Origin of the sequence: Bradyrhizobium pachyrhizi, assembly GCF_001189245.1 — a bacterium.
Lineage (GTDB): Bacteria > Pseudomonadota > Alphaproteobacteria > Rhizobiales > Xanthobacteraceae > Bradyrhizobium > Bradyrhizobium pachyrhizi.
Genome location: NZ_LFIQ01000103.1, coordinates 1 through 57,320 on the forward strand (window position 1 = coordinate 1; position 57,320 = coordinate 57,320).

A 57,320-nucleotide genomic window follows, 5' to 3' on the forward strand; every position below is an offset into this window, starting at 1 on the left:
CACTCACCGGCTGTTCGATCGAGCGGGCCTATGTCGACAAGGGGTATCGCGGTCACGATGCACAAAGTCCCCGTCGCGTCTTCATCTCCGGCCAGAAGCGCGGCGTCTTCGGTGTCATCAAGCGCGAGCTACGCCGCCGCTCCGCCATCGAGCCCATCATCGGACACAGGCGGAAGGTCACCTCGGCCGCTGCTACCTCAAAGGCCGTGCCGGCGACGCCGCCAACGTCATCCTCTCAGCCGTCGGCCACAACTTGCGCCGCATCCTCGCCTGGCTCAGGGAGTTCTTACGCCTTCTCCTGGAACTGCAATGGCGAACGCTCGCCTGTCCCGCAGAGCTCAATCCGGTTTCTTAACGAACGACGTCGGATGATGAGCTACGAGCTGAACGAGTGCGTCTTGCGGATTGAATGGATGGCCCTGCCTCCTCACTCCTGCTGGCACCAACAGCGCCGTGTAACGGTCAGACTTGATTACGAATCTGGTTGATCGGTTCTCCTGGCTCGGCTCGGTGCCGCTCCCGTCCAGCGCAAATATCTGCGCGGCCGGGGCGGGGTTATGCTCGTGCGGCCAGTGTATGGGACGGGTAGACTCTGCGAAATCCAGATCTTCGGGATCTTGCCACGCTGGAAGAGACGACTTTGGCCCGGCCTCTTCCAACATTCCCCACAAAAGATCCTGATCATGATCTTCCGCGGAGAGGAACACTGGTGATGCAACGTTGCCGCCTTCGCCGCGCGACACCGACACATCTTCGTGCCCAGTAGCCCCTGTTAGGGACTGCGCCGCCTCCCATTGCGATAGTTCGGCCTGAAGAGGGGCCTGCATCAGCATGCGATCGCTCGGACCACCGACCTCGCTCAGCTGCCAGCCAAAACCCGCATGAGTTGCAGTCGCGGGTGAGCCCTCTTGCTGGGCCGCGCTGCCCGATTGTTGATGTGTGAAATGCATTGAGGGTTGATCGAATTGGTCGGCCGGCAGCGTCTGGCCCAGATTCGCTGCGCCGAGCTGCTGCCCCTCCTTGTCTGAATTTTGCGCGCCCCAGTGAGCGGCTGAATCCATTCCCGGCCACCCCTCAGATAGATCGAATCTGACGACGACCCCCGCGCCGCACGAGTTTCCATCACGATCCAAAGGCTGCTCTTGATCGAGAAAGGACATAGGCAAATGATCGATCGGATCTGGCGGGACCCGCGAACTCGATACGTTCTCACGCGAAACGACTTGGCCGATGCTCGCGCGGTACTCTTGAAGCCGATTCAACGCAATGAAGAGTCTCTTGTCATTTGGAAACAACCTATCAGCATGGCGAACCAGGGTCTTGTAATCGAGGCGAGCTATTGAGGAAGGCCGGAGTGCCACGGCTAGTTTGCGAAGGCCGGTCGCATAGTTGTCGGCGCTCTTCTGGTCGATCATTCGACCAAAGCCTGCAATGACCGCTGCCTTGAGGAGGCGCTCGTCTTCCTTCGACGCACGATATTTTGTTGGACCGGGGCGAACAGGGGCGTCCGGATTACGATATCGATCGATCAGCGACAAAGCGGCCAGGATGAGCCTGTTGTTCGGAAATAGCCGCCGAGCGCTATCGCGCAACTTTGCATTGTCTAATGCAGCCATCGTTTTGCCGGAAAGCTTAAGCTCTTGAGCCAATTCACGAAGACCGCGGTCATAAATGCCAATGGTGACTGTGCTCGCTGGGACCTGCCGAGCGTGGGCTAAATCGGTCGCCGCCTGAATGAGGCGGTCGTCTTCCTCAGCGATATCGAAGAGCTGCTTGTGCGGATATGCGTTATCGGGTGCTTGCGCCGCCGCGCTTATGTGTTGCTCAAAACCTCCTTGCTGCTGCGGAGTTTCCGCCGCGGCATCGCACGTATCCGGATGTCGATCGAATCGGTTGGTATTGTCGAGCGAATCCATATTTTTGCTCCGCTTGAGCGATTTCTAATTGTCTCTTTGTCGCTGTCTAGCCTCTGGATACCGGCGTCAGCTGTCAGAAACCTGACGCATCAGAACAAAACCAGATCCGTGAGCAATGAGATCGACGTACGAGAGGGATGGAAGTTGGCGCGAAAAAGCAGTCGCTTTCGCGGAAGGCAGACCCTGGTGGCTTACTTCCTTGCGTTTTTGGATTTTGCCCGTTGATCGATGCGCGGTCGGGCGGCGGCGATCAGGTGAGAATTATCACCCTTATCGCCGCCTGCTATGCATCCACGCTACGCGTATTGAAAGTATAGCGGAACGGTCGCGCGGCGTCGGGCCGATTACTGAATAATGCTTGAAAGCTCCCACTTAACGTGGTGGCCGCGCCCTGCGGCATGGAACCTCCGATCGATTGACCGCGTCTCCCACCTTTCGGCCGAAAGAAGGGGCGTTCGTCGTCACACATGCAAATCGTCCAACGTCATATTTCTTTCACGCCTTTCGCAGAAGGCAGGCTTTGCGCCTTTCTAAGCAGCTGGGAGATGCGGCATGCCAAAGCATGCTCGCGGACCAATGCAAGTTTTACGCAAGCGGCTAGTGGATAACCTGCGCGGCCCCGCGCATCCATTTTGGAAGCTGGAGCAGTGATGTCCCAATTCGAAAAGCTCGCCCTCTTTATTGACGGTCCCAACCTCCACGCCACTTCCAAGGCGCTTGGTTTCGAGATCGACTACAAGCGCCAGCTTGAGGAGTATCGGAGGCGGGGCCCGTTGCTGCAAGCGTTCTATTACACGCCGATCGCCGAGGATCAGGAGTATTCGTCGATCCGGCCGCTCATCGATTGGCTGGACTATAACGGCTATACCGTCGTCACCAAGGCAACTGGGGAATTTCTTGACGCCAGCGGTCGGCGTAAGGTGAAAGGTAACAAGAACATCGAGCTAGCGGTCGATGCCATGGAACTCGCGGAGCATATCGACCAGATGATCCTATTCTCTGGTGACGGCGACTTCCGTTCGTTGATTAGAGCCGTGCAGCGCCGCGGCGTCAGTGTCACCGTCGTCTCGACCATTGCGGTCCAGCCGATAGTCGCAGACGAACTTCGGCGACAGGCGGATGATTTTATCGAACTAGCGCAGCTGAAGCCAAAGCTGGGGCGCGATCCGGCCGATCAGTTCGGGCCCGCGACAGATGCCGGCAACCAAGAGTCGGGTAGCACGGAATAGCGCATGCGGTGACGGCAAGTGGCCGTCATGCCCGGCGGCCCGCCGGCTCCATGCGAGGAGCACGAATATCTCGTGATGACTTCCTCTCAGTGCTTCTCGCGCCTGTTCATGCTGTTGTGCCATCCTCTCGGAAAGTCCGGCACCAGCGGGGATTGCTGCTGGCCGTAACGCGCTCGGCAGCAGCCTTCCCGCGCCCTCAGATGGGACTGACGATGGCTTCGGCCGCATCCTGCGCGGGCTGACCAGCTGCGCTGGACCAGTGGTCGGATTGCCGTAGTTCGCTCCCAAGCCGCATCAGGCTGCACTGCAGCCAAAGTTTTTCCTGCTTCTCGTGCCCGCTACGCCGAAAAAGCGACTCGGCATATGCGCGCATGCGGAATCGGTAAAGCAGTCGATAGAAATGACTGGCCATGTATCTGCTCCTGGTCCAGTTCACCAACGAGACGCTTTTCATCGCGTCATTGTCTTCATTGAGTGCGATGTTTGAATTTTATCCCAAAAAACGCTTGAAGCCGGCCTTGGAGCCCCGTCCCTTGATGGATTTCACTCCAGGGATAGCGGTTCACGACGTAAAGGGGCAGTGGCAAATTGGATCTCCGCAATGGAGATCCATACTTGAGCCATGAATTAGAAGCGGATGGCAGGCAGGGATGTGGCCAAGATCAAGTCGACCTCGTGCCGGACCTAGCGTCATTCTACGATAAAGTCGCCGTCTTAGATGCCGCGAGAACCCGTGCAGGCCATGATAAAAGCATCCAACAGGCTTTGAAGGCTTTCGACGTCTACTAACAACCTATCCGACGCTTCGCGTTCTGTTGTGCCGAGCGCATAGGACTCGCGTAGGCGCCTGGCGTGGTTTACCCGTTCGCGGCTCGCTTTTCGGCAAACCTCTAGCTGCGCGGGATCATGACGGAGCTTGTCAAACTCGCCGAGCAACAATCTCGTGACCGTTTGTCGTTCATGGCTGGTGAGATCAGTGCTGTAGAGCACATTGAGATAGCGATCGATGTTGGCACGCGTGACGTACCCGTACATGTCGCTAGTCCCCTATGTCCGGGACGGTCCCTGGGAAAGAGCGTATTGTAGCGCCCAACGACATCACTAGCAATTGTTGCTGTTCGAGCCCGCCACTGCGGAACGGCTCGACCATTGCGTTTGATGATCATGGCACAGAGCCTTCGGAACGTGCTCTTGTGGTCCATTCTGGGCACGTCGGCGATGATAGCGCGCGGCTTTGTCCGTTTCGTACAATTCTTGCGTCCTTTTTGAGGACGATGCACGCCGCCGCCGGCCGCCCTTCCCAGCTGTGAGATTTCAAATGGGGGAGCGGGGCAAAAACAAGCTCTGTCAGAGCTCAGTCTCGAGTTGGCGCCGGTGAGAGACTAGAGGCCCCGTGTATCAATCCGGCGGCGACTGCCGGTTCGATCGCATACAATGCAGATCCTTATGAAACGTACGATAATGGCTTGCTGCGCTAGTCCAGCAAGAAACGTAAACTGCGAGCGATTCATAAGACAGCGCATCGCAGTGAGAGGCTCGACCGATTCAATTCTCGAAAGTGCCTTGAACAAGTTAGTCACCGAACGACTGCGTGAGCTCGTATGCGCTCCGATATGATCCCCGTGTCAACGAGCGCGCCGTTCGGTTGAATCCCGCAGGTCTCTTGGCATCGACGCCGGGTTAACGTCCGCACGTAGGCGCGGCTCGCCGGCTAAGCTGGATCATTCCTCCGACCGCGGCGAAGCGCGTATCTGTGGACACATCGTAGTCGGCCGCAAACCGCAGCTCCCGGAGTGGCCGTACCAGCCTGATCGCCTCCTGGTATAGGCCATGCGCTTTATAAGCTCCCAGTTCCGTCTCGTTGTCGAACTCGGCATAGACCACGACGTCGATATTGTTGTCGAATTGGTCGGTCTTGCGATTGCGAGCGATCTCGAGCCGGCGTGCATGTGGAATCGGTGTGAGAACCGCCAGGCCGTCGATGATTTTATCGATGTGAGCCTCATTCATGGCGGCGAACAAGACGAGGTGACGAATCATGGATGGCCCGAAGCTTGTGTTGCAGGTCGGTCAAATAGTTATCGTTAGTTTGGCCGCGCGGCAACACGCGCCAAGGAGGTCGACGGTTTTGTGCGCCGGAATTGGTAGTCGGTGTCGCAATCGCTTGGGTACAGAGCGTGCGCTTATGATACGATTAGATCACGCTCGCTGATCGAACGCGCGCTCGTCCGCTTTGTACGAAGTTTTCGAGGGCGTGGGAAAGCGCAATCTGCCAACATAGCTATGCGACGGCGGAATGACCCGTGCCGCGGTTGGTTCACCCTCTCGGCGGGCGTTCGGGAGGGCCTTTTAGGTGCGGACAATTGGGGGGCAGATGTCTTCGCGTGACGCTGGCATCAAGATGAGCAGCGTCGGCATCACCTGCATGGGCAAGTTTGTCGACGATCGCGTCGGTATACTTGTCCTGCTTGCTCATTCACGTTGTGGAATGAAGTCGATGGCGTGCGATTGGTGGCGTCGCTGAGCGATCCCGGTGCGCGTGGTCGCGACGGGCAGAATCAGATTCAACCGGACAAGAGACTTGTTCGCCGGACGTCGGTTCATTACCGATGGACTGGAGACGCCGTGCTTCCTCGGCCAGCGCGCTTCGATCTACATGCAAATCGGTCGCGCGCCGGTGACATGGCACAAGCTGAGAACTGTGCCGCGAAGATTCGATCGGTCGCTGCGGGCGGCAGGATATTTGATCGATGAACCCGCCGCTTAATGCTTATGTCGCGGCCCTAGGAGCCTTGAAAGATGACGATCGGCTGCGCGGCCTGAAGCCGCGCACAGGGATCGATTTTGCTTCAAACGATTATCTGGCGCTGGCGAATGCGCCCCGTATGAAGAAGGCTATGTTCACCGCGCTCGATGCCGGTACGCCGATCGGAGCTGGTGGGTCACGGCTTCTGCGCGGCAATTGTGAGGAGCACGAAGCTCTCGAATCGGAGGCGGCGCGGTTCTTCCGAGCGGAGACAGCGCTGTTCTTCGGCGGCGGTTACATCGCAAATCTTGCCATTCTGACAACGTTGCCGCAGCAGGGCGATTTGCTTGTTCTCGATTCGCTCGCACACGCCAGCACTCATGACGGCGCACGAGCGGGCCGAGCCGAGTTCCGGATAAGCGCTCATAATGACCCCCAGTCAATCGAAGACACGATTGGTGATTGGCGCGCCAAGGGCGGAAAGGGGCGCGTCTGGGTCGTGGTGGAGAGCCTCTACAGTATGGACGGAGACTTCGCGCCCCTTAAAGATCTGGTCGCAATCGCCGAGCGCTACGAGGCGTTCTTGGTCGTGGATGAGGCTCATGCGACAGGTGTTTACGGCGAGCAGGGACGGGGGCTCACCGCGCCCTATGAGGGGCGCGAGAACCTCTTGGTGGTCCACACCTGCGGCAAAGCGCTGGGCGCGGCGGGCGCACTTGTGACGGCTTCTGGCGTATTGCGCGACTTCATGGTCAATCGATGTCGTCCATTCATTTTCGCCACCGCGCCACCACCCCTAATGGCAGTCGCGGTGCGAGAGGCAATCTCAATCCTGCAGGAGGAGCCTGAACGGCAACGACGGCTGATCGATCTGGTCGACTTCACACATCGGCAGCTCGTTGTGTGCGGTCGCGCGAGTTCTTCGAGCTCACAGATCATTCCTTATGTTGTGGGCGACAATGCCGGCGCGATGCGGCTCGCCTCTGCACTGCAGGCCCGTGGCTTTGACATCCGTGGGATACGGCCGCCAACGGTGCCTGTGGGAACGGCACGGTTGCGGATCTCGCTGACACTTAATGTCGTGCAAGATGATGTATCCGACATGATCGATGCGTTAGTCGAAGAGACTTGGGGCGACGTGTAATGAGGCCGCGCAAGATGGTCATGAGGCTGATGTTGGAATCGGCAAGTCGGTCTCCAAAGGTGCGCGCCGACGCACGCAGTTGCGTCCTTTGAATCGGGCACTTCGGAATCAAATTGATAATGCTCACCTATGCAGAGCGGTCAGCGCTATTTGAATAGCACTCTCAAAGACGTCCATCGATCCTTGAGTGCCGGGCTCGAGGCGTGAAAGCGAAGGCGCAGAAATCCGACGTTCCAGCCGTTGATCGCAGCTGTCGCGCGCGAGATAAATTCCGGTTTATTGCGGATCCAAAGTATGCTCTTAAGATTGATTTAGCGATGCGGCTTTTCCGAGACTGGCGGTCGCTTCGTTGGCTGATGCAGGAGAGACCGTCCGATGCCGTCGCGAGCAACCGTGTTCCTCTCATCGGCCGGCTGGGCAGCCGTCGTGATCGTAATTCTGCTGTATGTAATCTTCAGCCCCAGCTGAGCCGGACGTCCCTCAACGGGACGATCGGTATCGGTGCCATAACGGATGATCCGGCCAGGATAATTGTCTGAAATTGTACGCTGTCGCCGAGACCGTGCTTAGATCCCAAACATCCATCGCAGCGCATTTCTGCGGCTTCAGTCAACCGTGTTGGCCAGGGCATTGACGGCGGGCATGGACACAGTCGGTCGCGGCAGGAAATTATGTTGGTGCTGGCCGCGCGTTGCCAACATAAGTGCGTAGAGTACGAGGAGGATAGAGAGCCCGCGCATAAAAAGGTATCCCTAAGCTGTATGTCAATTGTGGAGCGGATCACATCCGGTGCATTTACTGCAGCCGACGGACGCGAACGAATTCGCGGCACTCACCGGAGCCGCGTTAGTCGTTTAAACGATTGCGAGGGTGCTAGGGTCAGTTGAGCAGATCGACCTTGCCGGTGTCGAGCCGGTACAGACCTCCAACCACTTTTAGTCTGTTCTGCTCGACTGCCGCGTTCAGAACCGGGCCCGCCGATTTAAGTTTATCGACGTTATCGATTACGTTTTGCCGGATCGCATTGGCGAACGCATCACCGGTTTGCTGGCGCGATTCCCGTACTGCAGGCGCGAGCGAAGCGACGAGGGATGGAATATGCCCCGGCGCCGGCTTGTCGTCGTTGAGCGACCTGATCGTGGCGTCTATGGCACCGCAACGATCGTGACCGAGTACCAAGATCAGCGGCGTGTTTAGCACGGCGACCGCATATTCCATACTGGCGACCGTGTCACCGTTGGCAAAATTACCGGCGAGGCGGCAGACAAACAGGTCACCAAGTCCGCTGTCGAAGGCAAGCTCAGGCGCTACGCGAGAATCGGCGCAGCTCAGAACCGCCGCGTATGGATTTTGCCCATCGACTAAAACCTGACGCTCGCGCTTGAAATCGTTGGCTCGTGATAACCCCTGGACATAGCGGTCATTACCTTCCGTTAGCCGCTTCAGCGCAGCATCTGGCGAAAGCTGGTTGTCCGGCTTGGGCGGCCGCTTTGCTTCCTTCGCATTACCAATGTTGTCGACAAGCCCCATGCCAACCACCGAGACGGCGAACAGCAGTAGCGAGCGGCGCGAAGGCGTGATCGAACGGTCTGCATGCATGTGTGTCCACCTCATCGCGCGGCTTTACGCCATCCCGTGGCTTCAGCCTCCGCCACGCTGCAGAGCCAGCGTTCACCCCGCTTCTTCGTCATGTCGATTTGTCCGTAACCGAATTGTCCTGGCACGTGATAGATGCGCTCGCCGTTGCCGCCCACCGTGCCTTTTATCAGACACTCGGGTGAGGGCGGCTCCGATAGCAAAGCGGATCCGAGCAGGAGCTCCTGGGCATCGGTCGGTACCGAGCTCGCGCCAATGATAATCGTTCCCTTGTTGCGGTGACGCCAGTCCCAGGGCGTGATGAACGCCCCCGACCATAGGCCCGCATAAGCATGGCTCGCCACAACCTCATAGACGGCGTAGATATGGATATTTCGGCCCCATGATAGTGCCCAGCCCGAACGTACCATCCACGCGTTCACGTCCTCGCCTGCAATGAAGCAGCTCCCGAGTGACCTGCCGTACTCATCTCGCCCGGTGGTATGACAATCCCACGTTTGTCCGTTCGAATGCTTGATAAGCTCATCGCGAGCAGCTATGCCGCAAGCCCATTTCTGGCCGTGGGTGTCGAGGCAAATCTGATCCGTTTCTGGCGCGTCGATGCCCGAGAGCCGAATTTTAGTTTGCTCGATCTCGATCGTATTGCCGTCGACGATCCGCGGAGGGCCGCTGAGTTTCGCTGCGCAAGCCGGAGATGAGATGACAGCGAGAAATGCAGCGATCATTGCGCGGCGTTTCATCCCGGCAGCCTTTCGCTCTTGATCCATCCGATCAGAAGCACGTACAACCCGGCATTGCCACGTTGGACTTCATGTCGGGTATTTGGTCTGTGTTGCATCATTCTTCGTTTGGTTAGTGACCGCTCTGGTCGATTGCCAACCTACGCCCTGACGCAACGTGAGGTTCAAGCGATTTTCTCCGGTGCGAATGTTGCGGTATGCGTTTGGCGGCCTCGACGTCTCTCAGTAGGCGCACCGCCGCGCACCGCGCTCAAAATCATCAGCGGAGCGTTGAACTCGCCAGCCTGATCAGTCCAAGAACCAAGGTGCTCCAAAAGAAAGCCATCAAAAGAAATGAACCCAACATGCAACGCGTTCGCGGGCGCCGTCTTGCAACGCAAGATATCGGCGTAGATTCGCTCGATGTGGCCGGACATCGGGAAACGACCGGTAATGAATGAGGGGCGGGTGGCTTATGGTGTTGCCGAATTGCGGTACATAGATGGCTCTGCGAAAGTGTACAGATCCGCATTCTTAGGATTGCATTCATTGGTGAGAGAAACCATGCAACTGGGAATGCAATGTGAGAGCGTTGGATGGGACGATAGGACTGGCATTCTTAGCTCACGACGAGTACGTTACGGCTCGCATTCAAACCTCATTCATTCAAGCAATGTTGCCAAGCAAGAGGTAGTCTAACTGACATCGGTTCACGCAGCATGCGCTTCAAGATGAAGATCGCACTTGGCGATGGCACTCATCTTCCCGCCGCGCGACAAAGAGCAATACGGGTGGGCCGTCAACGTTGCTCGCGGCCGCGAGTCTCTCACTGGATGGACGTACCTTGACAGCGACACCGGGCCAGATTGGATATCTTGGACCGGCCGGATCATGGACACATCATGCGTGCCTTGAGCTGTTCGGTCCGTCGGACCTGGTTCCCATGTCCCAAGATGAATTGATCGCGGCATATCGGAGCGAAAAGATTGACCGGGCCTGCCTGCCCATTACGACTTCCCTTGTGGGAGCCACCCCGTTTCTAAATCCGATTCTGGACCTGGCAAACGTAAGGATCGTTGCCGAATATCCCAAAATGCTTGGCTATAGCCTTCTTGCTCGTCATGGAGCGCGTCTGGAGGATGTCAAAGAGGTCCTCGGGCATCCGGTTGCCTTTGAAGAGGCCAAGCTCTGGTTAGATTACTGGCTGCCGCAGGTTCGTCGTACCGCGACGGCGAACAGCGGCGCCGCGGCGCAAACCGTGGCCAACAGCGAAGGCTTGGTCAAGGCTTCCATTGGCCCCAAATTTGGCGCAGCAATATATGGGCTAGCTTCGATCGTGGATGGCATCGAAGAAGGTCCGCACAATGTCACGCGCTGGTGGGTCCTGGGCAGGGATAGCCCTTCGCCGACTGAGAACGACAAGACGTCGTTGTTGGCGACCGTAAGGGATGCGGATCTTGCTTCCTTGCTTGCTTCTTTCGCCGGCGCCGGAGCCCAGATCCTGACGATTTACGAGCGACCGGCAAAAACGGCCCTCGATCGGCATAGATATCTGATTGAAGTCGCGGGACATGAGACGATGAATAGTCTTGCCGGGCTGCTTCGCAAGCGCCCTGACATTCGCGTGCTGGGGTCATATCCGCGCCGGTACTGACGGCTTCTACTTGGCACGATGCGAGGCGTTTCGGAACTGGTCGGTCGCTCGCCCAGATATCTTAAGCCACTCATGTGAGGGATATCGCACCCATGAAGACTGTCCTTCACGGCGTCGCGAGGAATTGCTCCCTACTTAGGTAACGCGGATGGCCTGACCAAGGCGCATGGCGAGCGACGCGTGGACGAGAACTGCTTGCGCGGGCGAAGCCAAAGCTGCGGGTCGTCGATAAACTCAGCTACTTGCCGCTGGAGCCCGACGCGGCGCATCCGTTCTAGCGATCGCTATGAAACCGGCGCCATGCCGATCACCTCGAACCAGCAGCGTTGCCGAATGGGGGAATGGGCACCCTGTTCGCCGACCCGGTGGTCGCCACCGCGATCCCCGAGCGGCTCACCACAGCCACGAGCTGACGAGCCGCGGCGACAGCCATCGGCTCCGCGCCAAGCGAAAGAGCAGCCTCATCAAGCCGGCCGCCGCTGACGGCCCTCCGGTCGGTTCCGCCCCGTCAGTGGCGGAGCTAACCTTCAACCGACATTATGAACCCGAGGGTGGGGCGGTTCTTCATGGCGCAACGGGCAGTTCCGGATGGCGTTTGACAGTCATCGCATCGATTTCTCGCGGAATGGGCCGCTTCCGAACGCGTCCGCTGTGCTGCTAGTCCGGAGTACTCAACGTGAAGGAGCTGAGCTGCGATCTCGCTCTGTGGGACCATTGGCCGAGGCCTTTCGCGCCTTCTCTATTGCTTCCCGTTCACTTGGCTCTATGCGATCGAACCAAGAGCCTGGAGGAAAGGCGGCGATACGCTTGGCAAAAAAAGATCGAGGCTCCCAATCTTGTCCCTCGCTCTTCTCGAAAGTGATGACGCCATTGTGGGTAAAATAATGGGGCCCTGGGATCTTGCAGTTCACCAAAAGCAGAACGCGCCACAGATCACCCTTTTCAGTTGGCTTGTCATTCGGTTTCGACACGTAATCCACTGCAACCGGTTCAATGATATCGCAGCGGCCGTGCCGCAGAAGATTGCCGAGCTTGCCTTGCGCGGTCGTCACGAAGTTGAAGTTGGCCGGATCATGCAGAAAGCGAAGATTTGGGTTCCTTTCGCCATCTGTGACTTCACTGGCGATCAACGAGAGCGCCAGCGCGCGCCAGCCCAATTCAATCGGCTTTGTATATGTCGACGCAACTCTAATCGTCCCGTCGGTCGCGATCTTCCAAGTGATAGCGTACCGTTCGTCTGATTTATTGTCCGGGTGCCTGGTCCACGAAAAGTAAACATACTCCGTTCGGTCAACTCCTTCAGCGACTCCCCACGATCGAGGGACGAAGTGAGCCACCTTCGAGACTTGGGAGATGATTTGTTCTATAGTCTCACCATCTTGCGCTCGCCATGTCGACTTGACCCTTTCGACAAGCGCGTTGTCGTTGGCGCGAACATCGTTGCTCGTCGCCGCCAACCCGGCCAGGCAGATCAGCAGCCGACCGATACAGAACCAAAGCATGCGCCTTCTAGACATTTTGGTCATTGCTGCCGGCTCATCCACACGTCAAATTCTAAACCGGGACATCCTGAACGTGCTATGCGCGATCGCAAGTAGTTAGCGGCAACGTGACGCGGGCGCCTGCTGATGTCCCGCGTGAGCAGGCGCCGTCCCTCGATGTCACGCGCCGCTAACTTCAGTGGTCAGCCAAAGCCTCAATTTGCAATGCTGGACCTGCCCAGGAGGAGAAGCCTGGACATGCCGATGACTAGCATTCTTCGTGCCAGGCAATAGCCGGCAATTCGTACGAGATTTGTGCCGTCTTTGTCGACTTCCCAACTTGCGCACGTTTTAATGTTACCATTCAGCCCTATTCGTCGCGACTTCCGTGATTGATTCCTGTCACGCGCTGGATCTTCGACAGCACGGGCGAACGCCTGCGACAGATCCTGACGACAATTGGAAGCAGGTTTGCCGCCATCGAACCGTGTGGTTCGGGGCCGTTGCCGCTGCTGCGAAGGTCGAAGGCGCCTCAGCCGGGTTGTGCTTGGCACTTTGCGGCCAACAACGGAGCGAAGGCGGCCTTCAGCGGCGAGCAATTGGAATCGACGCTAGGGAGGTCTCGAGTCGAGCAGGCGGGGCGAGACGGTGGCATTCGCCGCTCGCGCGATGACGCGTTTTTTGACCTGTCGTCTATCTGTTCGTCGTCGCAAGCCAATCTTGGAGGGAGTTGGGTTTCCCGACGTGTCGACTGGCAAGAGCGGGAGCCCGAGGCCTTGCTAGCTTCGGCTTGAACCGCTCAACACTTTCGAGAGCATCTGCCTGACGGCCTGATTCATAAATGGTCTTGCGATCCAGCCGAACAGGCCGACCGTAAAGACAGCAGCAGCAAAGACGCCGAGAGCACTCCAAACAGCCATTTTCATTGCAGGCTTCTCTTTTCGTTGTGGTGATTCAATATGCTTGCTTTGGGCAGTATCGCCAAAAACATCCGCGTGACGCCTACCAGGACTGGCTGGTCCTAAAACAACGTGCTCGCTGAGTATGCTGCTGGACTTAGCGCGTATTTCGTGCGCCTATTCAACACTTATCCTTGGTTGTTGGTGGATAAGGCAGACGCATCGAAGCGTGCTCAATGAACCGTTCGATAGCCAGATTGCATGAAGAGCGTCCTGCCCGGCGCCGTGACCTTTATCGCGCAGGCTTGCTTCGTCTCTTCCAAGAGTCGACGCGTCGATGAAGGAACTCGCCGCCGATGCGTTAGCCTCTTTTGCACCGCCCCAAGGAGTTGTTCTTGCGATCGAGGTGCGCGACCGCTCAGGCGCGCCTATCGCCGGAAAGAATTTCGTAGCCCGGCTCGAGCGCCCGGAGCTCATGGCGTTCGCTCGGAAGCGGCTGCGGAGTTCGCAACTCTGGGGCAATCCGGACTGCGGCCTGAAGACGCGCAAATGGGAGGAGGTTCGCCCGGCACTGGTCAACATGGTCGCTGCTGCCCGCGAACTGCGCGTTGCATCCGCTCCCGTCGACCGTTGATCCTGGACCTAGTGTCTCTCGTCGAGAAGGCGATCGCTTGATCGCTTGTGGGCGTTTGCGTCGTGAGGCGCCTTGGAGAATAAAAAAAGCCCGGCCGCCTTGAGCGGCCGGGCAGAGTGTGTCCGGGAGGAGCGACGCTGCTATGCATCGCGCCGGCTTCCATCGGCAGAGGGAGGACAGCCGATGGCTCGATCACGGCGAGGACATCCGCCGAGAAGCTGACCCCAGTTAAAGCACAAGCTCAACGTAGCTCAATTATGCCGTGGTATGCGGCCGATATAGCGTGGGATAAGAAATCCACACGAAGGTTTGCCGCTGATGCGTACTTTCGCTACGTGTAACCGAGCCGAGCAGCGTGGGCGGGGAGGTCGCGGCATGGACGGGCACCAAGCGCAAGCTGGTGCGCATTCCTGCCCGGAAAAGATGTGCCCGATCGACGCGACTATACGAAAATGCCGACTGCAAAGTCTTATAGTCGTGACCTTGCTGTTGATTTTGACCCTGCTTCGAGCACTCGTGGATTCCACTCGATAGCCAAGTGTCGGTTTCAAGCTCTGTTTGAGATGCGCGGCTCGACGCGGGGCGCGAACGGGATGCCAACCGGCGTGCTCTTCAGCGCCGCAATTGGTCGTCATCCAAAGCCAGTCGGGTGTCGAACTCCCATCTGAAACGTTCAGTTCTGCTCAGTCGTTAGACCACCTGACTATGTATAGCCCTGGACCGAGGGAGGTGAGCGTCGAAAGCCGATGCGACGGTCCGGGCCAGGAACTCTGCGCCAGCTGCTACGGAAAGCTGGCCATCATCAATCGCCACAATGCCATCGGCGATAAGGCTGTCGAGCCGGTAACGATCGACGACAGCCGACCTCGGATCCCGGCCGTAACGACGGGATGTCTCGGAAAGATCGATAGCCAGGTCGCACATGATCCGCTCGATGATCTCGCCATGGAAACGATCGTCATCGGTGAGCAAATAGCCCTTCGCGGTGGCGAGCCGATCCTCGGCGATGCGAGCGAGGTAGTGCTTTGTCGAGACAGCGTTCGCGACAAACCCCTGTTGCATACGGCCGATGGCGCTGGCGCCCAGACCAATGAGAGCGTCCGCGCTATCGTCGGTATAGCCCTGGAAGTTGCGCCTCAACTTGCCTTCCCGCTTCGCTAGGGCGAGATTGTCGTTCGGCAGGGCGAAGTGATCGATGCCGACGCGTACGTATCCCGCATCAACCAAAGCCTTGGCGATCGTTTCGGATTGGTGGTGGCGCGTGACGCTGTCGGGCAGGGCCGACGCATCGATCTTGCGTTGATGCTTCTTGAACGAAGGAACGTGCGCGTAGCCAAAGACCGAAAACCGGTCCGGATGAAGATCGAGGCATTTGGCGACGGTGTCCAGGCACGAGGCGACCGTCTGCAGGGGCAGGCCATAGAGGAGGTCGAAATTGATCCGCTCGACGCCGGCCCGGCGTAACCGGTCGACCGAAGTCGCGGTCTGTCCGAAGCTCTGCAGACGATTGATGACCTGCTGAACAACAGGATCGAAGCTCTGGATACCAAGGCTCGCCCGGCTGACCCCGCAATAACCCAGCGCCTCGGCCATCGGCTCGCTCAATATGCGTGGATCGATCTCGACGGCGATCTCGGCATCGGGCAGGACAGCGAAGCAATAGCGCAACGAACTGACCAGATCAGCAAACGTTTCAGGCGTCATGATCGTCGGGGTGCCGCCCCCGAAGTGGATATGAGATATCGGTTGCCGTCGACCAACGGTTTCTGCAACGAGGTAAGCTTCAGTCCGCAGTCCCGCTGCATAGATCGCGATCGGTTCCTGGCGTTTCGTGACAGACGTGTGGCAGCCACAATACCAGCACGTGCTTCGACAGAACGGCACGTGCACGTAGATCGAGGCGGATTGCTGGGCGCCCAACGACTTGAGCCAGGTTTGATAGTCGGATTCGCAAACCAACGTTGAGAAATGGGGGGCCGTCGGATAGCTGGTGTAGCGGGGCAGCCGGTGCTGCCCGTAGGAGTTTGCCAAGTCCGGTCGCATTCGGATGCCTTTCTTCCTCTTCGGCCGATTACCGGACACGCCGCGGATAAGCTTTGCGCTGGCTCAAATATCCGCGCCGAGCCATCGTGGCCATCAAGCCGAAATTGGTAGGGCATGCCCGCAGCGCATGCATTGCACTTCGAAACGCGATGAAAGCGCTCGCCCGCTCGCCCGCTCGCAATGAGCAGCATCCTATACGCATGGGCGTCCGTGGTTCGTTGGTGATCCAATCCAGTCACCGATTGAGTGAGGTGAACCAAACAGCAATCGGTGTAGACGTCGAAGGTCAGGTCCTGCGTTGCCCTGTGCCAGGCCCGGAGGCTTCGAGAAGCGGCCGCAACTGTCCATCCCGATCGATCGGTGGATGTAGGCCGTTTGGCGCGATATCAGTCGGGGAAAGCCGAGCAACACCGGCGCTTGCCTTGCCGACGCTCAGGTCATGAAACCTTCGGGTTCGGCATGCCGATTGCGCCCGGCGGACTGAAGGAAAGCAATTGCGGATTTCGTCCTGGCTCTGCGCAGCGCATGCGTGCGAGGAAGAATCTCCTTCATTTCAATGGGATGAGCATGACGTCCACTTTTCCCTCGTCAAAACGCCAGCGATCAATTACGGTCCATCGGCTTTGGCGCCATCTGGCGGCTTGCCGGCCATTGCGGACGAAAACGCAACCGAGCTCCGTTCGGCTTCAGCTTCTTGCTCCAATTCTAGAATATGCGCTCTTAGTGCATCGGAAGTCGCTTCCGCTGCCTCGCTGAATAGCGGATCCCCGTCATCAGTACGGGCGGACGCGATTTCGGTCCAATCCTCAGCCGATAGAGCCTTGATGGCGGCGGGGAAGAAATCTCGTTCTTCCCACATCATGTGGCGCCGCTCCCGCAATATAAAGTCGCGCACGATGTTGCCGACGTCTTGCCGAAGAAGTTCACGATCCGCGAGGACACCATCGATAGCTCGAGCGAATTGGTGCAGACGGTCGATGACTTCGCGGTGTTCGTGCGCGAGATCGCCGACGCTAGCAGCCGCGTCCGGATCGCGAGTTCTGAGCTTGGAGAAAATCAGGTCTTCCTGAGGATGATGGTACACCTCCGGATAAACTTCGAAGTAGCTGATAATCGCGCGAATTACCTCATAGTCTGGACGGACCCCATGCTCAAAAACCTCCAATTCACGTTGGAGGGCGACCAGAAGCAGATCAATATTGCGATGCTCTCGAAGCAGAAGATCGATAATCATGGCGGTGCTCCACGGAGGAACAATGTAAGCTTAGCGATCCTGTCACCCGTGCGAGATTCGCCCAAGCAAAGGTTCGATGTCCTTGACGCGCCGCGATTCGTCGGCGCTGTTCGGTGCAAAGAAGTCGCTCATTCCACAGCGATGCTTGAGCTTAGCCCAAGTTCTGCGCAACGCGGCTGGGCAATTTGTCGTTACGTAGCTCGATTCGGCGCAAGGACGGCAGGGCGATCACGCCATTCTGCTCGAGTTGAGTGAGGGTGCGCGAGACCGTTTCGATGGTCAAGCCAAGGTAATCTGCAACATCCTGCCGTGACATGGGCAGTTCGATCGCAGCGTTCTTCGTAGCGCGGCGAGACATATCGAGCAGGAATGCCACGACCCGCTCTTCAGCGCTGCTGATCAGGAGCATCAGATGTTCCTGAAAGCGGCGGAGCTCAAGCGCCATCGCGTCCCATAGTTGCCGTGTGAGCTCGCTCTCGTGGCTGGCGCGAGCAATGAGAGCGCTGCGCTTCACCATCAAAAGATGCGTCTCACAGACCGCCTCCGCCGAAGAGATATGGCTGTCTCCGGCCTCGAAGCCGAAAATGTCACCGGGCAGATAAAACGCACCAATCTGTCGACGTCCATCTTCCATAATCTTGTAGGTTCGTACAGCACCCGATACCACCTGATATAGGTATTCGGCTGCCTCGTCCTCGCCATAGATCTCGCCATTGCGAGCGAACCGCATCGGGGTCGCAACCATACCAAACGGTCCATGGGTACGAGGTTGTCTGCACAAGACACTGCTCGAATGATGGCTAATCTCGTGAATGCTTGCGGTCTGAGCGTACATGGCGACTCGATCTTCAGAACGTCGATGGGGCGGGCGCAGATTGGCCGCTTCTAACAAATTGGAAAATTTGGATGTTTCCCCTAGGTAGAACCCACTAAGTATTTATACGTAAGCCCGTGAGGACGATTCTCGAATGAGTGCGGCGCCCCTTCGGTTGCTCGAATACGGCTCAAAACCGACGAGGCCGCGTTGGATTAGCAAGCTGCATGCTGGCTTGTCGGTCGTTCGCCTTGAAGAGGAGCTCGGACTTCGTCGGATGGGCGGTGACCAGATTGTCCCGCTCCTCCAGACCGGTAGCGTATGTGCAATGTTTCGAAAACCGCGGCGGATCGGCTTCCGCCTCGCCTCGTCGATGGAGCGACGGCGGGCGCATGAGAGCCAGGACAGGCGGCGCTCTTCTTCGGCGGGCGGCCGGTGCTTCGCCCTGCGCCGATCGACGGCGTCCAGGCCGCATCTAGTGCTTCAATGCGACATCAAAACCGGGATGATGTTTGCACGAAGCAGGTCTCCCGAGATGCCACCGAGAAGCCTTTCCCGCAGCCGAGAGTGGCCGTATCCGCCCGTCACCAGCAGGCCGAGGCTTTCGTCCGCCACAAGCGATAGGAGGCCGCGGTGCGCTGACTGGGACGCTGGGAGCGACACGATCTTTGCAGGAAGCCCTGACCTTGCAAGATACTGTCCCACATGGTCGGCGGAACTTTCCGCCGGGACCTTGTGCGCAGCAGTGATCACGATGACGGTCAGCGCGTCCGCTTCGCACAGCAGCGGCATCGCGTCGTGCAATGCGCGGGCCGCAAGGCGGCTGCCGTCCCAGCAAATCCCGATTCGTCTGGCCGAAAAAGCGCCGTGGAAGACGCTTGGCAGATACAGAACTGGCTTGCCGGCCTGGAACAGGATCTCCTTGGGGATAATGTTGTCGTAGCTGTCGTAGCCGCTCTGGGGCTGTGTGACGATAGTCATGTCATGCACTCGCGCGCTGGCGCAGATGCTTCGACGCGCCTCCGCCGGAACCGCAGTGAGCGCGCGGCTCGCATAGGAAATGCCGGCGCCCCTTGCCTGCAGATCAAAGACATGAAGTGCCGCCTCGGCTCTCTCCAACGCACGGGCCTGCTCGATTTCAAAGACCGACGTGACGGCCGCCCCGCCGAGTGCAGCGAGCGGAATAATGGTTCTCTCGTAACCGATTGCCAAAACGTCAAGATGCGCGCCGGTGCTCTGCGCGAAGGAAATTGAACCGTTCACCGTAGCCCGCACCGGGAGCTCGGTGGGAAGATGGACCAATATGTTCCCGAACATTGCCGTTCTCCGGGCATGAAACGATTGCTGCCCTCGGAGCACAAATCTGGTGCCGCGCAATCGATCTGCTTCTAGCGGTCGTAGATTTGTTTAGGCAGCATCAAACCGGCCACGGACAGTTCGCGCAGGTCCGATGCCAAGTAGAACCAGCATGGCATGTATTGCATCGGTCATGTCAACTGCGAATCCTGCACGATTCGCGCACAGCGATCTCTGTTGCACAGATCAGGGGGATCGGGGCGGCCGGAGATCGCGGATGCCGTCCATTCCTTGCCATCGCCTGCTCGATATTCATGTCGTCGAAACCGTTCGCACTGAGAGGAACGGCCAGCCAGTAACGGAGGGTGATGTGCGGCTGGTCGCCGCGGTTAAGCCCGATACGCCAATGCTCCAACTTCTCCGGCGGCTGCTGCAAAATCAAACAGCGGCATGCGAGGACATCGTCGCAGAAGGGGGCGGGCGCCAGGTGACGAGCGCGTGCACCGTTCGCCTGGGCTCGCCTTGACCGCTGGGCAACGCATTTCCAGGACGTTCCACCTAAGCGATTGAGATCATTCATGGACGATCCGTCTAAGATCTTTTCGAACCACTGTTCGTCCCCTGTATCGCGCGCTGGCGACCCTGTTAGAGTCCGGCGGCGATGGCGATCCGCATCAGCTCGGACATGCTGCGTACATTGGTCTTGGCCATGAGGTTGGCGCGGTAAACCTCGACCGTCCGGGGGCTGATGCCAAGATCATGGGCGATTACCTTGTTGATCTTGCCTGCTAATAGTCCCCGCAGGACGTCACGTTCGCGCGACGAGAGGTCCGCTAGGCGGGCTTCTGCCTGCAGTTTCGCAGCGTCATCGGCTGGCTTCGTCGACCGCGCTTCCAAAGCACCGTTGATGGCACGCAACAGCACCTCGTCCTCGAACGGCTTCTCGATGAAATCGACCGCACCCGCTTTCATCGCTTCAACTGCGAGCGATACGTCGCCATGACCGGTTATCAGGACGACCGGACAGACGATGCGATCGGCCTTCAGCTTGCGGACCAGTTCGAGGCCGCTCATGCCTGGCATGCGGATGTCTGATACAACGCAGTCGAGCGGACCGCTCGCAATGTCAGTGAGAAACTCGGCCGCAGTCTCGTAGGCTGCTACCCAGAAACCACTAATATCAAGCAGAAACGCCAGAGAGTCCCGCATCGCGGCGTCATCGTCGATCACAACAATGCGTCGCCCGGTCATGCTTCTTCACCGAGGTCGGCAAATGGTAGCGTGAACTGGAAGATCGTGCCCCCGCCCGGATTCGCTTGCGCGACGATGTGGCCGCCGTGAGATTCGACGATTGTCCGGCAGATTGATAGTCCAATACCCATGCCGTGCTCCTTCGTCGTGACAAAGGGCTGGAACAGGCGGTCGGCGACATCAGGACTGATGCCGGGACCCGTATCAGCAACGGTAAACCTGGCGAGGCCATCGACCTTGCTAACTCCGACGGTCAATTCGCGGCGCGGACAGGAAGCCATCGCCTCGATTGCGTTGCGTATCAGGTTCAGCGCGACTTGCTGGATCTGGATCTTGTCTACGACCATTGACGGCAGATCGCGGTCGCTGTGCATCGTCACCCGCACGCCTTGCTCCTTGGCGCCGAGCAGGGCCAGCGCCACAGCCTCTTCAAGAAGCGTGAGCGGATTTTCCACAGAATGCTGCGTCTCGCCTTTGGCAACGAATTCCCGCAACCGCTTGATGATATCGCCAGCGCGCAGAGCCTGTTGGACAGCGTGTTCCAGTGCATCACCGATGCGATTGGCGTTCGGCTTGTCCGACGCCAGCAGAGCTTTTGCGCCGCGCATGTAGTTTGTGATCGCGGAGAGCGGCTGGTTGATTTCATGGGCGATGGACGATGCCATCTCGCCCATGGCGGTCAGCCGCGACACGTGAACGAGCTCAGACTGCAGCTCTTGCAGCCGCCTTTCCTGGGCCCGCCGTTCGGTTAGGTCTCGGATGAAGCCGGTGAAGAAGCGTTCGCCGCGAACGTTGGCCTCGCCGACGGCAAGCTCCATCGGAAATGTCGAGCCATCGCTCCGCTCGCCGACCACGATGCGACCCATGCCGATGATGCGCCGCTCGCCGGTGGTCAGATAACGTTCAATGTAGCGGTCGTGCTCGGCCCGGTAGGGCTGCGGCATCAACTTGGATACATTCCTTCCAACTACTTCGTCCGGCAACCAGCCAAATAAACGCACTGCCGCGGCGCTGAACGAGCGAACGATACCGTTGTCGTCAATCACGATCATGGCTTCCGGCACGGTGTCCAGGATCGACTGCAGATGGGCTTGCCGATACCGCGCCTGCTCCGATTCCTGCCGCAGCCGGTCGCCCATGAAGCCAAGCATGGGACCAATTACCGCGAACGCGGCAATATCGATCATGTTTGCGGAAACGGTGATGAGGCCTTTCCCAAGAAATGTCGCGCTGATGACGAGGCAGAGCAGGGTGGCGAAGCTCGCGGGCCCGCGGCCGCCGGCGAAAGCTGCAAAAGCGATCGCCGGAAGGTATATGACCGTAAATGAGCGGTCCTCGAGATACGGATTTAGCGCCGCGCGGAGCACGAGGGCGAGCGCAGCGGCTGCCGCGGCAGCGCCATAGCGATACCAGATGTGGTCGGACATATTTGCCGGTGGACCTTCTCATTCAATCGACCCTCATCGTTTGGCCGCGGGAGACCACCGGCGTAGACGCGTGTCAAATGACGCCGATAGATTGTACAGGATAGCCAGCGCTATTTGAACCAAATGCGCCAGTGCGTGGGCTGCACAGCAACGTGTTCCCCGCTCTTCGCCTTGATCCAGCCGCCGAAGATCCGGCGGCAAGGAAAGACCAGCCGATGAATCGCATTCCCCTCGATCACGCCAATCTCCAGGTCCCGATCAAAGGGCGCCGTCTCGATCCGCTCCCAGGTCACGTTGCCGTTAGATCCTGGACGGTGTTCATCGCCGCCGACTGACAATTCAAGCAACCTTCCAGATATTCCGAACCACATCACTTGTCCGCCGCGCGAACAGCTTCAGCCAAATATCATGCACGTCTCGCGCGGTCTCCTGTCATATCGAACATCCTTTATTGGTGGGACGTTTCCTTCACGGCGTCGATCGTAAGGCGGACGGGCTAGCTGCGCTCGGCCCGGAGCATCGAGTCGGTCCGCGGATCGATGAAGTGGAGACCATCGCAAGCGACGCAGGTTATCGGGTGCAGGTTATTGGCACCTGACTCGGCCGCGTCGTCCGGCAGCAGTCCCTGAATCCGGTCGCCCGCATTTGGGCACGAAAAGATGATCGGACGCCAAGTCGTTCTGTGTGCCATGTGTGTGACCTTCCGGAAGATCGTTTCTACCGGTCGGCGACTGCTGAAGTATTGATCCAGGTCAAAAATGCGCCGTGCGCGTCTAGCGCGACCGACGGCGCGTGCTGCGCCCCGAGTGGGCAGGGTGGACAAGCATGTTCCGCTCAGGTGATTAGCTAGCGCCGCGCCTCAGTTCCGACAACCTGGATGCAACCGGGTTGATGGAAATCAAAATGCAGGACGCACAATCATGCGAATGTTGAAGTGCACCGCACGCACATCGGACATGACAACAGGTGTCATTGATGATGCGAGCGGCGTGAAGGAGATCTTAGATTGATTGCTCGCCTCGCATTGTCGGTGGCCTTGCCGGCGCTGATCGCAGCCATAGGCTTTGGCGCGGAAGCCCTGAACCTTGGCCTTATCGAAACCTTGGCTGCGGCGAGCCTGATCATCGGCTTCGCCATTGCGGCGGCAGGGTGGGCCGTCAGAAGCGAGATAGGAATGGTTCGCCTCATTGGCTTACGATCATGGGGGCGCCGGTCCTGCCGACGATAGTGCCGGGCCGCCGGCACTCGTCAGAAGAGCCTCTTTCACGGTGAGTGGCCAATTGCTTTGGGATGCTGCTTGAGACAAATCAAATACTCTCCTGGTTCTAATCGCAGAATAGGCAAGGATGAGCAAATCCACCGAAGGAGGGTAGTCATGCCTTCATTTGACGTTCGCTTCATTAAGACCGTTTGCGACGATACCGGCCACGAGCATCGTGCCTGTCAGGCAGCGTTCAAGGTCGACGCCGCATCGCTGAGCGCTGCTGCACAGCAAGCGGAGACCGACTTCTGCAAGCAAAAAGGTGTGTGCGATTGGACCATCTTCGCCGATGCGATGGAGCTTCGAACCCCGCCTGCATTGCCGCCGGCATGGGGCGGCTAGTCTGATTTCGGCTAGCAGGTCCCGCGAACTCTCATGGCGTGGTCATTCTGCGAGTGCGGGCTCGATCTCGAAAAACATCGCTTCGAGCGTCAATTCGAAGGAGCTCGCGAATACTATCGCCGCTAATGCAGCAGGCGTCCTGTTGTGCGTGACACGAAGTGCCCTTGCGGCACTCTTGCCGGCCGCTCGTTCAGCCGGCTTGCTCCGGCGCTCCGCCAAGCCTCTTGCCGGTAGGGCGATTGCTCCCACGTTGCTCTTATTTGATGCAGGTCAAAAACAATTCCGCCTCCAGCAGCTATGGCTGCTTCGAGGGACATGACACATGGTTAGCCAACCTGCACATATCGGTGGTCCTTGGCGGTTGAGGAATTTGCTCAGCCGGTTACGAGCGAGCCTGTCTCGGACATCCGAGCTGGCTTACTTGAGCCCGCAAGACGTCGATGCGATCGCGCGTGAGCTTAATCTGTCCACACCCGCTTTTCGAGCCCTGGCGCAAAGTCCGGGCTCTCCCGAACTCTTGAGCAAGCGCCTCGCGCTTGCTGGTTTTTCCGAGGGGGCGCTTGCCGCCTGCCATGGTGACGTATTGCGCGATCTGCAGCGGGTGTGCGGCCTATGTCAGGGGAAGGCCCGTTGCGCCGCCGACCTCCAAACAGGGAAGTATCGAAATCCGCTGAAAGACTGCCCCAACGAACACACCCTGCGCGCGCTCGATCGTAGGATCGATGACGGCCTCCCGCCGCGCTTCGCGATTGATGAATCCAATCGCCGAGCTCTCCGAAAATAGTTCCCCAAGCATCCCGCTTTCGAAGAAGGCCAAGCCATGACAAGCCCAGCTCCTGCCTCGAAATCCACGACCATGGGTGAAGCAGGCCTGATGTCGGTATTCGCAGTTTCTGCCTACGTTTTCTTTTTCGCCGGAGCGATGGGGCACGATTCTGCGTTTACCTTCCACGCATTGCTGGCTTCCGCCGCCAGCCTAGCTGCTGCAGGCGTCATCCTCAATCGCTACTATGAACGGCCAGCGCAATTACCGCCGGCGCAGATCAATGGCCGACCGAACTACAATCTCGGTCCGATCAAATTCGCCTCGGTGCTGGCGATGTTCTGGGGCATTGCGGGCTTTTCCATCGGTCTGCTGATCGCCTCGCAACTTGCCTGGCCTGCACTGAATTTTGACCTGCCCTGGACGAGCTTCGGCCGGCTTCGCCCGCTGCACACATCGGCGGTGATCTTTGCGTTCGGCGGAAACGTGCTCATCGCGACCTCGTTCTACGTCGTGCAGAAGACATGCCGTACGCGCCTGGCCGGCGATCTTGCGCCATGGTTTGTGGTCGTTGGCTATAATTTCTTCATTGTGATCGCGGGCACGGGCTATCTGTTCGGTGTCACTCAGTCGAAGGAATATGCCGAGCCGGAGTGGTACGCCGATCTCTGGCTCACCATCGTCTGGATCACCTATCTCATGGTGTTCCTGGCGACATTGTTGAAACGGAAGGAACCGCATATCTTCGTCGCCAACTGGTTCTATCTCGCCTTTATCGTCACCATTGCAGTGCTCCACCTTGGCAACAATCCCGCATTGCCGGTGTCGGTGTTTGGTTCGAAATCCTACATTGCCTGGGGCGGCGTCCAGGATGCCATGTTTCAGTGGTGGTACGGCCACAACGCGGTCGGCTTCTTCCTGACCGCAGGCTTCCTGGCGATCATGTACTACTTCATTCCGAAGAGAGCCGAACGCCCGGTCTATTCTTACCGCCTGTCGATCATCCACTTCTGGGCGCTGATCTTCCTCTACATCTGGGCCGGACCGCACCATCTACACTACACGGCGCTGCCGGACTGGACACAGACGCTGGGCATGACGTTCTCGATCATGCTGTGGATGCCCTCATGGGGCGGCATGATCAACGGCCTGATGACGCTTTCGGGCGCCTGGGACAAGCTGCGCACCGACCCGGTGCTACGCATGCTTGTGGTCTCGGTTGCCTTTTACGGCATGGCGACGTTCGAAGGTCCCACCATGGCGATCAAGGTCGTCAATTCGCTTAGTCATTACACGGATTGGACGGTCGGCCATGTGCATTCGGGCGCGCTGGGCTGGGTCGGCTTCGTATCATTCGGCGCGCTGTATTGTCTGATTCCCTGGCTTTGGAATCGCCAGCTGTATAGCCTCAAGCTCGTCAACTGGCACTTCTGGATCGCCACGATCGGAATCGTGCTCTACATATCTGCGATGTGGGTGTCCGGCATCCTGCAGGGGCTGATGTGGCGCGCCTATACCTCGCTTGGGTTCCTCGAGTACTCGTTCATCGAGTCGGTCGAGGCCATGCATCCCTTCTACATCATCCGTGCCGCGGGTGGCGCACTGTTCCTGATCGGCGCGCTGATCATGGCCGCCAACCTCTGGATGACCGTGAACGCACAGGAAGTCGATCAAATCCAGGACGCTAGAGCGCTCCAGGTCGCGGAATAGGTCATCGCATGTCGCTCTGGAACCGACACAAGGTCTTTGAGAAGAATTCGATCATCTTGATCGCCGGCATCCTTGCCGTGATAGCGGTCGGTGGCCTGGTCGAGATCACGCCGTTGTTCTACCTCAAGAGCACGATCGAGGCGGTGGACGGTGTGCGGCCGTATACGCCGCTCGAGCTTGCCGGCCGCAACATCTACGTACGTGAGGGGTGCTACCTCTGTCACTCGCAGATGATCCGGCCGTTGCGCGACGAGGTCGAGCGCTACGGGCATTACTCGCTGGCTGCTGAGAGCATGTATGACCACCCATTTCAGTGGGGCTCGAAGCGGACCGGCCCTGACCTCGCACGTGTTGGCGGGAAATATTCCGATGAATGGCACGTCACGCATTTGATCAATCCGCGCGCCATCGTGCCGCAATCGGTGATGCCGGGCTATCCGTCGCTGGTGAACACGGAAGTCGACCTGACCGACATGGTCGCACATCTGCGCACCAATCGGCTAATCGGCGTCCCCTATACCGAGGACCAGATTAAGAACGCTGTCGCCGACCTGAAGACGCAGCTCGATCCCGATAGCGCCAACGTCGAGTCGTTCCAGAAGCGCTATCCGAAGGCGGCTGTCCGCAATTTCGACGGCAGGGCCGGCAATCCAACCGAACTCGATGCGCTCGTCGCCTACCTGCAGATGCTCGGCACACTGATCGATTTCAAGCTCTACGACGAAAAAGCCAACCTGCGCTGAGGGATCCTCATGAAAGCCGTTCTTTCCATCGAGAACCTGGCATCAAGCTTCGTCGTGACGCTCTGGACGCCTTTGTTCGTCGGCATCTTCGTAGCCATCGTCATTTACGCGCTCTGGCCCCGCAACAAGGGGCGTTTTGATTCTGCAGCGCGCATGCCGCTGCGCCGGGACTGACAGATCATGCCCGAGCACAACGACATCGATCACATCTCCGGCCGCTCCACGACGGGGCACGAATGGGATGGTATAAAGGAGCTCAACACGCCGCTGCCGCGCTGGTGGATCTTAAGCTTCTACGCCACGATCCTTTGGGCGATCGGCTACTGGGTCGTTTATCCGGCCTGGCCGCTCTTCTCAAGCTACACGACTGGCGTGTTTGATTATTCGACGCGCGCCAGCGTCGTCGACGAGCTCGCAGGTCTTGAGAAGCTGCGCGGCGAGAAGATGGCCGTGCTGGGCAAAGCGTCTCTTATCGAGATCGAGAAGGATCCTGGCCTGCTGGGATTGGCCCGCGCGCGCGGCAAGACGGTGTTCGCCGACAATTGCGCGCCATGCCATGGGAGCGGCGGTGCGGGTGCCAAGGGGTATCCGAATCTCAATGACGATGACTGGCTGTGGGGCGGATCGCTCGACCAGATCCTGCAGACCATCCAGTTCGGCGCACGTTCTGGACATGCGAAGGCGCATGAGGGACAAATGCTGGCCTTCGGCCGTGACGGCATCCTCACGAAAACCGAGATTGTCACCGTAGCGAATTACGTGCGATCGCTGTCAGGCCTGACCACGACAGCCAATTTCGATGCTGCTGCCGGCACAAGGATCTTTGCCGAGAATTGCGCGGTCTGTCATGGCGAGAACGCCAAGGGCAATCAGGCACTCGGCGCGCCAAATCTGACTGACCGGATTTGGCTGTACGGCTCGGACGAGGACACGCTGGTCGAGACCATCAGCTATGGCCGTGGCGGCATTATGCCGGCTTGGAGCGGGCGGCTAGATCCCGTCACAGTCAAGGCACTTGCCGTCTATGTGCATTCGCTCGGCGGCGGACAATAGGCGAGATGGGTCGCAAATCCTGCGGCGCCGTTGACTCGGATCAACGTGATCATCCGCGCCCGATGTGAGGTCGGTCATGAAGCCCGCCGTGAACAAGACCGTTTCGCTCGATGACCCGGTGATCGACGAGGATGGACCGCTCTATGTAGCCCAAAGCAAGGTCTATCCGCAGAGCGTCCACGGTACTTTCCGCACGATCAAATGGCGGCTGATGGTGGTCTGTCTCGGCATCTACTACCTGCTGCCCTTCGTGCGTTGGCATCGTGGCCTCGGCGCTCCCGATCAGGCGGTCTTGCTCGATTTCCCGAACCGACGATTCTACTTCTTCTTCATCGAGCTGTGGCCGCAAGAGCTCTATTACTTCACCGGTTTGCTCGTGCTTGCCGCGATGGTCCTGTTCCTGATGAACGCGCTGGGCGGGCGGATGTGGTGCGGTTATCTCTGTCCGCAGACGGTCTGGACCGACCTGTTCTATGCGCTCGAGCGCTGGGTCGAGGGCGACCGTCGCGATCGGCTGAAGGCCGCCGCACGCCCGATGACAGCGGGGCGCGCGGCAAGGCGCGTGCTGAAGCATGCAATCTGGTTGATGATCGCTTGGTGGACCGGTGGCGCCTGGGTGCTGTACTTCGCCGACGCGCCGACCTTGGTGCGCGATCTGGCGACGTTCCAAGCGCCAGCAATCGGCTATATCTGGATTGGGGTCCTGACCGCTTCGACGTATCTGCTGGCTGGCTACATGCGCGAGCAGGTTTGCGTTTATATGTGCCCGTGGCCGCGCATCCAGGCCGCGCTCACCGACGAATGGGCCCTCAATGTCACCTACAAATACGACCGCGGCGAGCAGCGCTGCTCATTGAAGAAATCATTCGATCTGCGCGCGCGCGCCGAAAGGGCCGGAGACTGCATCGATTGCAATCAATGCGCGGCGGTGTGCCCGACCGGGATCGATATCCGCAACGGCGCCCAGCTGGGCTGTATCCAGTGCGGGCTATGCATCGACGCCTGCGACGCCGTCATGAGGAAGATCGGGCGCAAAACCGGTCTGATCGGTTACGACAACGACATCAATATTCGGCGGCGGATGGACGGCAGGTCGGAGCTATTCAAGCCGGTGCGGCCCCGCACGCTCGTCTACGCTCTTTTGATCGCGGTCGTCTGCGCCGCGATGCTTTATGGGCTGTTGTCGAGAACGCTGCTCGATCTCAGCGTCCTACACGACCGTAATCCCGTGGCGGTCAGGCTCAGCGACGGTTCGGTTCGCAACGGCTATACTGTGCGCCTGCTCAACAAGCGCGGCTTCGATCGCGTGATCGCGATCGACGTCGACGGGCCGCCCGAAACGTCTGTCCACGTCGTCGGCGCCGATTCGGTGACCGTCGATCGACCGATGATCGTCTTGGCTCGCGATACGACGACAGAACTGCGCGTGCTGCTGACAGCGCCGGTTGACGACAAATCGCAACGCTCGATGCCGGTGAAGTTTCGGGTCACCGACATTGGCCTCGGCGAGGTCGCCTCCTCAATGGATCATTTCGTCCTCCCCTAACGATCACTGTCGGGATCTGACCATGACCGCATCAATTCCAGTCGCACGGCCCATCACCGGACGCTTCGTCCTGATCGCCATTCTCACCTTCTTTTCGGTCGTGATTGGCGCCAATCTGGTAATGATGCGCTTTGCCATCACGACCTTGCCGGGGGCGGAGGTTGACAGCGCCTATAGCGCGAGCCTCGCCTATGAGCGTGAGATCAACGCGGCACGGCAGCAGAACGAGCGAAGTTGGCAGGTGCAGGGGCATATCCACCGGCAGCCAGACGGTGAAGCTGTGCTTGCGATCGAGGTGCGCGACCGCTCAGGCGCGCCTGTCGCCGGAATGAATTTCGTGGCCCGGCTCGAGCGCCCGGTCGACCGTCGGGCCGATCGGGCGATTGATGTTTCGCAGGCCAGTGTTGGAACTTACCGGGGAAGTGCCTCGGGCGTCGCTGTCGGACAGTGGGATCTCGTGATCGAGGGCGATGCCAATGGCCGCCGCATGTTTGTATCGAAAAACCGCGTCATCCTGAACTGAGAGTACATACCCATGCAGGCAGACATCGATTTTTCTCACTTTCTGAAGAGGGCAGGCGCGGGCCTCGTTCAGCTCGACCTCGCGGTGGAGGGCATCAATTGCGCGGGCTGCATGGCCAAGATCGAGCGCAATCTGTCGAGCATTCCGGATGTGACCTCGGCCCGCGTGAACTTCACCGAAAACCGGCTGGCGCTCGAGTGGAAGGTAGGAGGGCTCGATCCAGCGCTATTTGTCAAGCGGCTCGCCGAATTAGGCTATCGGGCATATCCCTTCCAGCGGGACAATGCGGAGACGCTGGAGGCGGAGAGGGCGCAGAGCTTGCTGCGGCGGCTGGGCGTCGCCGCCTTTGCGGCGATGAACGTGATGATGCTGTCGATCCCGGTATGGTCCGGAAATGTCTCGGACATGCTGCCGGAGCAGCGCGACTTCTTTCATTGGCTTTCCGCGCTGATCGTCCTGCCGGCCGCGGCTTATTGCGCGCAACCGTTCTTCTCTTCCGCTTTTGCTGCGCTGCGGGCGCGCGGAGCCAATATGGACGTGCCGATCAGCATCGGCATCCTGCTCGCCTTGGCAACTTCGGTGATCGAGACCATCGGTCATGCCGAGCACGCCTATTTCGATGCGGCGATCATGTTGATTGCCTTCCTGCTCGCAGGCCGCTATCTCGACCAGAACATGAGGCGGCGCACCCGCGCCTTCGCCAGCAACCTTGCTGCACTGAAGGCGGAGACTGCGGCGAAGTTCATAAGCTCGACCGAGATCAGAACCGTTCCGGTGGCGGCGATCAAACCGGGAGATATCGTGCTGGTGCGACCCGGCGAGTGCTGTACCGTCGACGGCAACGTAATCGAGGGATACTCCGAGGTCGATCAAAGCCTCGTTACCGGCGAGACCTTGCCGGCGATTGCGGCTCCGGGCAGTGCGGTGTTCGCCGGCACGTTGGTCCGATCCGGTACCCTGCGCGTTCGCGCGGCAACAGCCTCGGACGGCACGCTGCTTGCCGAGATTTCCAGGCTCCTTGATCATGCCTTGCAAGCGCGCTCGCGCTATCTGCGCCTCGCCGAGCGCGCGTCGCGGCTCTATGCACCGATCGTTCACACAACGGCCTTCCTGACGATGCTGGGTTGGCTGGCCTTCGGCGCAACCTTCCATGATTCGGTCGTCACCGCGATTGCGGTCTTGATCATCACCTGCCCTTGCGCGCTGGGCCTGGCGATCCCCGCGGTGCAGACCGTGGCCTCCGGCGCACTATTCCGTTCCGGCGTGCTGCTCAATGCCGGGGATGCGATCGAGCGTATTGCCGAGGTGGACCGAGTGATCTTCGACAAAACAGGTACGCTGACGCTGCCCGAGCTCGACGTCGCCAACCTCGCCGCCATTCCCGATGATGTCATCAAATTGGCGGGCCGGTTGGCACTGTCGAGCCGCCATCCGATCGCCGCCGCCGTCGTGCGAGCTGCTGGCGCAAGCGAGCCGCTGGCCGATATCGAAGAGGAGCCCGGGCGGGGCGTCCACGGTTGCTATGAAGGGGCGCCGGTCCGGCTTGGCCACCCCTCGTTCTGCGGTGCTGACAGCCTCGCACACGAGATCCTGTGCCGTGATCCCGAGGCCTCTGTCGTCGCGTTCAGCCATGGCGACGCCAGGCATGTCTTCGCCATCCAGCAACGGATACGGCCAGACGCGGCAGAGGTCGTCGCGGGCCTCGCACGCCTTGGTATCATGGTGGAGATCGTTTCGGGGGATCGTGAGCCCGCTGTTTGGCGCGCGGCAGAGACGCTCGGCATTATCAAGTGGCGCGCCAACGTCTCGCCGATGGACAAGGTCGCTCGGATCGAGGGTCTGACCGGCCAGGGGTACAAGGTGTTGATGGTCGGCGACGGCTTGAACGACGCACCCGCGCTTGCCGCGGCGTATGCCTCGATGTCGCCTGTCACTGCCACCCATATGAGCCAGGCAGTCGCTGATGCGGTCTTCCTCGGTCAGCGTCTCGGGCCGGTGATAACGGCTGTCAGAGGCTCGCGCAGGGCGCTGCGGCTGATGCGGCAGAATCTCTGGCTTGCTGTCGTCTATAACGTCCTGGCCGTACCCATTGCGATCGCCGGCCTGGTGACACCGCTGATTGCCGCTGCGGCGATGTCAGGTTCGTCGATACTGGTTATGCTTAATGCGCTGCGGGCACGTAGGAGCGAGGCAGCCTGATGGAAGTCCTGGTCTATCTGGTTCCGCTCGCACTTTCGCTCGGCTTCGTCGGCCTGCTGGGCTTTCTGTGGTCGCTGAAGAGTGGCCAGTATGACGATCTCGACGGAGCGGCTTGGCGCGCAATCACCGATGATGAGCCCGACGAGCCCTCGGCGCCGGTCCAAATAGTGCAAATGGACCAGCGCATTTGCGGAAGCGGTCGTCAACGCGGTGCAGGTGAGTACTAGCTCGCCCGTCCAGTCACCACTACTGCGGGGGCAAGCGATCGCAAGGCGGACAGCGAGCGACTTGTTGATGGAGGCAACGCGCGCCATGATCAGCAACGGCTGCTCGGTGGGCCGCGCGGCTACCGATGGCGAGCTGGTGTCTGGGACCACGATTGTTGTATCGCGTCTTCAGTAGCCGTCGCCTTCGAGCGCGATACCCGGCAGCTGCAACCTCATCGATCATCGCAATTTTTCGATCGGCAATCAACCGGGCTGGCGATGTCGCATTATTCGGCAAGGTCCAGCGAGAATGCTAGATGGACACGGCTGCTCGCTGCACCTAATCGCCAATATAGCGGGGGTAACATGGCTCGATGCGGCGGCAACCTATCGAAAGCAACGGCTTCGAGCTGAACGATCAAGCTTCAGCTTCGTCCCGCCCGCGGCAAATATGCATGCATGACATAGGAGATAATCTGGACGAACACCGGCGATTGAGGCTAAAATTGTTGGCCGTCGACGATGTCACCACGAACGAAATAATGGTTTGTCGCTCTCACGCCCTCGTCAAAAGAAGTGAAAGCTGTTCATACGATCCCTTCTAACCTTGATACAAACCACGAACCTGCGCAGTTCTCAGGCTGATCGCAATTCGCTTGCTCATGGTTTTCAGAGACCTGTTATAACCTGTGTGGTTTCGAACAGCGGTGCGGCGATTAGAAGGGCTGCATTCGCCAAATTCATCGCGGTCTCTCAACACGACCCTCCACAAAGTTTACGACCGGGCAGCTCCCTTTAATGCCCGAGCTATTGTTTTCTGAACATATGACCGAGCTTGGATCTTTTTGCGAGTTCTATGGTGCCTTCTTTTTACGGTCGTCGCTGTGGAAAAACTATGTTACAAGCCGCTCCTCTCAAAAGGAGCATTCATTGTGAAAAAAGCAACCAAGAAACGCGTTAAGCGGCGCGAGTGGACCAAGGCAGATATCAAAGAGCTGAAGGTCCATTCAAAGGCTCGGACTCCGGTCATAAAAATATCAAAAATGACCAAACGCTCTGTCGGTGCGCTACGCCAGAAGGCCTTACATCTGGGAATCGGACTGGGACATCAGCGTTAGCTTATGCGCTGGTGATTGGTACAGTGGGGCGGCTCGCGGGCCGCCCTTATTGGTTGTTGGGTCGGGTGTCGCGACACGCCTTGCGGATTTCCACGAACGGTCTGCAGGTCTGCTTCTCGGCGTGTGCCCGCCAGAGGCCTGGCCGCTTGGTTCTGCGGTCGATCAGAAGAGGTCCCGGAGCCCTCAATTGGCTGGTCGGAGAAGAGATTATCGATTACGACCTCATGATCGGTTGTCCGGACAAGGAGCGTCGCCGGCGCAGGGCGGAACGAGTGTCCGTGATCGGCGGCGCATCCAAAGATCTTCGTAGCTTCGCAGTACCGATGATCGATTGCAAATGGAGAGATGAGCCTTCTCACGTGCTGGCTGGAGCTTCGGGATTGCTGAGCAGCCTGCAGCGCGCGGCATCTTTAAGGTTTTTGAAGGCGCTTGGTGGTTGCGCCCAAGCGATCGTGGCCAAGTGCTAGATTCCGCTGTCTCGTTATTACTGCGATCGACTCCCCTCGGCTGATCATAGTGGAGAAAGTCGCGTTATGGCCTGAGAGAAAGTTCTGTAATCCGGATGGGGCCACTGGACCACTGGCTCATAGTGCAGCCGATGGGAACAACGTTGCGAGTAGCGCGTTCCTCGACGTTGATCGGAGGTTAAGGTTTGGGCGTAAGCGCGCGCCGCCGGGCGTGCTGGTTAGCTCGAGCTTCCGAACGATACGGTGCGCTCAGCAGCAATAGAAACAGCGCTCGGTTGGCTTGATATCTTGCGGCGGAGCGGCTGCGTCCTGAACCCGTCATTACCTGGGTGCCTTCGGCGGTATATACGGACCACAGCCATCTTCGTCCGCGCTGTTTCAAGAAAAACTCGAAGACTGGAAGCGTCGACATGGCTACCGAGCGTCATTTCTGACGGTCGTGCGTTTGGTCTTCTGAAGGCCAGAACTGCTCTGACGGCGGACCTTCTCCAGACGATGTCTGACTGCGGCCAGCTTGGTGATGAACTCGCTTGATCCGCTAACCCCAAATTCAGAAGCGAGTTCATCCAGTGCTTGCTGTTGTGGCGCCAAAGTTAATAGACGTTTGCGCGTTTTGGCCGTCAGCGTCATCTGCACGACCCGAGCATCGCTTGCGCAGTGCCTACGCCGTAGGTGTCCATTTTTCTCGAGCAGCTTTGAGTGGGTGGTGACAAAGGAAGGGTCGACGTGCATCAACTTTGACACCAAGTTGACGGGGACACCGTTTTCCTTACCCAAGTAGGCCACTGCCATCAGGATCATCCACTGTGGCCCAGTGATGCCAAGGACATTGGCTCGGAATCTCGCAAGCTCTTCGAGACACGCACTGATCGATCTGATCTCCCACATAAACGGCCGGATCATCGCCAGTCCGTCAGTAGAGACACTGCCAAGCGCGCTAGCTGGACCGGGCAAATCCGGCGGCATCGTAGGTCAGGTTCCATCCTTCATCAGCTTCCCTTAGCGCGTATTGGAGGTCGGTACAACGCCGTAAGAGCAAGCAAATCAAATCCTTGGTACGGTCCGCACGAATGGGGAAGCGTGCGCAAGGGCCATAGCTGTCCGGGGGACCTCGCTCATCAACGGCGGCATTCACGGGGAACTTGCACGCCGGTCGGATCGATGCGCCTGCCAGGTGAGATATCCGCGATTAGGGTCTGCTTCCTGCCCACTCGCCGGCCTGTCCGCTCTCCTGCCGAATTTCTATGGCGCATTCCGAGCCTTACGGAGGCGCATGTCGCATTTACGTTTCAGGGCCCACAGCGGCATCGCGTCGACGTAACAACGCCCTGCGACGAAAGGCGTTTATCCGGTAAACGTCCGTATAGTTCTTTCCAACTTTTCCATGGCTACAGCCAATCTTCGTAGACTTGAGCTGGACTTTGATTTCGTCTTAACTGTGTGAGCAACGAGTGACAGCGAAATGCTTCTGTGATCGCGTCAAATCCGTCGAACTCAGCAGCTCTCAAAGATCAGTTGCAAGCGAAAATCTTCTCGGTTGATGCGTGCTGCGCAAGCGGCCGCCTCACGTGATCCCTCGGCCGGCGCTATTCGTTCGATCGAACGAGTGCTCGGAGTTCGCTTTTCAAGCATGAGGATCTGAATTATGAGTGGTGGCTTTGACCGTTCGCCTGCGGTCTGCTTTCTTCTCGGCCTTCCGCGATCCGGGACGACGCTCCTTGCGCACTTGCTCCAGCACCATCCCTACATTGTGGCTCCGCCTGAACCCTGGTTGATGCTGGCACTTGAGGCGTTTGGCAGGGTCGATCAGCGACATCCGGCAGGACCCTCGCTGATTGAGGCTGCCACGTCCGAATTTTTGGGACGGGTAGATCGCACGTTGGCCTGCCGGGCTTTTGCCGACACTGCGTACAGCCAGTATCTGGCGGCTACGGGCAGGCGCATCATCATAGACAAGACACCGCGCTATTGGACGACGCTGCAATTTCTCGAAGCGGTCTATCCAGAAGCGCCACACATCCTGCTGATGCGCAATCCCTATGCCATCGCCGCTTCACTGAAATCGACGTGGGGCATCCCCCTCCGGGCAGAGAACGCCTATCCGGTCAGCGTATCTGCTCTCGCTGATCTCATGCTCCGCCTGCCCGATGGCATAATATCGTCACTCGCCGATCTGGTTCTGGGCCTTCCCAGGCTCGCCGCGCACCGCATTCGGCCGCGGACGCAGCTGGTACAATACGAACTGCTCGTGGCGCATCCGGATCAGGAAGTCCGGCGCCTGCTGGCGGCTCTTGGCTGTGATCCAGCGGCCGCCGCGTCCGCGGGGATGGAACAAGCAGATTATCTTCGATCCAGCAGCTTCGGAGACCGAAAAATCCTGGAGCGAAGCGCGGTCGATGAAAGCTCTGTCAAAGCTTGGCAATCCCAATTGAGCGCTGAAGAGATGCAAACGGTGACCGATCTGGTCGGCGCTGACCTTTTGATCGAACTCGGGTATGAGCAGGACCTGCTGCATGCACGACAAGCCGGAGTGGTGGATAGGGGAGGGGAGCTAACCGAACTTTATCGTCGGATATTCCGATCCTGGTGGGATTTGCGCAGTAGCAAGGCAGGAGCATTGTCCGGCCAATCTCAAACCGGTGAGTCAGTCGGCACCGGTCCTGAGGTTTCCAAGAACGTTGGTTCAGCATCCGACAGCTCCATCGCGGCTCAGTTGCAACACGTGCTGTTGGCCTCGGAAGCTGAGCGCGCTGCCGTGCTGGATGCCATTCAAAATCGCGACGCGGCCATCGAGATTTTGCGCGGCGAGGTCGAGCGGCTTGAGCGGGCCCTCAATATGCAATAGGGTGATCTGGATGCTTGCGATCAAAACACGCTGGCTGATTTAGCCAATAGCTAGCCCGCAACGAGTTGTCTGCGCGCCGGATGACTGGCGCAGGCTGCGGCCGCACCAGCAGTTGAATGCGCTCCGATCTGCGGATCCAGGTTGCACATAAGTTTTGGGGCGAGCCGCGCGTGATGGCGAGCAGTTGTTCGCCCCCGGTATCTCTTATCGGGGCTGCAGCCGTCGACCGGCGAAGAACAAAGATCCTGCATCGAAAAGAACACATGCTGCCTAAACATCTGCGCCGTCTCGAGGCTGAATCGATCGAAATCATGCGTGACGTGGTCGCCGAGTTCAAAAAGCCGGTCATGCTTTATTCGATCGGAAAAGACTCGAGTGTGATGCTGCACATTGCGATCAAGGCCTTCTATCCCGGAAAGTTGCCCTTTCCCCTGCTCCACGTCGACACGACCTGGAAGTTCCGCGAGATGATCAGCTTCCGGGACGCGATAGCCAAGCGGCTCGGCCTCGACCTGATCGTTCATGTGAACAAGGAGGGCATCGAGCGCGGGATCAATCCGATCGACTCCGGCTCCGCGCTTCATACCCAAGTGATGAAGACAGACGCCCTGAAACAGGCGCTCGACCTCCACGAATTTGATGCTGCTTTTGGCGGTGCCCGCCGTGATGAGGAAAAGAGCCGCGCAAAAGAGCGGATTCTCTCCTTCCGTTCGGCCGGGCACGTATGGGACCCCCGTAACCAGCGGCCGGAGCTCTGGAACCTGTTCAACACTCGGATTCGCCAGGGCGAAACCATGCGCGTGTTCGCAATGTCAAACTGGACTGAGCTCGACGTGTGGGAATACATCATGCGCGAGAAGATCCCGGTCGTCCCGCTCTACTTCGCAAAGCAAAGACCGATCGTGCGTCGAAATGGCGCGACGATCATGATCGACGACAAGCGATTGCCCCTTTTGACCGGCGAGACGCCGCAAATGCGGATGATCCGTTTCCGCACGCTGGGATGCTATCCGTTAAGCGGAGCTATCGAATCCGATGCGGCGACGATCGAAGACATTGTCGCAGAGATGCAGACCGCGACGGTGTCGGAGCGCCAGGGCCGCCTGATTGATGCCGATGAAGCCGCTTCGATGGAGAAGAAGAAGCGGGAAGGCTACTTTTGATGCTTGCCAAACCGATAACGGAATCCGTCCAGGCCAAGCCAAAGGACCAGCTGCGATTCATCACATGCGGTTCGGTGGATGACGGGAAATCGACGCTGATCGGCCGGCTGCTACACGACAGCAAGATGATTTACAAGGATCAGATGACGGCGCTGGAACGGGACAGCGCCAAGCACGGCACTACCGGCCGCGAGATCGATTTCGCGCTGCTCGTCGACGGGCTTGAAGCCGAACGAGAGCAAGGCATCACGATCGATGTGGCCTATCGTTTCTTTGGGACGGAGCAGCGCTCGTTCATGGTGGCCGATACGCCCGGCCACGAGCAGTATACCCGCAACATGGCAACGGGCGCTTCGAATGCCCAACTCGCCATCATCCTCATCGATGCCCGCAAGGGCGTACTGGTCCAAACCAAGCGTCACTCCTTCATCTGTTCGCTCCTTGGTATCCGTCAGCTCGTCCTGGCCGTGAACAAGATCGACCTCGTCAACTATAGCAAAGAGACCTTTGATCGGATCTTCGCCGACTATGTGACCTTTGCCGGCGATCTTGGCTTCGACTCGATCGTTCCGATCCCGATCTCTGCCAGGTATGGCGACAATGTCGTCAATCGCTCCGGCAACACGCACTGGTATGATGGTCCCTGCCTGCTCGGTCACCTTGAAAGCATTGATATCCAGTCCGGCACCTCCGGGCAGGCTTTCCGCTTTCCGGTGCAGTGGGTGAACCGGCCCGACCTGGATTTCCGCGGTTATGCGGGGTCCGTGGCTTCGGGAAGCATCTCGGTGGGAGACGAGATCGTTGTCGCGGCGTCTGGACGAACCGCACGCGTCAGACGGATTGTGACGCACAGCGGCGATCTGTCCTGCGCCGGCGCCGGCGATGCAATCACGATTACTCTTGAAGACGAAATCGATATTGGCCGTGGCGATCTCCTGGCGCGTCCGACCGAGCGGCCGGAGCTTGCCGACCAATTCGCCGCTCATCTGATCTGGATGGATGAGGACCCGCTCGTTGTCGGGCGCAACTACATTCTGCGCATCGGACCGCAGACCACGGCCGGAAGCATTACTGCGATCAATCATCGGATTGACGTCAATACGCGGGAGCACCTGGCAGCCAGGACGCTTGGCCTCAACGAGATCGGTTTTTGCAATGTCTCAACCGCACTGCCCGCGGCGTTCGATCCTTACGAGGCCAATCGCAAGACCGGATCATTTATCGTCATCGACCGATATACCAACCGTACGGTCGCAGCAGGGATGATCGCATGTCCACTGCGGCGGGCTGCCAACATCGCTTGGCAACCCGTTGCAGTGGGACGGAAGGAACGGGCCGCCCTCAAGAACCAGAAGCCTTGCATCATTTGGTTTACGGGCCTGTCCGGCGCAGGAAAGTCGACGATTGCCAACATCGTCGATCAAAAGCTGTTTGCAATGTCCCGGCATGCCATGCTGTTGGATGGGGACAACCTGCGGCACGGATTAAACGCTGACCTATCCTTCTCCGAGGCCGACCGCATGGAGAATATTCGTCGTGCCGGGGAAGTGGCCAAGTTGATCGCGGACAGTGGTTTGATCGCAATTTGTTCGTTCATCTCGCCCCACAGGGCCGAACGGGACATGGTGCGCAGTCTGGTCGGCAAGGAGGAATTTGTCGAAGTCTTTGTCGATACGCCGATCGAAGAATGCGCGCGGCGCGATCCCAAAGGTCTTTATTCAAAGGCGAAGTCCGGAAAGATCAAGAACTTCACCGGCATCGATGCGTCCTACGAAGCGCCGATAAGACCTGAAATTCATCTCAGGACCATGGAGCAGACGCCTGAGCAAATGGCCCAAGCCGTGATCGATGTCTTGATGGCGCGCGAAGTTCTTGGCGGTTAGTGTCCATCGAATCTATCACTTCGAATCGTACCATCGATTTAGCCGCAGGTGCCCCTCACCAATCTGGTGGCCTGGCCAAGGCGACTCGGGTTAAGCACAGGAATCAATCGGACCCATGCTCCAAAGGAACAAAATGGTTGCGTCTACACGTCGATTGCCTGCTTCTGGTTATGTGCTCGAAATCGACGGTCAATTGAAAACCGAATTCGCGACCAGAGACGGGGCCTTTGCGGGAGCGCAGGAACTCAAGAAGCGCCGTCCCATGCTCCAAGTCAGAATCTACGACGCCAGGACAAAGGCCAGAGAAGAAGTCCGACTCCCAGTTGCTTGAGAGTTTTCGCTTCAGGCTGTTTCTTGCGCGTGTGGCTTGCGCCGTGCTCTCATGAAGCTGAACCGCACAGCGTCTCGACTATCTGCCCTCGGTCTCTGGCGCTCGATAAGGGGGTCTCTCGTTCTTCCGGGGGCTAGTCGCATTCGGCGAGCGTGCGATTGATTGCCGGTAACTGATCTGGCGCGATCCCGCTAGCGTGGTCCCAATAAAAGCGGCGCCATAGACGCTTGGCGTCCTGCGCGTCAGCTTCCCGTCAGCTACCTCGCCTAGCATGGGTTCGACGATCCGAGTTTCCGGATCCGATCTGAACACATCGACGAGACTAGAAGGGAGCGGATTCTACGCGGCCATCGCGGCTCCGCCTCTCACTGTAACAACTCCTTCAGCGCTTCTGCCGGCGCTTTTTCATCCTAGAAAGTCCGCTCTCGGTCCAGCAATGAGGTCGCTGCAACGAGGGCGACTTCGTAAGGTCTACATTGTGCGAAATGCTGATGCGACGGCCATTGAGCTTAAGGTGCGTGGGTGTTGATGGCAAAGTAAAGAGTTGAATTTAAAGCGGCTCACGCGCCGGCGGTGGCCCAGCACTGCTTGTCACGCGACCCGCGCGATCGCACGGCTTCGAATATTGCGGGTCTTGCGCCGCGCACGATGGTCGAGACTGCACCGCGGCTTGCTTCCGACCTCTCGATCGCTGCGGCCGCACAAGATGTCCATGCGCGCTACGAGCCTGGGTCGTGGCGACGCAAACGGATGCGGTACGTCCTCTTGGTTGTTGGTGCTCGTCTCCCTGCATTGAGACAAAACGACCGCACTCATTTCGATCCCGCTTTCTTCTAGATCCGATTCTGGACCGGTTAGATCGGTAGATCGACCTGCGTCCAACCGGAGGAGAAGACCCGAAAGTTTCGTATGCGAAAGCGCTGCGGGGCGAAGGGCTGGCGGCTGCTGAAGCCAAGGACGCCGGCCCTCAGAGCGCCGCATCCGGGCACTCTCGCGCGATTGCGCCGATGCAATCGGCATGAGCATCAAAAATTGCCTGCTGCGAATCAATGCCAGCAAAACTTGGGTATCTGACACTGCGAGACGACACGTGAATGACCACATAGAGTCCAAAAGCTGCGTTCAAATCGACCTTGCCGATCTGCTGCCCGATGAGGACGCTCGGCAGCGGTTCGATGCGATTGTGGATCGTGCAGCGGATGCGCGATCAACGTGGTTGCCGCTTGACGAGGAGATGCGAGCGACTCGTGCCGAGCTTCATCGCGTCGAGACCCGCCGCAAACGGCTGATATTGGCCCGCACCGCCGGCGATCCCGGCGCGGACAAGGAGGACGCGCAAATCCGTGATCTCGACGTGCAAGCCGCCGGACTCGCTGAAAAGTTGCGTTGCCTCATCGGTCGGGAGGCGACCGCTGCCGCCCGCATGCGGAGCTGCGGGAGCCTGGCATCCCGCTGCCGGGCCTTTCTGGTTCGCGGTCGCCTGCCGTCGGGCATGCGTCTCGCCTCGGTCTCGCAAATCGCGCTGTCGGAGATTCTAAATCGAGACGAGCCGATCAGTGAGGCTCTCAAGCGCCTGCGCTTGCGCCTTGGCGAACTCGAGGCCGAGGCCCACCGGATCCGCAATGCGCCATTTCCCAGTGAGGCAAAGAAGCGAGACGCGGCGGCGCTGATCGCACGACTGGCGGAACGTGGGGCGCCGTCTATCGCGGCTATGATTGATGACAACGCGAGTGAGATCAAATGGCCGGTCACCCTCCAGGAGCACCATCTGATGGCTGCCGTCCTCGATGCGGGCGCGCGGGTTGTGGGCAGAGCGTCTGGCCAGGTTCCCGATGTGATCGGGCTGATCTGTTGGGTCCTTCGTGACACTCTGACCGAAAAGGTGAACGAACTGATCGACACCAACAGCGACGATGCCGCCGCGGTCCCGGCGGATGAGCGTGAAAAGCAGCTGGTCCAAATCGAAGCTGACAAATTGATGACCGAACGCAAAGAGGCCGCTCTAGTACAAGCCGCGCAGGATGCGGGCGAGGCCTTCGAACACCGCACTGACATCAGCGTTCTGGCCGCGCTTCGGCTCGAGCTGGTCACGCCGGCACTATGACGACGGCACGCCAATATTCTCGCAGCCTACCTAACCGATCGTTCATGAAAGAAGGCGGCGTTCAGACTGGAACGAACTAGATCGAGCGATGAGCTGAGTGGGGAGTTCGCTTTGCAAGCGCGAAAAAGCATAATGCTGATTGCGATCGTTTCCCTGAGCTAAGCGCTTCTGCGCCTTCTCCAAAGTCTTTTCGCGGATCGTGGTATGATCTCCACAGCGAGCGCCGATGCGTAAGACGCGCGGCTGGGTCGTGGCGAGGCTGCGCGCCAGTCAAACTTGGGCATGGGTGCGTGCATGTATGAGCAGCCAAGCCGACACGTCCCAGCAACTCGCGTGCCAGATAGTCACGACGCTAAAGAAGTGCGGGCTTACTGATCGCCCCCAAGGAAAAACGCGCGGACGGCGGGGGCGCCGGTCGTGCGAGTTGCGTCACGAGGAGGCTTTGGCCTCAGGAGGGGATTCACTGAGCGACTAAGCCATGCCTAGCTTGGCAACCAAGGTGCCAGACGGGGAGGCAAAATGGGGCGCTCCGCACCTCATGCGGTGTCGGCTTCCGAACGGGCGTGGTCGTCAATCAGGCGCTGCAGACGTGCAGCGCTCGCGAGCGGCGGTGATACGCGCGTTCGCGACCTCACGTTTCCTCGGCGAGCTGCGCCTCAAATGCCACCTGGCTTAGAGGCTGGCGATCTGACGATCCTGGTTGCAGGCATCATTCTTCACAGCCTGGATCGGTGGCAGGCAAAGCGGACGCGCACGTCAGGAAAAATTCACACGAGAAGAGTTCGGAAGAGGGTTGAAACGCACCTAACGTCAAGTTGTACGATCTGAAAATAGATGGCAAAGGTCGTCAGCGTCCCGAATTCCCAACGAGTGACAGTATGCGAATGTCTCAAGTCTCAGGCTTACGCAGGATCAGGCTTTTCGGCAACTTCACCCATAAAGTGCGCCATGCGCGGATCTATATCCACACGCGATGGGGCCGACGTGCAGCTTTGTCGGAACTTCAGCGTTCGCCTGAATGGCGCGCCTCGGGCGTAAGCCGATCGGCCGACTCGCCTAACTTGCTATGCAAGATGGCGACGGCGCTCAAATCCTCGCATGCATGATGGCTGGATGAGAGTTGCGCCTCGCGCCAACTCGGTCCGCGGATGCGCAGCCAGGCGAATTCCTGGGAGAGCTCGATGATATCGGTGAGGAGCCCTGCGGGCATCGTTCTGCATCTGCGGCTGGATATGCACGTCGTATCGGCCGGGCTTTTGATGCGGCGCTAAGCGAAGCGCGGCTGCTCCCATGGCTTTTCGCCCAATAACAGATGAACCGAGGGAGCCGCGCGCAAGAGGATTCAAGTCGCGTCATCGCTCCAGATCCCGTCGACGAACACAATTTAAGGGGAATGATGTGACAAGACTGCGCTCTCTGCTGACGCCTGGTCCATTGTCGTTGTCGCTGGCGGTCAGGAGCCAGATGCAACTCGACCTCGCATCGCGCGATTGTGAGTTCAAGGAAGTGACCGGCCGCATGAGGCGGCTGATGCTCAATCTGCTGGGAGATGCCGAGGCCTATTCGGTGGTCCCTATTCAGGGAGGCGGCTCCTTTGCAATGGAAGCCGCTCTCTCTTCATTCGTGTCCAAGGACGACAAGCCGCTCGTTTGCATAAACGGCATCTATGGCGAGCGCATCTTCAAGATTCTGCGGCTCTGGGGCATCGAAGCGCTGAAGCTTGTCAACCGAGCTACCGAGCCCGTGGATCCCCAGGAGGTTGCCGAGCATCTGAGCCGAAATCCCGGCGTTACCCACATCTGTCTCGTGCATTGCGAGACGACGACCGGAATCGTCAATCCGCTGGACGCGATCATAGAGGAGGCGAGGCGGCGTGGTGTCAAGACGATCGTCGACGCCATGAGCTCGTTTGGCGCGATTGACATTGATCTGAGCCGGGGTGGGCCAGACGTCCTGGTGACGTCGAGCAACAAGTGCATCGAAGGGCCGCCTGGAGTAGCTTTTGTCATCGCGTCTCGCGAACTGCTGGAAAATGCGGTTCAAGCCCCGAAGTCGTTTGTGCTCGACGTGAGAGATCAATGGCTCTCGCTCGAGCGCACCGGTGAGTGGCGGTCGACCCCTCCCACCCACATCGTACAGGCAACGACGAAGGCCTTGGAGATTCTGGAGGGGGAAGGCATTGATGCCAGGCGCCGCAGGTATGAGAAGGTCAGAGACGATCTCGTCCAAGAACTCGAAGGGATAGTGTCTCCGCTGCTGTCCGCCGACTTGCAGTCGCCGGTCTGCGTCGCATTCAGTGCGCCATCCGGAATCGCGGATCAAGCTGGGTTTGATGGGCTATATCGTCACTTGGCGGCCCACAACCTTTATGTCTACTCGAAGCTGCACCTTGCGACGCGCAGTTTTCGGGTCGGTTGCATTGGCGAAATCCAGCCCAGTTGGATCGAGCATTTGGGGTGCGCCTTTCGCGCATATTTTCGGTCAGGTCCGGCTCCATCAGCGGGGGTGGTGTCAGCCCGGGAGGCTTGCGAGCGCCGCGTCGAGATGTCACCGCCGTTCACAAGGACCTCGCAGCTGCCGTTCTCTGCCGAAACGGCTGTTCTGCACGCGGGCTACCGACGCGATCCGGTGACGAAAGCTGTCGCAGTGCCGATCTATCAGAACACGGCGTACGAACTCGATGGCGATCTAAATCACATTGCGGACGTCTACAACGTCAAGGCGGATGGGTTCACCTATACGAGGATCATCAATCCGACGACCCGCGCGCTGGAAAGAAGGTATGCCGCGGTCGACATGGGGAGCGACTCGCTCGCCGTCGCCTCAGGTCAAGCGGCGACGTTCCTTGCCATCGTCAACCTATCAAGCGGCGAAGTGGGGGACAATGTCGTCGCCTCACCGTATCTTTATGGCAATACGTGGAACCTGCTCCACAACACGCTAAAGCGTCTTGGTATCAGCGTCAGGACGGCAGACCCTCGAAAGCCCGAGACTTTCGAACGTGCCATCGATGATCGCACGATCTGTCTGTTCGGAGAGGTGATTTCAAACCCGTGCCTGATTCCACTTCCGGTCAAACAGCTTGCTGAGATCGGCCGAAAGCACGGCGTGCCTTTAGTCGTGGATAATACGACGACCCCACTGGTGTGCCGGCCGTCAGATCTCGGTGCTGCGATTACGACCTACTCCGCTACGAAATACATATGCGGCCATGGCACGACGCTTGGCGGTCTGATCGTTGACAACGGCAAGTTCAGCTACCGGGGAGCCTCTCGCTTTCCCTTGTTCAACAGTCCTGACGAGGCGCATGGCGGGATCATTTGGCGCAACGCGCTGCAAGATGTCGACGATCTTGGAAAAAGCGAGGTTCTCCTAAAGGCTCGCATGACGTGGTTGCGCGATACTGGCGCGGCCATCGCCCCCTTTGCGAGTTTTCAGCTGATCCAAGGCCTTGAAACGCTGCCCCTTCGCATGAAGCAGCACTGCGCAAACGCCAGGATCGTGGCCGACGTTCTCAAAGAGCATCCAAAAGTGCGCCGTGTCGTCTACCCGGGGCTGTTCGAAGGAGCCGATCGGGAAACCGCCGATCAGACACTCAATCCCGCATACGGACACGGCGCGATGGTCATGTTCGAGGTGGAGGACGAACAGGCCGGGCGCAAGTTCATCCAGAACGTCGACCTGATGTATCACGTTTCGAACGTGGGGGACGCCCGTACGCTCGTGACGCATCCTGTTTCGACGACCCACACCACCGTTCCACGGGAGAAGCGGGAAGCCGCCGGCATATTTGGCGGCTCGATCCGACTTTGCGTCGGCATCGAAGATGTCAATGACATCGTACGCGATCTCGACAGGGCGCTTTCCGCAATCTGACAACTTGTAAGGCGATCAGGAAGAGGTTCTCATGAATCAGGCAGACGCTTGGAAACTGAGGTCGTCACGTTATGAGGCTGTTCAGTTCAGCCGCGAGATCAATAAGCAACTCTCAGAACTGAGACCCGACAATATAACGGGAGCCGCCTATATCGCCAAAGACTACGCTGTAATTGCCGCTTGCACGCTCGCGACGGTTTGCGTCTCCTGGTGGCTGTACCCGGCCGCCGTGCTTCTGATCGGCGCCTACCAGCGCGGCCTGACGACGATCGCTCATGATACGGCTCACCGTACGCTCGCGAAGAACACGACCTGGAACTACGTCCTCGGCATTCTGTTCGCTGCCTATCCCCTGTTCCAGCGCCACTGGGCCTACCGGATCTCGCACGTCTATCTGCATCATCCGTATCTCGGCGACCCGGACAAGGACCCCGACCTGAAGTTCTTCATGGCCAATGGTGTTTACGACGTTCAGCCTCCTGAGCGGTACGCGTTTAATATCATCTGGAAGCCGATATTTGGTGGCGCGACGCTGGCCTATCTGAAGTATCTCTGGACCAATCGGTTTTCGATCACAGATGCCGACGACCAGAGCCGCTCGAGCATACTCATCGATAGGTATGGGTTTTACCTTTTCTGGATCGGCATCCTGGCCGGATCATATGCTCTTGGGCTGGTCCACATCGTGATCCTGTTTTGGATCGTGCCCTATCTCACAACGTTTCAGGTTCTCGGGTGGTTTGTCGAGCTCGCTGAACACTCACCGATGTGCGAAACCGAGACGCAGAACGTCTACCTAACCAGGAATCGGAAAGGGAATTTCCTTGAGCGGGCCATCCTTGGACAGAATCTGGATGAGTACCACCTTGAGCATCACCTGTCGCCGGGTATCCCATTCTGGCTTTTGCACAAAGCCCAGAAGATCCGGATGCTGGATCCGGGTTATGCAAAGGTTGCCGCAACCTGGGGTGGGCTCTTCGTCAAGGGGCCGCAAGGTCAACCCAGTGTCATAACTCAGTTGAAGGAGCGAAATCGGCGCTTGTATGAGCAGTCGCTGGCCGACGCCCAAGCCAAGGGGCAAGTGGCGTGACATTGCAACGGTCGGACAAAGTCCGTGCCGTGGTCGGCGTCACCTCGAACCGTCTTTTGGTCGATGGTGTGCATCGCGACTGGCTGCGGCGCAAATACGTCAGGGCCCTGCTTCATCATGCGGGCGTGGCGTGCGTCATATTGCCGACGATCGACGCTGAAGATGCGAGGGTCGAGGTCGCCCGGGCGATCATGGGCGCTCTCGACGGCCTGGTCTTGACGGGAGATGAATCGAATATTGACCCTGCCGTCCTGAAAGCTCCTGCATCCTATCCAGGAGCCGATCAGCAGGACGTCGAGGATGGTCTCCGTGACCGCCCACGAGACAGGTTGTCTGCGGTAGCCATCGGGAGGGCGATCGCGCTCGGAATGCCGATCCTGGGCATCTGCCGTGGGCTTCAGGAGCTCAACGTCCATTTCGGCGGCACACTCCATCCATCGCTTGCGGAGTGGCGGCTGGGAAGTGCCCTGATGCATGCCGAGAAACCGGATCGTCCGAGAGACCGCCAGTACGATGCCGCGCACGGCGTGAGGATATGTTCGGATGGAGGGCTCTTTCCGATCGCGCGCGTCATCGAAGCGCAAGTCAACTCCCTACATAATCAAGGCATAAAGGAACTCGCTACCGCGCTGAAGCCGGAGGCGTGGGCGCCTGATGGACTGGTCGAAGCAGCTTCCGTCATTGGTGCGCCAACCTTGCAAATCGGCGTGCAATGGCACCCTGAATGGTACGTCTCGACCGATCTCCTGAGCAAGCGACTGTTCACGGCTTTTGGAGAGGCGTGTGTTGCGTACTGCCAAACAAAGAAACACTAGAGGCGGATTGTGACGTTTCAAACCAAGCGCGGTCCGTCCAGGTCGAAAGACGGGTCTCTCGGAGTTGATGCACAAGGATGGTTCTGGGGGCGCGCTGCGCCGCACCATCGGCAGGGGAAGGGCCGACGATTGACAAGACGCTTCGCTCTGGGAGTTCTCTTTGTGGCGCTTTATGTCGTCCTGAGCGCGGCAGGGGAGGTTTATGCGGCATCGTATTTTCAGCAGGCAGACGTGTTCGTCGCTCTTCTCGTGTCCTTTGCCGCGGTGTGTCTGACATTCAATCTCCTGGCGAGGCACGAGAGCGGAACGGCGCGGGCTGCGAAGTCGGCGCTCCCGGTTTTTGTGTCGCTCAATGTCGTCACCGCGATCAGTTGGATCGGGTTGTTTATCGGCCTGAAATACGCCGAACCTGCGATCGTCGTTGCGTTCATGGTGGCGTTAGGACCCGCCGCAACGGTGTGGTTAAACGCGCTGATCAGGCGGCAGGGCGTCCCTCCAGCATCCGATATCGTCGTGAGCGTTACGATCGCGGCGATTGGAAGTTACATGATCTGGATTTCGGCGACCGGCAACGCTGGCGTGGAGTGGGGGGCTCGATCGTCCGTCGGCATCGTCTTGGCGATCGTGGCCGGCCTATCGCTCGCCGTTACAAATATACTCGTCAAGCTATTGTTCGACCGCGGATTTTCCGGTCGACAGGTGCTGGCGCATCGCTTTTACGGAACAATCCTTTTGCTGCTGGGATTGGTCGACCATTCCTCCATCCTGTTTGAGATCACACAGCATTGGCTTGCGATCGCAACGATTGGGCTATCCACGATCATCGTTCCTTTGCTCTTGATCCAGGAGGGCATTCGCCGCGTAGAGCCCTTCACGGTCAACATGGTCCTGTCCACCGCCCCTGTCATCACGTTCCTGTTCCAGTACTTCGATTCTCGCATCGTTCCTTCGCCACACACGTTCGTTGGAAATGTTCTCATTACGACTGTCGCCGTTAGCAACGTCTATCTGCAGTATCGGAGGTCCGCATGAACGAACGGAATTGTGTAATCGTCGACGCATATTCGACTGGCCGATTTCTGCCGGAAGAGTTCAAGCGGTATGGAATTGGAACAGTGCATGTGATGTCGGCTGCACAGATTCCGCCCATCTTCCAATCCCATTTCAATGCGGAACTGTATGATGAAGTCATTCGCCCGCCGGAGCGCATGGGATACGAGGAGATCGTTGAACATCACCTCCAGGCTCTCCATGGCAGGGAGCTGGAGTTCGTCATAGCGGGGTGCGAGACCGGAGTTGAGTTGGCCGATTCCATCTCGGAGCGGCTGGGCTTACCTACAAATGGGACCGCCCTTTCAGCCGCCCGGCGCGACAAATCGCGCCTGTCCGAAGCGTTGGCCGCGGCAGGCGTGCGATCGATCAGACAAGTCGTGTCCGACAATGCCGGAGAAATCGCAGGCTGGAAGCGTGAACAGAACTTCGATGAGATCGTGATCAAGCCGCTGAACAGCACAGGCACGGAAGACGTGTTCTTTTGCTCGACGGATGCGGATGTTGAGCGCGCTGTAACTGCTATCGTCGGGAAGACGAACCGCGTCGGAGCGCTCAATCAATCGGCACTTGGACAGGAGAAAATTAGCGGCCAGCAATATACCGTAAATGCCGTCTCGATCGACGGGGAGGCCTTCGTCACGGAGGCCTGGACCTATGACACTGTTCCTATTGAGGGCGCGTCGTCGGTCTGCTCACTCGAGCGGTTGTTGGGTGGTAAGGAGCCAATCGTGCTTGAACTGTCCGACTACCTTGTGCGTGCGTTGCGCGCGCTTCGGATCGCCGACGGACCTGCTCATGCCGAGATCATCGTCGATGATCGGGGACCAGTTTTGGTCGACTTCGGAGCCAGGCTGCAAGGAACCATGTCGGCAAAAGCCCGGACTATGGCTTTGGGCCACAACCATTTGACGCTCACGGCGTGGCGCTACGCAGATCCCAAAGGCTTTGCCGAGTATATGAGGCGACGCGGGGTTTACAAGCGGCAGGCTCATGCACTGTGCGTCTCGCTGATTTCCGACATGGGCGGTACTGTTGCCGGCTATCCTGGACTCGATGCGATCGGCAAGCTCCCGAGCTTCGCGGACGCCATTGCATTCGTTCCGATAGGTCAAAACCTGATTCCGACGATCGACCTGGCGTCGACGCCAGGCATTGTGTATCTCGTGAATAACGACCTGATACAGCTTGAGGATGATTATCGCCAATTGCGTGCGATGCGGATGGATCAGGTGTTCGATTTGGTGGCGCAGGAAGCCAACCAATGACCGACGCCCGGGTAGATGGCGCGAATTCAACCGCCGCCGCGATGATCGGTGTCAGCGACTTCGATGGCATTCTTCGAGGCAAGCACGTCCTAGGTGAGGATCTCTCGGGTGGGGATAAAATCATCAAGTTCTCCGAAGCGGTGCTCGCGTGGGACTGTTCGGACCGGGTCATCCCGGCGAGCTTCATGCAAAAGTCGCTGTCAGCATTCGGAGACGCCGATCTGCGTATTCTCTCGGGCACCGGCCGTCCGGTGTCTTATGTCGGCGATCGGTATCTCTATCTCGCCGAGTTCACCGGCGCACATGAGAGCGTCTGCCCGCGCGGTATTCTGCGTAAGGTCCTACGAAGGGCTGCTGATCACGGATACCGCTGCACTGCCGGGTTCGAGTTTGAGTTCATGCTGTTCAAGGAGAACGCCGACACCATCGAAGACAAGCCGTTCGGCCAATGGGCTCCGTTAACGCGGGGCCCGTTCGGCTACTCGATTGCGCGTTCTGTCGCGCACCAGGAGCTGTTCGGTGAGATCCTGGCGCTTTGTGAGAAATCCAAAATACCTCTCAGCGGGCTGCACTTTGAAACGGGACCTGGCGTGATTGAAGCGTCGCTTCGTCATTGTGACGCCCTGGAAGCTGCCGATCGAGCAATCATATTCAAGTCGATGATAAAGGCCTGGGCGCAAACACGCGGCATGATGGCCACATTCATGGCCAAGGTTTCCGAGAAATGGCCAGGCCAGTCCGGCCATATTCACATCTCGATGTCCTCAGATAGTCAGAATGCGTTTCACGATAATGCGGCGTTTTGCAACATCTCGAGGCTTATGAGGCAATTCATCGGCGGACAATTGAAATACATGAATGAGTTCTGTGTGCTCGCCGTGCCAAACTTCAATAGCTACAAGAGATTGGTACCCGAGTGCTGGGCACCAATCTGTCCGAGTTGGGGCGTTGACAACCGCTCCTGCGCGGTACGTGTCATTCCGGGAGAGCCGTCTGCACATCGCCTCGAATACAGGCTACCCGGCGCAGACCTGAACCCATATCTTGCCCTCGCATGTGCCATCGGTTCCGGCGTATTGGGCATCGAGACAAATGCGGTGCTCCCGGCTCCGATCGTCGGTGATGCAAGCGCGGAGATTTGCCTCCCGTCCGGAAGACTGCCTCAAAGCCTGTCAGAGGCAACATATCGGTTTGCACAGTCCCCGGCAGCCAATGATGTCTTCGGAGAAGGATTTGTTGAAGCCTTTTCTTGCTCTCGTCGCTGGGAATGGGAAGCCATTCAACATCGGGTCACCGACTTTGAACGTCGGCGGTACTTCGAGATCATCTAGTGTGAGCCGCAGCTGCGCACTGCTGCAACCATTTCGTTGATCATTCGCACATCGGGTCCTATCAGATCATGTGAATGGCGCCGGACGGCTGGTGCGGCTGCCTGTAAGGCGGAATTCGAGGCTTCGTGTCACGAAGGCGTTAATCAAGCGCAAAGGCAAGACGCTGGTCCCGGGATGTGGTCGCCTGTTCACCGGTTCAGTTGAACATCATCTCTCGGCGGTATGGCACCCATTGTCACAACCATCATCGCCGGCGTGCATGCCGAAGCTCCACTTGCTCTTCGCTCAATGAGCACTGCCGCGACATCGCATTTCCGCGATGATGGCTGCAGACTTCTACGGCGCGAAGTCAATGCTGAACGCAAGCCGCCACGCGTTGCTCGCCGGCGGAATGTGCGACTATCCAATTCAATGCCACAATGATCCCGAGACGGCTCAAAAGCTCCTGCGGACCCGGCCGATGGGCCATGAGGGTGATCGCGATCGGCATGATCGCGATCGCCGCCGCGCGGTGGGAAATATGATCGGCGCCGAAATGATCGGCGCCGATCATGCCAAAGTCGGGATGAGGCATGTCGCCGGTGCCGTCGAGCAGCAGCATCTGCATGCCGATTGGGCCGAGAGGGCACACACCAGCGGGTGAGGGAGCCTCATCGACATGTCGACGAAGCCGCTATCAGAGCTTTGGTTGACGCACGCAAGAAGACCATTATTGCCGTCGAGTTTGGCCGCTTCAGCCAATGGCATTCACGCGAGGCGGCGGCGAGCCATTGGCCCGGAGCGTTCGCCGGTCGGCAGCAGCAGCGGCCCCGAAACGGCCGGTGCGATCGTCATCGGCATTCGTGCCGCCGACTGTTGAGCAGCAGCAGCGGCATAGGGTGACGCCGGCGGCGCATGATGGCACCGGTTTTGCCGCTCGATTTCCGGCTCATTGGAGGGGCGGGCTGCGACGGTTCGGCCGCGCCTCTGTTCGTTGTAGAGTTTGGGGTATTTTATTCCCAAGTACGTGCATTGAACTTATGTTCCTCGCGTAATGCAAATTGGGGCCCATTAAGATGGTGGGAGAGGGAAAGTTGACCCGGGCCGAATTCCGCGAAACCTTCTCCCGGCCAGCCGCGCTCGTCGTCGGACTCACGTCTGGGACGCACGATTTATCAAGAATCGCAAAGGTCGGTTGACCGACAAGCAAGGTTACCTTGCGATCGAGAGCACGTTGCATTTGGCGGATGGGCCGCCGCCGCCGAGCTAGGCGTGCTCCGCGAACCGAGAAGTGCCATCTCCAAGCGGGCTTGCCTGGCTCGCGAGCGAACTAGGCGGATCAAGGATTATCAGGAGCTCCTGCCTAGCCGGTTCCGTCCGGGGAAGGTACGACGCTGATCTTCGGGGCGGCCTCGCCAATGATGAACGGTCGCTGCCGAAACATCCGAGAGAGACTTTCAAGCACCACGAAGAAGGCGTCCCGCTGGGGGTAATCGAAAACGAAGCAGTCGATCTGGTGCCTCTTCGGACGACCGGCAGTTGGCGGCCTCATCTACCAGTTGGATCATGATGTTGCAGAGGAAGAAACTGATGAGCGTTCGCTTGATCGCTTGATCGGCGGTTCGATGGGGCTGGGTTAAAGGGATAGAGAAAAGTTCCCGGTTTCAACAGTTTGGTTATATATCCAACATAACTGTTGAAGTAATTGATTTTGTATGATAAATAGCGTTTCAACAGAGTTGTCATAAATCGTATCTGACTGTTGAAACCATGGATTTTCAGGAGCTTAACAATGACCAGCGCCGTGAGGTGGTCAATAGTCAGCAGCGCTTCCAGGCCCTGAGGGACGCCAAGGAGGCCTACGATGCTCATCGGGGTTCCCTGACCTGGTTGCAGTCTAAAGGCCGCGAATACCTCGTCCGCAGCTACTACGACAAAGCGGGCCTAAGGAAGCAAGCCTCGCTCGGCCCGCGTTCCCCCGAAACTGAAAAGATGAAGGCGGACTTCGAAGCTAAACGCGCTGCTGCAGAAGACCGGCTGAAGAACTTGCGCGATACCATGGAGCGGCAAGCCGCGGTCAATCGTGCGCTCGGCTTGGGCCGCGTACCGTTGATTGGTGCCCGGATCATGCGCGCTCTCGACGGCTTCGGAATGTTGGGTTCTGGGATTCGGATTCTCGGGACAAACGCGATCTACGGTTATGAGGCCTCTTCCGGCGTCAGACTCGATCCGGGCTTGGCCACGACGGAAGACATCGATCTGTTGTTCGACGCGCGGGGCGGACTTACGTTCGTCGCGGACGACGACGTCTCTCAGTCATCGCTCATGAAGATACTCAAGCGAGTGGACACTAGCTTCGAACGCGCCAAGCAGACTTTCCGTGCTGTAAACCGGGACGGCTATCTCGTCGATTTGATTAAGCCAGTGCAGAGCCCATCTTGGAAGAAGGCTCCAGACAAGATCGGCTCTGACCCGGAAGATTTGACTGCCGTGCAAATCGAAGGACTCGATTGGCTGCAGAATGCTCCCGCCTTCGAGGCGGTCGCGATCGACGAAAAGGGCCAACCGGTGCGCATCGTGGCTCCAGATCCGCGAGTTTGGGCCGCCCATAAACTATGGCTGTCCCGTCGTGCGGACAGGGAGGCGCTCAAACGCCAACGCGATGCAGCGCAGGCCAAAGCCGTAGGCGCTTTGGTGGCCAACTATCTTACTCACCTCCCGTTCGACGCAGAGCAATTGAGGATGCTTCCGAAAGAGGTGGTGGACGGCGCGGCGCGTCTTTTCGCTAAGCAAGATAGCGCTGCGCGAGCCTAGCAGCCAGGGTCTGCAACAACGGCTCCGGCATATCCGGCGCCGATCATCAGCGGCACCATGATGATGATCAGCATGCTGCTGCTCATCGGCATGCTGGCGATCATGATGCCGGCATCATCATCATCACCAGGTGAAGGTGGGGCTCATGGCTTGCCCAGCACTCCCCAATCGATCGCAAGGTCGGCGGTGGCGGCCTTCTTCGACTCGTCGTCATCAGCGAACGTTGCGGGACCGACGCTGAGTAGCTTGGGCGGCGAGTTTGGCCTCGCTCCGTTGCTCGGCAAAACATTGGCGGTGATCAGCGACGCCCGTTTCGTCGGTAAGAACAGCAACGTCGTCGTTGAAGGTTGTTGAGCATCAGCGGCGAAGATAGCCATGCTGCGCAAGCCGGATCGATACCAGAGACGGGCATCTGCGCGATGCGGAATCGATGGTTTCGAGAGGCAGTGTTGATCCTCAGGTGCGATGCTTTCCCGTGTGCCGCGTCGGAGATGATCGTAATCATTCCGACATGAGGTCTGTGCTCGTCATCCCAACGCGCCGGGGCCTTTCGCGCCTGCCGAATAACGAAACGCGAGGAGCTTGTCAGGACCGGCAGAGCGAATAGCAGCCTCGAAAGCCGGCATGAATGTGAGCCTCTTCATACAGCACGCTTCTCCAAGCAACCGTGAGCGGGCTGGCCTATGAGCACCGCTGTGGGATACCAAAGCTCTCCACCGGTCATGACGATAACCTCCACGGCATGTCGCTGGACCGAACGCGGCAGACCCGTGGCCAACGGAAAATCGCGCGGGCGGCTGGGGGACCACCCGCGCTAGTCTGGGTGGAAGCTTGGCCATCCCGGGGGGCGCGATGCATGAGAAGCCAAGCCGTATTCCTCCCAGCAACTTGCGTGCCAAACGCTCGGGCGCGCAGCCTCATCACGATGCAAAGCATAAGCTCATGAAGCGCAGCGCTGGTCGACGCTGAAAAAGCGTGCGGGCGGAGCGAGAGCCGCCCGCACGAGTTGCGCTACGAAGCGGCTTGGGCCTACGAGGTCATCATTAGCAACCAAGCCGTGCATGACTCAGCAACAGGCGTGCCAGACAATGAAGGGACGACGAGATGCCAAAAGTTGCGCCTTTTCACGCTGCGCCAGCCAACTGCTCGGGCGGCTTTCGAACATGAATGTCGGTAACCTGACCGGTGGTAGGAGCATCGGAGGAGCAGCACCCAAATCGAGGTCGCGAGGTGATTGGATCGATCCTATTGTGCACACCGATCAGCGCGCCGCGCTCAACGCTGAGCCCTTGCAACTGCCCTCTTCGATCGGGCAGTTGAGCGTTGCGGTCATTGCGCCGTAGTTGATCATGGTCAGCTTCATGGCTTCCGTCGGGGCAACTGCAGACGCGCGAGTTAAATGGCTGAATTGTTCTTCGTCGCCGTATTCCTCGGCGACCGTCACAATCCAGCCATCCATCTTGGTGCGTTGCGGGCTCGGCCTCCGGCCGCAGGATGCACCCGGCGACGTGTCGATTGCCACTCATCGGCATGCTGCTGGTCGCGAATTAGTCAACAGTCCCCTTGTCCGCTGCGTTGCCGCCGGCTGCACTCTTCGCGCCCTTGGTCGACTTCCTGCCCACTTTCGCGCCCCAGGTCCTGAGCCTGGGCGAGGAGTCCTCATCATCGCTCATGCCGCTCTGTATGCTCGTACCAAGAACGCCTTTACGAGCCTTGGCATCGGCGGCGAGGCTTTGCGCAATGACGGGGTATGCGAGGAAAGCCGAAAGGCCGCATGCGATTACGCAGGTCTTCACTAGTTTCATCCATGGCTCCTGGATCGATTTTCTTGCGACAGAACGATTTTGGCGTAACGCTGGGCGCGCCAGCTTGCACCGTTCGCGTCGCATTGAGAGTACGAACGGTGCGGCTTCACATAATCTCTCGTATGTGGTCATCGTTTAGGAGATTTGGGGTGAATTCGCGAAGTTACTATCTTATTTGTGGCGGTACAAAACATCCGTGTCGACGTCGACCTTGCGCGTACCCTGCTCAAGATTAGAGGGCGGTTTTTGGAGAAAGTCTTGCGCGGCTGATGAAAGTGACCTCCATGAACATCCGCAGAAGTCAACCTGTCATCTCGACACGAAGTGTTCAGCGGGAGACAGCAGCAAGACTTGCGGCCTCGCAATTGTGTGACTGGCTCCCGAAATATCTTGCCTCATACGAGGGGAGTGCGCTTATTGCGGATCTTCGCGCGGGCTTAAAGCAGATCCAAGGACGGCCGTTGCAGCCGCACAGCATGCTCTATGTCGGGCGGCTCATGCGTTGAGAAACATTCCACGATCAAGCCCAGTGTTGACGACACCAGCTTTGTCATGTGGTTTGTGCTACATCCCGGTCCGATGTTTCGCGTCTCTAAAGTCTGCCGACAGTTTTTAGGGTACACCCTGACGCTGCGTGAGGTTCAAGCGATTTCTGCGGTTTTGATCATCAGACCGAATCCCGTGTCGGCGGCCACTTTCCAAGCGTCGTTCCTAACCGTGTTCATCAAGCTGATCTTCTGGGATCTTACGGGTCCGTGCCTGTCGCCGAAGCGGCTTAGGGAAGCCGTCGTGCGCTCGCCGTTTAAATAGGCCCGGTTTCTTCGGCAATCGGCATACTCGTTGGTGCGGGCAATGGCGCGCCGCTCACGCTCGGATTCGAAGCCGTCCAACTGGAGATGGCCATTGAGAAGCTGGTGTTCGCGTTCGCCCTGTCCCAGATCGGGGTGCCGTC

The 57,320-nt window shown here is 58.7% G+C and carries 48 protein-coding genes and 2 pseudogenes; 28 read left to right on the plus strand and 22 right to left on the minus strand.

What is annotated here, in order from left to right:
* Positions 1–355, plus strand: a pseudogene (locus AKL29_RS41140) (IS5/IS1182 family transposase); the annotation flags it as partial.
* On the opposite strand, the gene AKL29_RS25520 reads toward AKL29_RS41140, so the two are convergent.
* The gene (locus AKL29_RS25520) at positions 339–1,916 is read right to left on the minus strand and encodes a hypothetical protein (protein ID WP_050386067.1); all 1,578 of its coding nucleotides are present in this window, start codon (positions 1,914–1,916) and stop codon (positions 339–341) included. The pseudogene AKL29_RS41140 and the gene AKL29_RS25520 overlap by 17 nt on opposite strands.
* A 650-nt stretch (positions 1,917–2,566) precedes the next feature.
* Between AKL29_RS25520 and AKL29_RS25525 the strand changes: the two genes are divergently transcribed.
* The gene (locus AKL29_RS25525) at positions 2,567–3,145 is read left to right on the plus strand and encodes a LabA-like NYN domain-containing protein (protein ID WP_050386068.1); all 579 of its coding nucleotides are present in this window, start codon (positions 2,567–2,569) and stop codon (positions 3,143–3,145) included.
* A 196-nt stretch (positions 3,146–3,341) separates the two neighbouring features.
* Here the strand turns inward: AKL29_RS25525 and AKL29_RS25530 are convergent, their stop codons facing one another.
* The 3 genes from AKL29_RS25530 to AKL29_RS25540 form a co-directional block, all read right to left on the minus strand.
* Positions 3,342–3,557 carry a hypothetical protein gene (locus tag AKL29_RS25530; protein ID WP_152977766.1) on the minus strand — a complete coding sequence of 72 codons (216 nt, stop codon included), beginning with the start codon at positions 3,555–3,557 and terminating at the stop codon, positions 3,342–3,344.
* 302 nt (positions 3,558–3,859) lie between these two features.
* Positions 3,860–4,180 carry a hypothetical protein gene (locus AKL29_RS25535; RefSeq protein ID WP_050386070.1) on the minus strand — a complete coding sequence of 107 codons (321 nt, stop codon included), beginning with the start codon at positions 4,178–4,180 and terminating at the stop codon, positions 3,860–3,862.
* Positions 4,181–4,825: 645 nt separating this feature from the next.
* On the minus strand, positions 4,826–5,185 hold the full coding sequence (locus AKL29_RS25540) for a Dabb family protein (RefSeq protein ID WP_050386071.1): 360 nt from the start codon (positions 5,183–5,185) through the stop codon (positions 4,826–4,828).
* Between the two features lie 710 nt (positions 5,186–5,895).
* On the opposite strand from AKL29_RS25540, the gene AKL29_RS25545 reads away from it, so the two are divergent.
* Positions 5,896–7,035, plus strand: a complete 1,140-nt coding sequence (locus AKL29_RS25545; RefSeq protein WP_050386072.1) for an 8-amino-7-oxononanoate synthase — start codon at positions 5,896–5,898, stop codon at positions 7,033–7,035.
* Between the two features lie 879 nt (positions 7,036–7,914).
* On the opposite strand, the gene AKL29_RS25550 is transcribed toward AKL29_RS25545, so the two are convergent.
* The 3 genes from AKL29_RS25550 to AKL29_RS25560 form a co-directional block, all read right to left on the minus strand.
* Entirely contained in the window at positions 7,915–8,634 is a 720-nt protein-coding gene (locus AKL29_RS25550; RefSeq protein WP_082190712.1) for a carbonic anhydrase, read from the minus strand.
* Positions 8,635–8,645: 11 nt separating this feature from the next.
* Entirely contained in the window at positions 8,646–9,371 is a 726-nt protein-coding gene (locus tag AKL29_RS25555; protein ID WP_028336462.1) for a thermonuclease family protein, read from the minus strand.
* Positions 9,372–9,535: 164 nt separating this feature from the next.
* Complete coding sequence (locus AKL29_RS25560; RefSeq protein ID WP_050386074.1) at positions 9,536–9,787, minus strand: hypothetical protein; 252 nt, start codon at positions 9,785–9,787, stop codon at positions 9,536–9,538.
* Positions 9,788–10,194: 407 nt separating this feature from the next.
* Between AKL29_RS25560 and AKL29_RS25565 the strand changes: the two genes are divergently transcribed.
* Positions 10,195–11,004 carry a prephenate dehydratase gene (locus tag AKL29_RS25565; protein ID WP_202814557.1) on the plus strand — a complete coding sequence of 270 codons (810 nt, stop codon included), beginning with the start codon at positions 10,195–10,197 and terminating at the stop codon, positions 11,002–11,004.
* 671 nt (positions 11,005–11,675) lie between these two features.
* On the opposite strand, the gene AKL29_RS25570 is transcribed toward AKL29_RS25565, so the two are convergent.
* Both AKL29_RS25570 and AKL29_RS42970 read right to left on the minus strand, forming a co-directional pair.
* On the minus strand, positions 11,676–12,530 hold the full coding sequence (locus AKL29_RS25570; protein ID WP_050386076.1) for a hypothetical protein: 855 nt from the start codon (positions 12,528–12,530) through the stop codon (positions 11,676–11,678).
* 734 nt (positions 12,531–13,264) lie between these two features.
* The gene (locus tag AKL29_RS42970) at positions 13,265–13,411 is read right to left on the minus strand and encodes a hypothetical protein (RefSeq protein ID WP_160321790.1); all 147 of its coding nucleotides are present in this window, start codon (positions 13,409–13,411) and stop codon (positions 13,265–13,267) included.
* Between the two features lie 433 nt (positions 13,412–13,844).
* Here AKL29_RS42970 and AKL29_RS41150 point away from each other — a divergent pair.
* Positions 13,845–14,018: pseudogene (locus tag AKL29_RS41150) on the plus strand (hypothetical protein); the annotation flags it as partial.
* A gap of 690 nt (positions 14,019–14,708) precedes the next feature.
* Here AKL29_RS41150 and hemN read toward each other — a convergent pair.
* From hemN to AKL29_RS25615, 8 genes are all read right to left on the minus strand, one after another.
* Positions 14,709–16,061: an oxygen-independent coproporphyrinogen III oxidase gene (gene hemN / locus AKL29_RS25580; RefSeq protein ID WP_050386078.1), complete on the minus strand. Its 1,353-nt coding sequence runs from the start codon at positions 16,059–16,061 to the stop codon at positions 14,709–14,711.
* Between the two features lie 607 nt (positions 16,062–16,668).
* A complete protein-coding gene (locus AKL29_RS25585) occupies positions 16,669–17,295 on the minus strand; it encodes a hemerythrin domain-containing protein (RefSeq protein WP_050386079.1) in 627 nt (208 codons plus the stop codon).
* A gap of 151 nt (positions 17,296–17,446) precedes the next feature.
* A complete protein-coding gene (locus tag AKL29_RS25590; RefSeq protein WP_050386080.1) occupies positions 17,447–18,040 on the minus strand; it encodes a helix-turn-helix domain-containing protein in 594 nt (197 codons plus the stop codon).
* A 552-nt stretch (positions 18,041–18,592) separates the two neighbouring features.
* Complete coding sequence (locus AKL29_RS25595) at positions 18,593–19,426, minus strand: universal stress protein (protein ID WP_050386081.1); 834 nt, start codon at positions 19,424–19,426, stop codon at positions 18,593–18,595.
* A 175-nt stretch (positions 19,427–19,601) separates the two neighbouring features.
* Entirely contained in the window at positions 19,602–19,985 is a 384-nt protein-coding gene (locus AKL29_RS42240) for a hypothetical protein (RefSeq protein WP_152977767.1), read from the minus strand.
* A 65-nt stretch (positions 19,986–20,050) separates the two neighbouring features.
* The gene (gene fixJ, locus AKL29_RS25605) at positions 20,051–20,656 is read right to left on the minus strand and encodes a response regulator FixJ (protein ID WP_050386083.1); all 606 of its coding nucleotides are present in this window, start codon (positions 20,654–20,656) and stop codon (positions 20,051–20,053) included.
* Positions 20,653–22,083 carry a sensor histidine kinase gene (locus tag AKL29_RS25610; RefSeq protein ID WP_050386084.1) on the minus strand — a complete coding sequence of 477 codons (1,431 nt, stop codon included), beginning with the start codon at positions 22,081–22,083 and terminating at the stop codon, positions 20,653–20,655. The genes fixJ and AKL29_RS25610 overlap by 4 nt, the downstream gene beginning before the upstream one ends.
* A gap of 110 nt (positions 22,084–22,193) precedes the next feature.
* Positions 22,194–22,454: a hypothetical protein gene (locus AKL29_RS25615; protein ID WP_244482411.1), complete on the minus strand. Its 261-nt coding sequence runs from the start codon at positions 22,452–22,454 to the stop codon at positions 22,194–22,196.
* A gap of 1,004 nt (positions 22,455–23,458) precedes the next feature.
* Between AKL29_RS25615 and AKL29_RS25625 the strand changes: the two genes are divergently transcribed.
* From AKL29_RS25625 to AKL29_RS41155, 11 genes are all read left to right on the plus strand, one after another.
* The gene (locus AKL29_RS25625; RefSeq protein ID WP_050386085.1) at positions 23,459–23,686 is read left to right on the plus strand and encodes a hypothetical protein; all 228 of its coding nucleotides are present in this window, start codon (positions 23,459–23,461) and stop codon (positions 23,684–23,686) included.
* A gap of 421 nt (positions 23,687–24,107) precedes the next feature.
* On the plus strand, positions 24,108–24,470 hold the full coding sequence (locus AKL29_RS42245; protein WP_160321791.1) for a hypothetical protein: 363 nt from the start codon (positions 24,108–24,110) through the stop codon (positions 24,468–24,470).
* A gap of 36 nt (positions 24,471–24,506) precedes the next feature.
* Positions 24,507–26,159 (plus strand): cytochrome-c oxidase, cbb3-type subunit I, encoded by a 1,653-nt coding sequence (gene ccoN / locus AKL29_RS25635; RefSeq protein WP_050386087.1) that lies wholly within the window; start codon positions 24,507–24,509, stop codon positions 26,157–26,159.
* An 8-nt stretch (positions 26,160–26,167) separates the two neighbouring features.
* Positions 26,168–26,902 carry a cytochrome-c oxidase, cbb3-type subunit II gene (ccoO, locus tag AKL29_RS25640; protein ID WP_050386088.1) on the plus strand — a complete coding sequence of 245 codons (735 nt, stop codon included), beginning with the start codon at positions 26,168–26,170 and terminating at the stop codon, positions 26,900–26,902.
* Between the two features lie 9 nt (positions 26,903–26,911).
* Positions 26,912–27,076 carry a cbb3-type cytochrome c oxidase subunit 3 gene (locus tag AKL29_RS25645; RefSeq protein ID WP_050386089.1) on the plus strand — a complete coding sequence of 55 codons (165 nt, stop codon included), beginning with the start codon at positions 26,912–26,914 and terminating at the stop codon, positions 27,074–27,076.
* A 6-nt stretch (positions 27,077–27,082) separates the two neighbouring features.
* Positions 27,083–27,955 (plus strand): cytochrome-c oxidase, cbb3-type subunit III, encoded by an 873-nt coding sequence (gene ccoP, locus AKL29_RS25650; RefSeq protein WP_050386090.1) that lies wholly within the window; start codon positions 27,083–27,085, stop codon positions 27,953–27,955.
* 76 nt (positions 27,956–28,031) lie between these two features.
* Entirely contained in the window at positions 28,032–29,501 is a 1,470-nt protein-coding gene (gene ccoG / locus AKL29_RS25655) for a cytochrome c oxidase accessory protein CcoG (protein WP_430648894.1), read from the plus strand.
* 22 nt (positions 29,502–29,523) lie between these two features.
* Positions 29,524–30,024, plus strand: coding sequence for a FixH family protein (locus AKL29_RS25660; RefSeq protein WP_050386091.1), 501 nt, complete (start codon positions 29,524–29,526; stop codon positions 30,022–30,024).
* Positions 30,025–30,036: 12 nt separating this feature from the next.
* Positions 30,037–32,223 carry a heavy metal translocating P-type ATPase gene (locus AKL29_RS25665; protein WP_050386092.1) on the plus strand — a complete coding sequence of 729 codons (2,187 nt, stop codon included), beginning with the start codon at positions 30,037–30,039 and terminating at the stop codon, positions 32,221–32,223.
* Positions 32,223–32,450 (plus strand): cbb3-type cytochrome oxidase assembly protein CcoS, encoded by a 228-nt coding sequence (ccoS, locus tag AKL29_RS25670; RefSeq protein WP_050386093.1) that lies wholly within the window; start codon positions 32,223–32,225, stop codon positions 32,448–32,450. Before AKL29_RS25665 ends, ccoS begins: the two co-directional genes overlap by 1 nt.
* Before the next feature lie 911 nt (positions 32,451–33,361).
* Complete coding sequence (locus AKL29_RS41155; RefSeq protein ID WP_080667195.1) at positions 33,362–33,547, plus strand: hypothetical protein; 186 nt, start codon at positions 33,362–33,364, stop codon at positions 33,545–33,547.
* A gap of 881 nt (positions 33,548–34,428) precedes the next feature.
* Here the strand turns inward: AKL29_RS41155 and AKL29_RS25675 are convergent.
* Positions 34,429–34,806 carry a MarR family transcriptional regulator gene (locus tag AKL29_RS25675; RefSeq protein WP_244482413.1) on the minus strand — a complete coding sequence of 126 codons (378 nt, stop codon included), beginning with the start codon at positions 34,804–34,806 and terminating at the stop codon, positions 34,429–34,431.
* Between the two features lie 853 nt (positions 34,807–35,659).
* On the opposite strand from AKL29_RS25675, the gene noeE reads away from it, so the two are divergent.
* The 10 genes from noeE to AKL29_RS25740 all read left to right on the plus strand — a co-directional run bounded on the left by noeE (position 35,660) and on the right by AKL29_RS25740 (position 51,770).
* Positions 35,660–36,859, plus strand: a complete 1,200-nt coding sequence (gene noeE, locus AKL29_RS39900) for a nodulation protein NoeE (protein WP_063779945.1) — start codon at positions 35,660–35,662, stop codon at positions 36,857–36,859.
* 263 nt (positions 36,860–37,122) lie between these two features.
* Positions 37,123–38,022: a sulfate adenylyltransferase subunit CysD gene (cysD, locus tag AKL29_RS25690; protein ID WP_050386094.1), complete on the plus strand. Its 900-nt coding sequence runs from the start codon at positions 37,123–37,125 to the stop codon at positions 38,020–38,022.
* Positions 38,022–39,905: a sulfate adenylyltransferase subunit CysN gene (gene cysN, locus AKL29_RS25695; protein ID WP_050386095.1), complete on the plus strand. Its 1,884-nt coding sequence runs from the start codon at positions 38,022–38,024 to the stop codon at positions 39,903–39,905. Before cysD ends, cysN begins: the two co-directional genes overlap by 1 nt.
* Before the next feature lie 1,349 nt (positions 39,906–41,254).
* Positions 41,255–42,340, plus strand: coding sequence for a hypothetical protein (locus AKL29_RS25705; RefSeq protein ID WP_050386096.1), 1,086 nt, complete (start codon positions 41,255–41,257; stop codon positions 42,338–42,340).
* A gap of 1,290 nt (positions 42,341–43,630) precedes the next feature.
* Positions 43,631–46,216: a 2-aminoethylphosphonate--pyruvate transaminase gene (locus AKL29_RS43885; RefSeq protein ID WP_283809421.1), complete on the plus strand. Its 2,586-nt coding sequence runs from the start codon at positions 43,631–43,633 to the stop codon at positions 46,214–46,216.
* A 31-nt stretch (positions 46,217–46,247) separates the two neighbouring features.
* A complete protein-coding gene (rtxC, locus tag AKL29_RS25720) occupies positions 46,248–47,306 on the plus strand; it encodes a dhydrorhizobitoxine desaturase (RefSeq protein ID WP_050386098.1) in 1,059 nt (352 codons plus the stop codon).
* Positions 47,303–48,121, plus strand: coding sequence for a gamma-glutamyl-gamma-aminobutyrate hydrolase family protein (locus AKL29_RS25725; RefSeq protein ID WP_050386099.1), 819 nt, complete (start codon positions 47,303–47,305; stop codon positions 48,119–48,121). Before rtxC ends, AKL29_RS25725 begins: the two co-directional genes overlap by 4 nt.
* A 162-nt stretch (positions 48,122–48,283) precedes the next feature.
* Positions 48,284–49,153 (plus strand): EamA family transporter, encoded by an 870-nt coding sequence (locus tag AKL29_RS25730; protein WP_244482415.1) that lies wholly within the window; start codon positions 48,284–48,286, stop codon positions 49,151–49,153.
* A complete protein-coding gene (locus tag AKL29_RS25735) occupies positions 49,150–50,439 on the plus strand; it encodes a hypothetical protein (RefSeq protein WP_050386100.1) in 1,290 nt (429 codons plus the stop codon). Before AKL29_RS25730 ends, AKL29_RS25735 begins: the two co-directional genes overlap by 4 nt.
* Positions 50,436–51,770 carry a glutamine synthetase family protein gene (locus AKL29_RS25740; protein WP_050386101.1) on the plus strand — a complete coding sequence of 445 codons (1,335 nt, stop codon included), beginning with the start codon at positions 50,436–50,438 and terminating at the stop codon, positions 51,768–51,770. Before AKL29_RS25735 ends, AKL29_RS25740 begins: the two co-directional genes overlap by 4 nt.
* Before the next feature lie 349 nt (positions 51,771–52,119).
* Here AKL29_RS25740 and AKL29_RS25745 read toward each other — a convergent pair whose 3' ends face one another.
* Positions 52,120–52,377: a hypothetical protein gene (locus tag AKL29_RS25745; protein ID WP_050386102.1), complete on the minus strand. Its 258-nt coding sequence runs from the start codon at positions 52,375–52,377 to the stop codon at positions 52,120–52,122.
* A 1,142-nt stretch (positions 52,378–53,519) separates the two neighbouring features.
* On the opposite strand from AKL29_RS25745, the gene AKL29_RS25755 reads away from it, so the two are divergent.
* Both AKL29_RS25755 and AKL29_RS42250 read left to right on the plus strand, forming a co-directional pair.
* Positions 53,520–54,563, plus strand: a complete 1,044-nt coding sequence (locus AKL29_RS25755) for a GSU2403 family nucleotidyltransferase fold protein (RefSeq protein WP_050386104.1) — start codon at positions 53,520–53,522, stop codon at positions 54,561–54,563.
* Between the two features lie 72 nt (positions 54,564–54,635).
* The gene (locus AKL29_RS42250; RefSeq protein ID WP_152977769.1) at positions 54,636–54,917 is read left to right on the plus strand and encodes a hypothetical protein; all 282 of its coding nucleotides are present in this window, start codon (positions 54,636–54,638) and stop codon (positions 54,915–54,917) included.
* A 907-nt stretch (positions 54,918–55,824) separates the two neighbouring features.
* Here the strand turns inward: AKL29_RS42250 and AKL29_RS25765 are convergent.
* The 3 genes from AKL29_RS25765 to AKL29_RS42255 form a co-directional block, all read right to left on the minus strand.
* Positions 55,825–56,085 (minus strand): hypothetical protein, encoded by a 261-nt coding sequence (locus AKL29_RS25765; protein ID WP_152977770.1) that lies wholly within the window; start codon positions 56,083–56,085, stop codon positions 55,825–55,827.
* Positions 56,086–56,110: 25 nt separating this feature from the next.
* Positions 56,111–56,368 carry a hypothetical protein gene (locus AKL29_RS25770; protein ID WP_050386107.1) on the minus strand — a complete coding sequence of 86 codons (258 nt, stop codon included), beginning with the start codon at positions 56,366–56,368 and terminating at the stop codon, positions 56,111–56,113.
* Between the two features lie 641 nt (positions 56,369–57,009).
* On the minus strand, positions 57,010–57,320 hold a 311-nt coding region (locus tag AKL29_RS42255; RefSeq protein WP_193395253.1), incomplete at its 5' end, for a hypothetical protein.

Coding starts and splice junctions, on each gene's coding strand:
- AKL29_RS25520 (WP_050386067.1), bottom strand. CDS start 1,916: ATGGATTCGCTCGACAATACCAACCGATTCGATCGACATCCGGATACG.
- AKL29_RS25525 (WP_050386068.1), top strand. CDS start 2,567: ATGTCCCAATTCGAAAAGCTCGCCCTCTTTATTGACGGTCCCAACCTC.
- AKL29_RS25530 (WP_152977766.1), bottom strand. CDS start 3,557: ATGGCCAGTCATTTCTATCGACTGCTTTACCGATTCCGCATGCGCGCA.
- AKL29_RS25535 (WP_050386070.1), bottom strand. CDS start 4,180: ATGTACGGGTACGTCACGCGTGCCAACATCGATCGCTATCTCAATGTG.
- AKL29_RS25540 (WP_050386071.1), bottom strand. CDS start 5,185: ATGATTCGTCACCTCGTCTTGTTCGCCGCCATGAATGAGGCTCACATC.
- AKL29_RS25545 (WP_050386072.1), top strand. CDS start 5,896: ATGAACCCGCCGCTTAATGCTTATGTCGCGGCCCTAGGAGCCTTGAAA.
- AKL29_RS25550 (WP_082190712.1), bottom strand. CDS start 8,634: ATGCATGCAGACCGTTCGATCACGCCTTCGCGCCGCTCGCTACTGCTG.
- AKL29_RS25555 (WP_028336462.1), bottom strand. CDS start 9,371: ATGAAACGCCGCGCAATGATCGCTGCATTTCTCGCTGTCATCTCATCT.
- AKL29_RS25560 (WP_050386074.1), bottom strand. CDS start 9,787: ATGTCCGGCCACATCGAGCGAATCTACGCCGATATCTTGCGTTGCAAG.
- AKL29_RS25570 (WP_050386076.1), bottom strand. CDS start 12,530: ATGACCAAAATGTCTAGAAGGCGCATGCTTTGGTTCTGTATCGGTCGG.
- AKL29_RS42970 (WP_160321790.1), bottom strand. CDS start 13,411: ATGAAAATGGCTGTTTGGAGTGCTCTCGGCGTCTTTGCTGCTGCTGTC.
- hemN (WP_050386078.1), bottom strand. CDS start 16,061: ATGCGACCGGACTTGGCAAACTCCTACGGGCAGCACCGGCTGCCCCGC.
- AKL29_RS25585 (WP_050386079.1), bottom strand. CDS start 17,295: ATGATTATCGATCTTCTGCTTCGAGAGCATCGCAATATTGATCTGCTT.
- AKL29_RS25590 (WP_050386080.1), bottom strand. CDS start 18,040: ATGGTTGCGACCCCGATGCGGTTCGCTCGCAATGGCGAGATCTATGGC.
- AKL29_RS25595 (WP_050386081.1), bottom strand. CDS start 19,426: ATGTTCGGGAACATATTGGTCCATCTTCCCACCGAGCTCCCGGTGCGG.
- AKL29_RS42240 (WP_152977767.1), bottom strand. CDS start 19,985: ATGAATGATCTCAATCGCTTAGGTGGAACGTCCTGGAAATGCGTTGCC.
- fixJ (WP_050386083.1), bottom strand. CDS start 20,656: ATGACCGGGCGACGCATTGTTGTGATCGACGATGACGCCGCGATGCGG.
- AKL29_RS25610 (WP_050386084.1), bottom strand. CDS start 22,083: ATGTCCGACCACATCTGGTATCGCTATGGCGCTGCCGCGGCAGCCGCT.
- AKL29_RS25615 (WP_244482411.1), bottom strand. CDS start 22,454: ATGTGGTTCGGAATATCTGGAAGGTTGCTTGAATTGTCAGTCGGCGGC.
- AKL29_RS25625 (WP_050386085.1), top strand. CDS start 23,459: ATGCCTTCATTTGACGTTCGCTTCATTAAGACCGTTTGCGACGATACC.
- ccoN (WP_050386087.1), top strand. CDS start 24,507: ATGACAAGCCCAGCTCCTGCCTCGAAATCCACGACCATGGGTGAAGCA.
- ccoO (WP_050386088.1), top strand. CDS start 26,168: ATGTCGCTCTGGAACCGACACAAGGTCTTTGAGAAGAATTCGATCATC.
- AKL29_RS25645 (WP_050386089.1), top strand. CDS start 26,912: ATGAAAGCCGTTCTTTCCATCGAGAACCTGGCATCAAGCTTCGTCGTG.
- ccoP (WP_050386090.1), top strand. CDS start 27,083: ATGCCCGAGCACAACGACATCGATCACATCTCCGGCCGCTCCACGACG.
- ccoG (WP_430648894.1), top strand. CDS start 28,032: ATGAAGCCCGCCGTGAACAAGACCGTTTCGCTCGATGACCCGGTGATC.
- AKL29_RS25660 (WP_050386091.1), top strand. CDS start 29,524: ATGACCGCATCAATTCCAGTCGCACGGCCCATCACCGGACGCTTCGTC.
- AKL29_RS25665 (WP_050386092.1), top strand. CDS start 30,037: ATGCAGGCAGACATCGATTTTTCTCACTTTCTGAAGAGGGCAGGCGCG.
- ccoS (WP_050386093.1), top strand. CDS start 32,223: ATGGAAGTCCTGGTCTATCTGGTTCCGCTCGCACTTTCGCTCGGCTTC.
- AKL29_RS25675 (WP_244482413.1), bottom strand. CDS start 34,806: ATGGCAGTGGCCTACTTGGGTAAGGAAAACGGTGTCCCCGTCAACTTG.
- noeE (WP_063779945.1), top strand. CDS start 35,660: ATGAGTGGTGGCTTTGACCGTTCGCCTGCGGTCTGCTTTCTTCTCGGC.
- cysD (WP_050386094.1), top strand. CDS start 37,123: ATGCTGCCTAAACATCTGCGCCGTCTCGAGGCTGAATCGATCGAAATC.
- cysN (WP_050386095.1), top strand. CDS start 38,022: ATGCTTGCCAAACCGATAACGGAATCCGTCCAGGCCAAGCCAAAGGAC.
- AKL29_RS25705 (WP_050386096.1), top strand. CDS start 41,255: ATGAGCATCAAAAATTGCCTGCTGCGAATCAATGCCAGCAAAACTTGG.
- AKL29_RS43885 (WP_283809421.1), top strand. CDS start 43,631: ATGGCTTTTCGCCCAATAACAGATGAACCGAGGGAGCCGCGCGCAAGA.
- rtxC (WP_050386098.1), top strand. CDS start 46,248: ATGAATCAGGCAGACGCTTGGAAACTGAGGTCGTCACGTTATGAGGCT.
- AKL29_RS25735 (WP_050386100.1), top strand. CDS start 49,150: ATGAACGAACGGAATTGTGTAATCGTCGACGCATATTCGACTGGCCGA.
- AKL29_RS25740 (WP_050386101.1), top strand. CDS start 50,436: ATGACCGACGCCCGGGTAGATGGCGCGAATTCAACCGCCGCCGCGATG.
- AKL29_RS25745 (WP_050386102.1), bottom strand. CDS start 52,377: ATGCAGATGCTGCTGCTCGACGGCACCGGCGACATGCCTCATCCCGAC.
- AKL29_RS25755 (WP_050386104.1), top strand. CDS start 53,520: ATGGATTTTCAGGAGCTTAACAATGACCAGCGCCGTGAGGTGGTCAAT.
- AKL29_RS42250 (WP_152977769.1), top strand. CDS start 54,636: ATGCTGCTGCTCATCGGCATGCTGGCGATCATGATGCCGGCATCATCA.
- AKL29_RS25770 (WP_050386107.1), bottom strand. CDS start 56,368: ATGAAACTAGTGAAGACCTGCGTAATCGCATGCGGCCTTTCGGCTTTC.